A 41,535-nucleotide genomic window follows, 5' to 3' on the forward strand; every position below is an offset into this window, starting at 1 on the left:
TCATGTACTTATATTAACAATCAAAACTCAAGGAAAATAGTCCTTAGTTAAATCAAACGACACTTCATGTCGTGTCGCTTATATCTCTGACCTGAAGGACTGAGTTTTACGCTCCATTTGATAAAAATAATTCAGATCAGATCCGACTGTGTCCAGCACCTTGGCAACTTCAAGGTGAAGCCTATATTTTAAATTATTGGCTCAGCCCGCATTTTTTAAATCTGGCACAGCCTTTTGGCTTAGCACCTTCTTTTTTAGGGCGTCTTGTTCAAGTCATGTGGGTACGTTATAACGCTAGCCCCATTGGCGCTTATGATGAGCTGCTGATTTTAGATCATCCTCTATTTAGGCAGCGTCGTTTATCTACCATTCCTAAAATTTTTGTTTCAACTGAGTCTTCTGTGCAACACGGACAACAGCTTTGGGGTATTCCGAAAGAACTGGCAAGCTTTGATTGGGATATTCAAGATCGACAGATGAGTTGCAAAATACAACACGCAGATTTGCAATTCGCCATTCAACTTGAAAAATGCAATACGCAACGTAGCTTTATTGATAGTCATTACATCCCTGCTGCGCTTTTAAAAATTCAGCAAACATGGCAAGGGAAATCTTATCAATTTAATCCTTCTTTTCGCGGCAGATTAATCCCACTCAAACATGCGTCTTGGCAATCGAATCCAAGTTTGTTTCCTGATTTTAATCAGGCACGCTTCATCAATAGTTTTTACGTGCCTGAGTTAGAACTGACTTTTCCAGAAGCCGAAATCTCTACTCTGGTTTAACCGTTCCACGTGAAACAGATTAACAAAGACAACCCAAGGTTTAGCTACGTGGTCGATCCCAAAATTTTCTAAAGTTTTTACACATTTCAATGCTGATTTTTTTGGCGCGACGCGACACAAAGGTCATGCTAATAAAACCATGTGTTTGATCTAAATATTCTACATATTTTACCGTGACAGCATGTTGACGTAATTTATGTGCATAAATTTCAGCTTCATCATGCAAAACGTCATGCCCTGCTGTGACCACAAAGGCAGGCGCTAGTTTTTTCAATTTGCCAAAAGTTGGCGAAATGATTGGATCATCCAAAGCGACCTGATGCTGTGTGACATAGTGCTGTGTGACAAAATCAACATCTTGCCCCGTCAGCACCAAACCATCTTTATAAGCAAAGAATGAAGGATGGCGACTCTTAAAATCTAAGGCTGGATAAATTAAAAATTGTGCGTCAGGTGCATAGGCTGAATGAGCACTACGCTGTGCAACCACCGCTGCAATATTACCACCCGCACTATCGCCTGCCACCGCTATGCGATTTTTTAAAATTTTCATTTCTCGACGATGTTGATATGCCCATGCCAAAGCATCTTCACAGACTTGAATAATCTGCTGTGGACTAGCTTCAGGCGCGAGTGGATATTCCACACTCAACACTTGTGCATGGGCATGTACCGCCATTAAGCGGCAAAATTCGTCATGACTGTCTAAACCACCCACCACAAAACCACCACCATGATAAAACACGATTAAAGGCAATTTTTTATGTGGTGCAGGATGATAATAACGCGCTGCGATATTGCCACTGGCTAAGTTTAAACGGATTTCTTCAACTCGTTTGACCGCAGTTGGAGTGCTCAGAATAGATTGCATTTGTCGATCAAATGCCTGTCTAGACTGTACAGGGTCAGCACCAATAAAACCAATTTTCCCTTGTTTTAATTGTGCCGCCATCATGCATTTAATAAATGGATCAAGGTCTGGATAATGATACGGATAACCCAAAGCTTGAGCCAAAGTATGATGTACTCGACTTGGTAACTTATTTAATGCACGCGCAGCAGCACCTTGTCCTTTGTGCAATTTATTTTTGAGAGATGAATTCAAAATTTGCATGCCTGTTCCTTTTTATATGTCTGCATGATTTGCCTAAACGCTTCATAATTTCTTCATGATCAACAGCACAGTGACCATTTTGTTATACAAGTGCTTCAATCGTTATACACATTCAAATTACCTATACGCTACCCTGCTTTTATGACGCTGTCATTGACACTATTGCGGTCTATGATTGATGTTTCAGACAAATTTACCTCATCGGCTCAGGAGGCAGAGCATGACAAAAAAATTGATCTTACTTTCGTGCGCAACTGCCATTTTAGCCGTAGGTTGCGTGGTCGTGCCTGACGAAGGTTACTACGATGGACGATATGAGCCACGCTATGACCGTCGCTATGATGATGATCATCGACGGTATGACAATGATCGGCAGCGTTGGGAATATCAACAAGGTAAAAATCGGGTTGAGTTAGAGCGTCGTAAACGTGAACTAGAACGTCGTGAATGGGAACAAAAACGACAACAGCAATTACAGCAACAACGCTATGAACAAGAGCGACAACGCTTAGCAGAGCAACGCAAACGCTTATCGGAACAGCAGCGTAAACAGCTAGAGCAAAAGCGTAAGCAGCAAATTGAAGCTGAACAAAAAAAGCGTGAGGAAGCACGTAAACGCTGGCAACAACAACGTGATGCACAACAAAAGCGCTGGCAGGAAAACCGTAAAGACCGTGAACAACGACGTGATCGTGATTGAGTCTTGCAGCAAAGCAAAACAAATGAGGTAAAAAAAGGGCTTATTCAGAAGTTAGATAAGCCCCGAAAACACATTTAGCAATACACAAGAAACTACAGCGATATAGCATCTATGCGCAAAGAATAAGCAGTGTTAGGTTTTGTGTAAAATATATAATTACTCTCGATTAAGCTGTTTTAGCGATTAATCAACCAAAACTTAAAAACTCTAATCATACGCATGCACAATATAGTGAACAAACACCCAGTCGAATCCTGTTGATAAAACAGTGTTTTTAGCTATCTCCGTAATAAAAGCACTGGTTTAGCTGAATAATCAGCTCCCTATTACCATACTTTTTTAAACAAAAAAATATTATAAGTTTCAAAGTTTAATTTGCTTCATTCATCCGCCGACATCTTGATTCAAAATGTATTTTTTTGACCAAATTTCATGGCAATGAAAATTAATCTACTGGCACGCTTGAATTTTGCCTGCCCTGCCCCGATTTCTTAGCTAATTACGAACTTCTCTAACCATGGCAGTTCAGCAATAACGCAGTTAGCACTGACGCCAAAGGACTGTACATGTTTAAAAACCCATTTAAACGGAGTAAATCAATGGCAACTGAGCAGAACGAACAAACTCAAGACCTTGAGCTAGAGCAGACGGAACAACAAACAGCGCAAGATACTGAGCAAGCAGAAGTTTCCGTTGAGTCTTTACAAGAACAACTGAGCAAACTTGAAGAAAACCTAAAATTGGAAAAAGCACGTACTGCCAATGCAGTTTACGAAGCGGAAAAAACCAAAGAGCGTTTAGAACGTGAAGCAGATACAGCTAAAAAGTTTGCTTTAGAAAAGTTTGCTAAAGAATTATTGGATTCTGTAGACAACCTTGAGCGTGCTATTGCCGCCAATGGTGATGAAAAAACTGCCTTGTCTGAAGGTGTGGAACTGACCTTGAAATCATTACTGACCACTTTAGAAAAGTTTGGTGTGGTGGTGATTGATACAGCCAATGGTTTCAATGCAGACCTGCATCAAGCCGTAGGGATTGATCCAAATGCAAAAGCCAATGAAATTGGCAACGTATTACAAAAAGGCTACACCTTACATGGTCGCTTACTCCGCCCTGCAATGGTGATGGTTGGCGCTTAAGCCTTATAAAATCGAGAGTTGATAAAAAATTTTCATCTAAACAACTTGAAAAATTTTGATTGGCTCTCATATCGAATAACAAGTGAAAACATTGCAAAAGAATTTTTGAGGAAACATCCAAATGGCTAAAATCATTGGTATTGACTTAGGTACAACTAACTCATGTGTAGCGGTACTTGAAGGCGACAAAGTTAAAGTAATTGAAAACGCAGAAGGCGCACGTACAACTCCATCTATTATTGCTTATAAAGATGGCGAAATTCTTGTAGGTCAATCTGCAAAGCGTCAGGCTGTAACTAACCCGAAAAACACATTATTCGCAATTAAGCGTTTGATTGGTCGTCGTTATGAAGACCAAGCGGTACAAAAAGACATTGGTCTTGTGCCTTACAAAATCATCAAAGCAGACAATGGCGATGCTTGGGTTGAAGTGAATGACAAGAAACTTGCACCACAGCAAATTTCTGCAGAAACTTTGAAAAAGATGAAAAAGACTGCCGAAGATTATTTGGGCGAAACAGTTACTGAAGCCGTGATTACTGTACCTGCGTACTTTAACGATGCACAGCGCCAAGCAACCAAAGATGCGGGTAAAATTGCAGGCTTAGAAGTTAAACGTATCATCAACGAACCAACTGCTGCTGCGCTTGCATTTGGTATGGACAAGAAAGAAGGCGACCGTAAAGTTGCTGTATATGACTTGGGTGGTGGTACTTTTGACGTATCGATCATTGAAATTGCAGACCTTGATGGCGACCAACAAATTGAAGTGTTATCAACCAACGGTGATACCTTCCTTGGTGGTGAAGACTTTGACAATGCCTTGATCGAATACTTGGTTGAAGAGTTCAAAAAAGAGCAAAACTTCAACTTGAAACAAGATCCATTGGCATTACAACGTCTGAAAGAAGCGGCTGAGAAAGCAAAAATCGAGCTTTCATCTTCAAATGCGACTGAAATCAACTTGCCATATATCACTGCAGACGCAACAGGTCCGAAGCACTTGGTGATGAACGTGACTCGCGCCAAACTTGAAGGTTTGGTTGCTGATTTAGTCGCTCGTACCATTGAGCCATGTAAAGTTGCGCTACAAGATGCAGGACTTTCAACTTCTGACATCTCTGACGTGATTTTGGTGGGTGGTCAATCACGTATGCCACTTGTACAACAAAAAGTACAAGAATTCTTTGGCAAAGAGCCACGTAAAGACGTAAACCCAGACGAAGCTGTTGCAATTGGTGCAGCAATTCAGGGTGCCGTATTGTCTGGTGACAAAACTGACGTATTGCTTCTAGACGTAACTCCGTTAACGCTTGGTATTGAAACTATGGGTGGCGTGTTGACGCCAATCATTGAGAAAAACACCACGATTCCTGCGAAGAAATCTCAAGTGTTCTCAACAGCGGCAGACAACCAGCCTGCAGTAGACATTTCAGTTTACCAAGGTGAGCGTAAAATGGCTCAACAAAACAAATTGTTGGGTAACTTCCAATTAGGTGACATTCCACCAGCGCCACGCGGTGTGCCACAAATTGAAGTTTCGTTCGACATTAACGCTGACGGTATCTTGAAAGTGTCTGCAAAAGACAAGAGCACAGGCAAAGAACAATCGATTCAAATTAAAGCAAACTCTGGTTTGAGCGATGCTGAAATTGAAGCGATGATTAAAGATGCTGAAGCAAATGCTGAAGAAGACCGTAAGTTTGAAGAACTTGCAAAAGCACGTAACGAAGCGGATGCTTTAGTTTCTTCTGCTCAAAAAGCAGTAAAAGACCTTGGTGAACAAGTGACTGCCGATGAAAAAACTGCGATTGAAACAGCAGTGACTGAGCTTGAAGCCAGCACTAAAGAAAATGATGTAGATGCGATCAAAGCGAAAACTGAAGCGCTTCAAAACATCATCATGCCAATTACGCAACGTGCGTATGAAGCTGCACAAGGTCAAGGCGGTGCACAAGGTTTTGACCCGAATGCATTCCAAGGCGATGCAGGTCAAAAAGCCGATGATGGCGTAGTCGATGCTGAATTCACTGAAGTCAAAGATGATAAAAAATAATTTGTCGCTTTAACGCACATCAAAAACCGCGCTGCAAGCAATTGCAGCGCGGTTTTTCTTTTCGATATCCATACACTGACTTCAAGATTTAAATGAAAGAGCACAGACAATTGGATGCTCAACCGAGTACAATAGATAAAATGATGCTCTAACTGCAAATAGATTGAGTTTCTGCCCTACTTTCGGCTACAGTAAACCCAAAAAAGGATGCCGCTAGCAATGCGTTTGTTTCTATTGGGTGCAATCATACTGTTTTCTATCTTGCTGATTTATCAAAATATTCAACATCCTCATACACGACACAATACTGCACTAGATCATTTAAAACATCCTTTAGATACTCGCTTACGTTATCGTATTGCTGAAGTCGATCCGCGTTTTGGCTTAAGCCATGCCGATTTACTACAACTGAGTCAGGAAGCCACCCATATTTGGAAACAAGGGACGGGACAAGATTATTTTGTATATGACCCGAACGCCAAGCTCGCCATTCACTTGATTTATGATCAACGTCAAGATGAATCAAACCAACGCCAACAACAACTTACAGCCATTGAACAACGCCAACAACACTGGAACAATCAAAACCAAAATATTCAAGCACTAAAACAAGAAATTGCAGATAAAAATCAACAACTTGATGCAAAAAAAATGCTATTTGAACAACAACTTGAACAATACAATCGTCAAGTACAGCAAATTAACCAAAGTGGTGGGCTACATCCTTCGCAACAGGAAATTTTTGCAGCCAAAAAACAAGAAATCCAGCAACACATGTGGAGTTTAGAACACGAAATAGCGCAATTTAATCAGCAAATTAACCAGCTCAATCAACAAGTCGATGCCCTCAATCAACTTAATCAAGACATTGATGTATCCATCCAGCAATTTAATGCACGTTTTCAACCACGTTTATTTGATAAAGGCAGCTTTGATGGTCAGGCCATTCGGATTTATGAGTTTCAATCTAAAGATGATTTACGTCTAACTTTGGCGCATGAATTTGGTCATGCTTTGGGTTTAGCACACCATAACGACCCTTATGCCTTAATGTATCCAATGCTAAAAGATCAGCAGTTGCAGAATTTCCAACTGCGCCCTGCCGATCTCGATTTACTCCATGCACGGCATTGAGCAATCTGGCAAACTGAAGTGACTAAAACACAAAACTCCCCTCACCCTGTACGATAGTTGCATATCCATTACACGTGCAAAGGCAGCAAATTTACTCATTTCATGTTATTGTGAAGGCTCTGTATAACCCTGAACGATCTGTGGAGATTCATGTGAGTTACTACCATATCCTGATTGAAGTAAATGACCACATCAGCACGATTGAACAAAGCCGTGATATCGAAATTTTTGATATTGTTGAGCTTCAACCTTGTCTCCACTCGATTTTATTGCCGTATTTTAATGAGCAAGTGATTGAACTTGAAGATGAAAATATTGAATACAAAGATATTTTGCATCTTGAGGTTAGACAGACCTTATTACCAATTGAACACCTGATTGAAGAAGAACAGCGTTTGCTGCCAAGTGATACCGACATCACCATTTCAGCTTATGAAATTTTTAATAACAAAGAATTAAGCCAAGATGTCACGACTGTGATTTTTGATTTGCTTGAAGCAGTGAAAATTGAACCTTAATCCCCTGTTTTAAGACAAAAATTAAAAAGGTCTGCACATTTGCAGACCTTTTTAATGCAATCACAACAACTTATTGCATCATTTGTTTGGCCGCTTCATTACGAAACGCTCTTAAAATTTGCTGCCCTGCCCGACCTGTTGCAGCCAAGCCGAGTCGAGTCTGTTCCTGACGAATCGCTTGACGGGTTTTGTCGCCAATTAAACCATCCACTTCACCAATGTCATAACCACGGCTTAACAAAAAGCGTTGAATTTCACGGCGTTCTGCGCGGGATGTACCTGCATCATCGGTTGGCCAAGCGGTGCGGAATGCAGACTGCCCCATTAAACGATCTGATAAATGCGCAATCGCTAAGGCATAACTTTCTGCTGCGTTATAGCTATAAATGGCATCGAAGTTTCTAAACACTAAGAATACAGGGCCATTCGCACCTGCAGGTGCCATCAAGCCTGCCTGACTACTGCCCGATAAATTGCCCTGAATTAATGCCGAACCATCTGCACGAGTCAACCCACGATTAACCCAACTGCTGAGGGATTTTTTATTGCGTCGCCCTTCACCACTCAAAGACATGCCTGCAGGCACTTTGACTTCAAAGCCCCACGGCTGCCCTGTTTGCCAGCCGCGACGTTTTAAAAAGTTAGCGGTGGAAGCCAAAGCATCTGGAATACTAGATACTAAGTCACGGCGACCATCACCATCAAAATCGACCGCCAACTCATCATAGGTCGATGGCATAAACTGAGTATGCCCAAACGCCCCTGCCCATGAGCCTTTTAATTGTGATTCAGTGACATCACCACGTTGCAATAAACGCATGGTGGTAAAAAACTCACCTCGGAAATAGCTTTGACGGCGTCCTTCACAGCTCAAGGTACCTAGCGCTTGCAATAATGGATAGGATCCTGAAATCGCACCAAAGTTACTTTCTACACCCCAAACCGCCACTACGGTTTCTGCAGGTACGCCATAGGCTGCTGCAACACGATTGAGCACATCACGGTGCTGTGCCAATTTCTGCTGTCCTGCCTGCACGCGCTCATCATCGACCAAGCCTGAGAGATAATCCCAGATTGGCGTAGAAAATTCAGGTTGGTAATTTAAACGCTCAATGACGGAATAATCTGGGCTGAGATTTTGAGTATAGCGATCATAACTGCTGCCACTCACCCCTTTGGCAATGGCTTGGCTGCGTAAGTTGGCCAAACAACTTTGAAAATGGTTTTGTGGTTGAAAATTTGCAGATGTACTGACCGTTGGTGTTACGGTGACAGATTTTCCATTGATAATCAGTTCTGCCTGAACCTGAGTAGCTGCCATTGCAGCTGTCGCAAAAATCACAGCGAAACGATGCATAATACCCTTTGATGTGTTTTGAATTTAAATCTTGGCTTTACCATAACACCTTCAGCCACAGAGATCAGATGAAAATCTGTAACTTTAAATTCATTTACACAGTTTTAAATTCATTTTCTCGTTTTAAATTTAAAACACTTATCCACAAGTACGGCATCTCACATTTTTAAATTCAAAATCACAACACATGATAAGACTTTTAAATTTAAAAGTTTAAATTCAAATTAAACCAACCCAAGTTATCCACAAAACACGACATTCACTGCATATTTACGATGTATTACTTTGAATTTAAAAGTAGCTTTTTAAATTTAAAGATCAAAAGAGCCGCTACTTTATTTAAATTCAAAACTGCAGATCTATCTTTAAATTCATTTCTGATATTTAAATTCAAAGTTGAAGCATCGCTTTAAATTTAAAACGCGCTATTTGAATTTAAAGTTTTGAATTCATAATTATCATCTGTTTCCCATCAGACTTGTGCGCATTTTTATTTTAAGTATTGCTTTGCTACGGTGATGGTTGCTTATTCAGCCTGATCTATCTTAATCAACCTAAAATTACAGCGTCAATCCTAGACAGATTAACGGTAGAACACCTTAAAAATAGGCAGAATAAAAACGTGAAAGTATAAAAAAGCGCTCATCGTGATGAGCGCTTTGGTGTCATTTTTAAATTTACAAGCTCATATCAGCACTGAGCGCCAATGGATTTGGTAAAATTTTTGCCAATTGGCGGCATAAATCTGTCAATTCAGCGGCATCATTCGGCATTAAAGTAATATGCCCAATTTTACGGCCTTCACGCTCAGTTTTATTGTACAAATGCAAATGTGCGCCATTCAATGCCAACACATCTTCAGTTTTGGGATGCTGACCAATAATATTGACCATCACCGTTGGACGTACCACTTCAGTTGAGCCTAACGGTAAACCTGCTACAGCACGAATATGGTTCTCAAACTGCGAACACACCGCGCCTTCAATTGACCAGTGACCTGAGTTATGCACACGAGGTGCCATCTCGTTGGCATACAAGCCCTTGTCAGTGACAAATAGCTCTAGCGTTAATACACCAACATAATTTAAGTGATTGAGCAGGCGAGTGATGTAGTCTTGCGCCACAGGCTGTAAGTCTGCGCTGTTTGGTGCTGGTACAATCGAATGCGATAAAATACCGTTGTGATGATGGTTTTCTGCCAATGGCCAAGTTTTTACTTCACCATTTTGACCACGCACCGCAATAATAGATACTTCACGTGAAAAAGTAACAAAACTTTCTGCAATCAAGCTGCCTGCAGGGCCAAGTTCTGCCCATGCTTGTTCAATCTGATCTGCACTGCGCAGTACAAACTGACCTTTGCCATCATAGCCGCCTGTTGCGGTTTTTAGCACAATTGGCAGACCGAGTTCAGCTACAGCAGCCTGTAAACTTTCCAGCGAGTTGACGGCTTGGTACGGCGCAACAGGAATCGCCAATTCATCAAATAAGCCTTTTTCCAGCAAGCGGTTTTGGGCAATTGCCAAAGCCTGACGTGGTGGATGCAAGTCTTTGTGCTTAATCAATACATCAACATCAGCCAACGGAGTATTTTCAAACTCAAGGCTGAATACATCGGCACTGTGTATAAAATCTTGTAGGCTATTTTCGCTTTTGCTGGCAAAAACCTGACCCAAGGTTGCCGCTGGGCAATCTGGACTGGCTTCAAAAAAGGTACATTGAATATTTAAGGGTAAAGCCGCTTGTGCCATCATGCGACCCAATTGACCGCCACCAAAAATACCGATGGTCTTATCCATAGTAATTGTCCCGCTTAAGCCTGACCTGGAATATTGTTGCTTGAAACTTTCTCAGTTTGCGCGGCACGGAAATTGACAACATTTTGTGCAATCTCTGGACGGGTTAAACCTAAAATTTGGGCTGCCATAATTGCCGCATTGGTTGCTCCCGCAGGACCAATAGCCAATGTACCTACGGCAATACCCGCAGGCATTTGCACAATTGAAAGTAATGAATCGACACCATTTAAAATTGAAGATTTCACTGGCACACCTAAAACAGGTAAATCAGTTTTAGCTGCACACATACCTGGTAAGTGTGCGGCACCACCAGCGCCTGCAATAATCACCTGAATGCCACGATCACGCGCTTGTTCAGCATATTCAAATAAGCGATCTGGGGTACGGTGTGCAGAAACGACTTCCGCTTCAAATGGGACACCAAGCTGCTTCAGCATATTGGCAGTGTGTTCGAGAGTTGCCCAATCCGATTGAGAACCCATGATAATTCCAACGAGAGGAGCGTCTTGTGCAGCGGCCGCGTTCATTACAAATATTCCAGAAACGAAACTAAGGAAAGAGAAATTCAGGCGAGAAAGCCAAGCTTGAATAAGAACTCCACATTATAGACTGATTTTTCGACTTGTTAAAATTGAACACGGCGACTCAACCGACTTTTTTGATTATTTTTATCGGGTTATTTTAAAGAATTGAAAACAGTTAAACAAAATAGGTGAACCTAAAGCTATTCAAGCGAGCTAAAACTCGTCTTTAAGGCGCACGAAATACAAAATACACGCAACCACATAAACATAAGGCTGCCCATAAATAATCCAGTTTAAAAGGTTGCTTAAACAGAAAAATCATAAACGGTACAAACACCAATAAAGTCACAACTTCTTGGGTAATTTTCATTTGACCTACCGCCCAGCCATGCTGCGCCAGCAAACGGGTAGCAGGAATCATCAAACTGTATTCAAATAGGGCGATCACCCAACTGAATAAAATTGCCTGCCACAGCGGCGCATCATGTGGTAAAAACTTGAGATGACCATACCACGCCAAGGTCATAAAACAGTTTGCAACCACCAAAAGTAAAAATGCTGAAGACATTGTGTCGTACTATCTTAAAAATTCAGTTTTATTTTACGAGCTATTTGCCATGAAAAATGCAAGAGCAGCAATTTTTTACATCGTTTGGCGCAGATTCAGCGCTGAAAAATCCCTGAAATGAGATACAAGAATCACTATCTTTTCGCCAAAACCCTTGCTATCGTTGCTTCAAATCAAGTTAATCACGACAACAGCACAAAAATACGTGATGTGTCTATAAAAGCAGTGGAGTAAGGCGGAATGCATCTGCATATTTTGGGTATTTGTGGCACATTTATGGGCTCATTGGCACTTTTGGCCCGCGATTTAGGACATACCGTCACAGGTTCAGACCAAAACGTCTATCCACCGATGTCGACTCAACTGGAAAATGCAGGCATTACCTTAATGCAAGGTTATGACCGCAGCCATTTACAACCGCATCCAGATTTAGTGATTGTGGGCAATGCCATGAAACGTGGGATTGATGCGGTTGAATACATGCTGAATGCAGGTTTACCGTATATTTCTGGCCCGCAATTTTTGGCCGATCATGTCTTGCAAGGCAAACACGTACTGGGCGTTGCAGGCACGCACGGCAAAACCACCACCACCACCATGTTGGCGTGGGTATTGGATCAGGCAGGCTTAGAACCGGGCTTTTTAATTGGCGGCGTTCCTTTAGGCTTTAGTGAAAGTGCACGTTTGGGTGCAGGCAAGTATTTCTGTGTCGAAGCCGATGAATACGACTCTGCGTTTTTTGATAAACGCTCCAAGTTCGTACATTACCATCCTAAAACCGCCATTTTAAATAACCTTGAATTTGACCATGCCGATATTTTTGATGATTTGGCCGCAATTCAAAAACAATTCCATCATTTGGTGCGTACCATCCCAAGTGAAGGGCGCATTATTGCCCCAATTACAGAAACCCATATTGATGAAGTGTTAGAAATGGGTTGCTGGACACCTGTGCTACGTACTTCGCTCAATGCAGATCCACAAGCGGAACTGTATGCAGAACAACTTGCAGCAGATGGTTCACATTTTAAAGTTCTGAAAAATGGTGTGCTACAAGGTGAAGTGCGCTGGAATATGACAGGGCAACACAGTGTCGCCAATGCCTTGGCAACCATCGCCGCAGCAGAGCATGTTGGGGTTGCAATTGAAACCGCATGTGCAGCGCTGTCCAATTTTGGTGGGGTGAAACGCCGTATGGAGTTATTAGGCACCATACGCGGCATTGAAGTCTATGATGACTTTGCCCACCATCCAACCGCAATTGAAACCACACTGGACGGCGCACGTAAGCGTTTGGGTGAGCGTAAGCTTTGGGCGATTATTGAACCACGTTCCAACACCATGCGCATGGGCAGTCATAAAGAGGGCTTGGCAGATTCAGCACGTTTGGCGGATGCTGTGATTTGGTATCAACCTGAAGGTTTAGACTGGGATTTACAGCCTGTGGTTGCGGCTGCTCGCAATCATGCGGTGGTGGCCAATACTTTGGATGAAATTATTCAAAAAATCGTGAGCCAAGCAGGTGAGGGCGATGCAGTGGTGATTATGTCAAATGGTGGATTTGGTGGTTTACATCAAAAACTCATTCAAGCGTTGCAACACACGGCTTAAAATCGCTTAAACTGATTTAAAACTCTTTCAAAAAAAATCCCCTGTTTTTGGCAAAAAATAGGGGGTTTTTATATTAATTATAAATTTATATATTATAATTATTAAAAGCAACAATACTGCTCATGAACTTGTCATCTTGACCTGTTACTTTAAAAAGATTACATCCTGCGAGCATGACGGTTGCTACAGGTTGGCTGCTGGATGTCTTTCATCATTATTACTAAGAAGGATGGTCACAATGTCAAAAACAATGAAAGCCATGGTCTACCACGGCGCCAATGATATTCGTTTTGAAGAACGCCCACGTCCAGAAATTTTACAACCAACAGATGCCGTGATTCGTCTCACCAAAACTACAATTTGCGGTACTGACTTAGGTATTTGGAAAGGTAAAAACCCAGAAATTCAAGACACTGCAGTTGCCAAGACAGGGCTATTTGATGGCCGTATTTTAGGTCACGAAGGTATCGGGATTGTTGAAGAAGTCGGTTCGGCAGTCAAAAATTTCAAAAAAGGCGACAAGGTCATTATTTCTTGTGTCAGCCGTTGTGGTACTTGTGAAAACTGTCAAAAACAACTCTATGCACACTGCCAAAACGAAGGTGGCTGGATCATGGGATATATGATTGATGGTACTCATGCAGAATATGTCCGTACTCCATTTGCAGATACTTCTTTATATTTGCTACCTGAAGGTTTAAATGAAGAAGTCGCGGTTTTCTTGTCTGATGTATTGCCAACTTCACATGAAATTGGCGTGCAATACGGCAATGTTAAACCTGGTGATACCATTGCAATTGTCGGTACAGGTCCAATTGGCATGGGTTGTCTGCTTACCGCACAGTTCTATTCTCCTGCACAAATTATCGCAGTCGATATGGACGATAACCGCTTGGCGATGGCAAAAGAGTTGGGTGCAACCCATACCATTAACTCTGCCAAAGAAGATGCAGTACAACGTATTTTAGAGATTACAGGTGGTCGCGGGGTAGACTGTGCCATGGAAGCTGTAGGTGTCGAAGCCACTTGGGATATTTGCCAAAATGTCGTGAAAGAGGGCGGACATATTGCCAATGTGGGCGTACATGGTAAGTCGGTAAATTTTGAGTTAAACAAACTCTGGATTAAAAACCTGACCATCACTACGGGTTTGGTGAATACCAATACGACAGGTATGCTGTTAAAAACCTGCTGTTCAGGCAAATTACCTTTAGAAAAACTGGCAACGCACCATTTTAAATTCTCTGAATTTGAAAAAGCCTATGATGTGTTTAAACATGCTTCAGATGAAAATGCCATGAAAGTGATGATTAATTACGAATAATCTTGGCTTAACTATGTTACAAAAAAGCCAATCTACGCGCTGTGGATTGGCTTTTTTGGGCTTTTATAATATTTTCAAGAAAATTTTAGACTGCACGACAGACGAAGTCTGCATGCTGTTTTAATACCAACACATTAGATTATTTCAACGTAGAAAGACTTTTAAGCCACGACATCAGCATATTGTGTATCTGTTTCAAAAGCCGTCTCAATATAAGAGCACACGGGTACAATTTTTAGCTGCTTTTCACGTGCAAAGGCGACCAAAATATCTAATAGCTGACGGGCAACCCCTTGACCTCGTAATGTCAGATCGACCCAAGTGTGATCTGCTAAAATAGTGTGATCATCTTGATATTGATAAGTAATTTCAGCGATATGCCGACCATCTCGTTCAATAAAAAACTCGCCACCGCGTTGGGTTTCTTGATGTTGAATTTGCATCACTCATTTCTCCCTCAAGACCAGAGCATAAGAAAATACTAATCAAATTTGAACATAGATATAAGGGTAAATCACAGCATTCTTGTATCAGCATGATTAATGTTAAATTTGACTAAACAATTTATCTAAAAAATTTTATTAAAAAACAATTTTTAGTTGAATTTTCATCCAAATAAAAATATGGATGTCTAGTATTTCAAGATGCAGTTCATCCAATTAAAATGCAAAATATTTCACACTAGACCTCTTGCGAAAGTCGTTACTGCAAGTTAATTCGGTTTACCAGTGCAGCGATTAAGTTAATGCGTAAACCGAATCTTTTCCGTCTATTTCGATAGCGTTCACTTAATATTCTAAATGTTTTCAATTGACTATTGATGTGTTCGATCACAACTCGTATTTTTACAAGCATTTTATTGTACTTTTTCTCAGCATCAAATAAAGGTAAATTCTTCTTTTTCTTGATTGGCATCAATAACTTAAACCCCTCTTGTTCTAATCCATAGTACCCTAAATCCGTCAGAACATATTTACAATGTTTAAACTTCTTAACCGTTTTTCTTGCCAGTTTAATATCATGCTGACTGCCATTTGATACATCGATCCCTATGATTTGTTTGCTCTGCGGATGATAGATCACTTGGGTTTTTAGTGTATGTTTCTTCTTTTTACCACTGTAGAACTTACTCTGGTTTTTTTTTTCGGGCGTTCTATTGAACATTCTGTCGCATCAATAATGACCCAGTTAAAGTGTTCGTCTGCTGTGGTAATACTTCGTTTTGGCAGAGTATAACATCTCGATTTCATCAAAGCATCTTCAACCTTTTTAATGGTTCGATTCACATTACTTTCAGCGATATGGTAGTATGCTGCCAATTCTAGTTGAGTGCTGTAGTTGCGTAAGTAATTGAGCGTTAATAACAATTGATCCTCTATAGCTAAAGTATGAGGACGACCTGATTTCTTTTTAAGTGATTCTGCTTTTTCTAAAACATCGACCATTTCAGTAAAAACTGGTCGATGTACACCAACCAAGCGCTTAAATTCAGAATCTGAAAAACGGTTTAATTTCTCATATCTCATGAAATCTATATTGAGGCATTTTTTACTTTCGCAAGAGGTCTACTATTTAATAAAAATGATATTCAAAACATAATACACATCACATAAGTTTATCTTTAATTGATATAACCATATATTTTTTTAATAGTTGAGAGAAAATTAACTATTCTTTATAAAAAGAAAAATATACAATTTTTCAACATTTTTAATACATTTATTTAAGGTGTCATCATGGATTTATATCTTATAGGTATCATTTTATTATTAATTTTAGCAATCATCATTGTGATCTCAATGATCAAAGAAAAAAGAAACGATCCTTTTCGATAAGTTTTAGAAATTAATTACGCTGTATACAAAGACTTACTATTAGGGTCTGTTGACATTTGCTGTATAAAAAATAGCGAGATAGTAAAATTCAATCGCCAAACCAAATTCACTACTCGCTATGCCTCGTACAATGTTGAATGATCAACACTGGTCTAAGTTAAAAGCTATTCTCCGCAATTTTAATATTTATCTCAAATCAAATTTGAGAAATTTTTTTGAGGCAATCCTATATCGTATTAGAACAGGATGCCCTTGGAGAGATTTACCCGAGGTTTTTGGTAATCCAAACTCAATTTTTAAAAAGTACAATCGTTGGTCTAATAAAGATAAGCCAATGAAAATATTTAAAATATTCTCAGATAACGCTGATCATGAGTGGATATTTATTGATGCTACTCATGTTAGAGCACACCAACATTCAGCAGGAATCCTTGATCAAGATATTTCAAAAAGTGTTGGGGGTAATAGTTCTAAAATTCACTTAGCTGTTGACTCTCACGGTAACCCGATCGAATTTATTATTTCAGATGGAACCACCCATGATGTCAAAGTTGCCCCTATTTTAGTCGAACAATTAGATTTAACTGACACTGAAATAGTCTGTATGGATAAAGGCTATGATTCTGAAATATTAAGAGAGCAGATTAAAAATAGAAGTGCTAAAGCGAATATACCGAAGAAATCAAACACAAGATCAAGTAATGATCATATGGACTGGTATTTATATAAAATCAGACACTTAGTTGAGAATACATTTTGCCGTTTGAAGCAATTCCGAGGAATTGCTACACGGTTTGATAAACTAAAGCGAAACTTTCAAAGCGCAGTTGCCTTAGCTTGTATTTATCTGTGGCTGCCTTTATGAAATGTCAACAGACCCTAATAAATTACACAGAATAAATTGCACAACACTTAAAATTATGTAATTCTTTACGCAGATTTAGGCAGCGTCCTAATCCCAAATTATGTTGAACAAGGGGAGTAGCCTCCTCCAAGCGTTAAAATATAACTTTAACGTGTCAGCGTTTCGTCATTACACTTTGCAAAAAGTCGGACGCTGAGCATAGTGCACATACTTGTTGATACAAGTCCGCTCTATGTAGGCAAGACCTTGATCATGTTGTTACAGATGTTTGAAATCATCTGACAACAGGTCAAGGTTTTTTTGTGGCCAGTTGTTGGATGTGGAGATTGTATGGAATCCATCGGCAATTTATGGCTATATCTGGTCTTTTTTGCAATTGTTGCAGTCATGCTCGCCATTGACTTCTTAGGCTTTAAACAAAAAGCAGGCGAATCGGTCAAAGTCAAAACCGCTGCGTATTGGAGTATCGCCTGGGTCAGTGTGGCAGCTTTATTTGGTGGCGGTTTATGGCTGTATCTTAAACACAGCGTTGGGCTAGAAGTCGCCAACACCAAAGTCATGGAATACTTTGCGGGTTATTTGCTGGAAAAATCACTGGCGATTGATAATGTATTCGTTTGGTTGATGATCTTCGCCGCATTCGCCATCCCACCGGGCTTACAGCGTAAAATTTTACTCTACGGCGTACTGGGCGCAATTATTCTCAGAACCATTTTTATTTTTATTGGAGCTTGGTTTGTACAAGAATTCTCCTGGATTTTGTATATTTTTGGCGCATTTTTGGTCTACACAGGCTTTAAATTCTTAAAAGGTCCAGAGCAAGAAGCCAGCAATATTGAAGATATGGCGTTGTTGAAATGGCTACGCAAACACATGCGTATTACCCCAACACTGGAAAAAGATCAGTTTTTTGTGCGCCAAAATGGTGTACTTTGGGCAACGCCATTATTTTTAGTTTTAATTTTGGTCGAAGCATCTGACGTTATTTTTGCCGTGGATTCTATCCCTGCAATTTTTGCCGTGACTACCGATCCGTTTATTGTACTCACTGCAAATCTTATGGCTATTTTGGGCTTACGTGCCATGTTTTTCTTGCTCTCAGGCGCAGCCACTAAAATGCATTATTTACCGTATGGACTGGGTTTAATTTTACTATTTATTGGCTTTAAAATGCTGATGTTAGATGTATTCCACATGCCTATCTGGATTTCACTCGGCTTTATTGTACTTGTGCTGACAATCACTGCGTGGTTATCAATTCGACATAGTCGAAAACACCATGAAACCACATTATAAAATTTAATAATCCCCACCATCGTTGCAAGCCTTCTTTCGAGAAGGCTTTTTGTATTCATTTCACCAAGTTTTAATTTACCGTACGATAAATTTTATCATACTGCTACAAGCCACATTTAAGGTACAATCTCTTGAAAAAATGAAAAATGTAGGTTGTTTTATGCCATCTCCTGTACAACGCACCGCAATTCGTGGTCGCTTTCTTGATTTCAAAAACTGTACCAGCCAAGCCGATCAAATTTCAGAACAAGTCCGTTATGTAGACGATGGCTTGTTAATTTGCGAACAAGGCAAAATTCAGTGGTTTGGTTCATGGCAAGAAGGGCAGGCACAGCTAAACGCCAACACTGAGTTCCATCATTATCCTGACCATCTCATTGTGCCTGGCTTCATCGACACCCATATTCATTTTCCACAGACTGAAATGATTGGCGCGTATGGTGAACAATTACTGGAATGGCTGAATACTTATACTTTTCCGACTGAACTGCAATTTGCAGATAAAGCCTATGCAGATCAGATTGCACAATTTTTTGTGCAGGAATTACTGAAAAATGGCACCACCACAGCTTTGGTGTTTTGTACGGTACATCCTGAATCGGTAGATGCGTTGTTTGAAGCGGCAGCACAACATCAAATGCGTTTAATTGCAGGTAAAGTGCTGATGGATCGGCATGCACCTGAAGCATTGTGTGACAGTGCAGACTCAGGCTATACAGACTCTAAAGCGTTGATTGAAAAATGGCATGGAAAAGGACGTAATCTCTACGCGATTACGCCACGTTTTGCACCGACTTCTAGCCCTGAGCAACTAGCGCGGGCAGGGCAACTCAAAGCCGAATATCCCGATGTTTATGTACATACCCATTTAAGTGAAAATCACAATGAAATTGCGTGGGTGAAACAATTATTTCCAGAGCAAAATGGATATTTAGATGTTTATCATCACTATGGTTTAACAGGTTCACGTTCGGTTTTTGCGCATTGCGTGCATTTAGAAGAACATGAATGGCAATGTCTGCATCATACCGATTCTGCAATTGCCTTTTGTCCAAGCTCCAATTTATTTTTGGGCAGCGGTTTATTTCCGCTGCATAAAACTTGGGAGCGACAGGTGAAGGTCGGTTTAGGTACAGATATTGGCGCAGGCACCACGTTTAATGTACTGCATATCCTCAATGAAACCTATAAAGTACAACAACTGCAAGGGGCAAAACTCTCTGCTTTTGAAGCGTTGTATCACGCCACATTAGGTGCTGCCAAAGCTTTGGACTTAGACGATAAGCTGGGGAATTTTAAGGTAGGCAAAGAAGCCGATTTTGTGGTGCTGGATTTAAATGCCACCGCTTTACAACGCTTACGACAACAACGTTCCAAACATCTTGAAGATGCATTATTTGCCCTCATTACTTTAGCAGATGACCGTAATATTCATGCGACCTATATTTATGGACAACGTGCCTACTACCAACCCGATCAAAACTCAGCAGCAGGTGGCTAAACCTACGCAACCCTCGTATATAAAACCCATCGGATGGGCAATGCTGATACTCGGTTGTGCCTTGTTGTTACGCACAGATTCTCACCCAGCACAAAAATGATGCTATTTTAACCATGCAAGCACGTGCAACATCGCGCAAGATATATTAAAATTAGGGCATATTTTGGGGTGTTGCAGGTCAACACCTTTTTTATTTTTGCTTTTTAGGTATCTACCCATGACAGTTGAAATGCAGGTTTTGATTTCTGCAGAAGAAATCCAAACAAAAGTTCAGGAACTTGGTCAAAAAATTAATGCTCACTATGCCAATAGCGACAAAGAGTTGGTTTTAATTGGCTTATTACGTGGTTCTGTATTGTTCATGGCAGATTTATGCCGCACCATTCAAAAGCCGCATGAACTGGATTTTATGACTGTATCCAGCTACGGCGGAGGTACTGTGTCATCGCGTGATGTGAAAATTTTAAAAGATTTGGATGGTGAAATTCGCGGTAAAGATGTCTTGGTGGTTGAAGATATTATCGACTCGGGCAACACCCTAAATAAAGTGATGGAAATTTTGCAAACCCGTGAGCCAAATTCAATTGAGCTATGTACCTTAATTAGCAAGCCATCACGCCGTGAAATTGAACTTGAAGTTAAATTCATGGGCTTTGAAATTGAAGATAAGTTTATTGTCGGTTATGGCTTAGATTACGACCAGAAATATCGTCATATTCCGTTTATTGGCGAAATTGGCTTATAAAACAAACACGCCTCGCTTAAAAAAAGTGATCGTTTCAGATTACTTTTTTTTATGGCTGAAATTTGCATTTCATCTATCTAACAGGACAAAAACACTACATGCTGTAGCATTATTCGACTATTTTCCTTGGGATTTTTCGGCAAAGATAAGTCTGAAACATGATGTAAAACATAAACAAAGATAACAAGGAGCTGCTCATGTGGTCATTAATTGTCGCAATTGTGGTGGGTTTTATTGCAGGTCTAATCGCCCGCGCGATTCATCCTGGAGATGATAAAGCAGGGTTTATTGTCACCACCTTACTTGGGATTGCAGGGTCTTTATTGGCAACCTATGCAGGGCGTATGATGGGATTGTACGGTGATGGTTCTGCCGCAGGCTTTATTGCCTCCATCATTGGTGCGCTGATTATTCTATTTATTTATAATACGTTCATGAAAAAATCACGTGCTTAAATCCTGTATTAACGACTGTAAATTTTCAGTCAAACATCTTCTCTCTCAATAAAAAAACCGCCTAAAAATTGAGGCGGTTTTTTTATATCTACTTCGCAATCACAAATTTCAGGTTTGCTCTGATACACACTTCACAATTGTAGTTGCTAATATCAGATAAAAAATAGCTAGTCTTAAAGACCGAATTCTTTAAAGATCTGTTCAATTTGTGCCGCAGGATATGCTCCCATAACTTTAAAGCCATTCGAGAAAATAATTGCTGGCGTACCATTTATACCTAAACGATGCGCTAAAGCCATGTTGCGTTCCACAGGGTTAGCACCACTGCTTTGACTTGTAGGCAATTGTGCTTTTGTGATCAGGTTTTCCCAAGCAAGAGCAGGGTTTTTCTCACAATACACCTGTTTAGATGGCGCAACAGATTGCGCTTTTAACGGCAAAATAAAGGTATAGATTGTAATGTTGTCCAGCTTTTTCAGTTCAGCCTCAAGCTGTTTACAATATGGGCAATTTGGGTCAGAAAAGATCGCAATCTGACGTTTTCCCGTACCTCGCACACTTTTGATTGCATCTTGTAACGGTAACTTTTTCCAATCGACACTGTTTTGTTGGATCAATAAATCTTTGGTTAAGTTATGCTGATCCTTTAAACGAATCATTGAACCCGCCAAAATATGTTGAGCATCTTCATTCAAATACACCACTTGACCATCCATAGAGGCACTGTAAATACCTTTCATTTCTGTGGCTTGAATATTGTCTAATTTCAGTTGCGGATGCTGTTGTTTGACATTTTTGCTAACCGTTGCAACATCTGCCATGCTCACGGCGCTGCATAATCCCATTAAGGCAGCTAAACTCAATTGTTTAATCATGTGTTTCATCTAAATAAATTAAATTTAGCCTGATTCTAAGCTGAAAGCTGCACAGAATTCAGTATTTTTAAGCCAGAATTACGCAATTGCTACAACTCGTTTTTGCTATGCAACGCTTTAGGTTTCACGTGGAACGTTCAAACCCGATGGCGGATTAATTTCTACTGAAATATGCACAATTTCTTCATGAATGGCGAGGGCGGTGCGGACTTGATCTGCGTCTAAATCGTGTGCGGTTTCCAATGCCAAAATACAGGAAAATTTACCCTGTCCGACTTTCCAAACATGCAAGTCTGTAATCATCACACTGACTGGTAACTCTGCAATCACTTCACGAATTTCATCCACCACAGGATGATCCATTTCTGCATCCAGCAATGTTTTCCCTGTTTCCTGCATCAAACCTATCGCCCAACGCGCCACTAAAATTGAACCAACAATACCTAACAGTGCATCTAGAAAATCCCAGCCCCAATATTTACCCGCAATTAAAGCAATAATCGCAAAAATTGAAGTCACCGCATCTGCCACCACATGCATAAAGGCGGCTTTTTGATTCAGGTCATGGCTGTCATGCGTATGCTCATGATGGTGATGGTGATCATCTTCATGTAATAACCATGCACAAATCAAATTGATCAATAACCCTAAAATTGCAATTGGAATAGCTTGGTTATACTGAATATCGACAGGAAAAAATAAACGCTCGATAGAGTGAATTGCCATAAATGCAGCCACCACCAACAATAAAATGGCACTGCTATAGCCAGCTAAAATTTCAATTTTCCATGTACCAAAACTAAACCGCGTATCGGCTGCATAATGACGTGCTGCCCGATAGGCAAAATAAGCCAAGCCTAACGCTAGCATGTGTGAACTCATGTGCCAGCCATCCGCCAGCAAAGCCATGGAGTGAAAAATCCAACCACCCAAGATTTCCAAGAACATCATGACAGCCGTCAGCAAAGCCGCATATAATATTTTTTTCTGCGCCAGCGGATTGCCTTGATCGAATTGATGTGGATGGATACGATGAGAGTGTTGCTGACGCATAATGGGAAATCATTGTTAAATATACTCCCATAGAGTATATAAAATTGAGGTGATGTGTTGGGTCATTTACATACAGATAAGAAAATTTTAAATCGCGTCAAACGCCTACAAGGACAAATTGGGGCAGTAGAACAAGCACTTCACAATCCTGATCATGGCTGTATTGAAGTTTTACAACAAGTCGCAGCCATTAAAGGTGCGGTCAATGGTTTGATGAATGAGTTAATCGAATCGCATTTACGCCATCATGTGATTGGTGATCAATGCGCGATTGATGAACATGAACTGGAAGAGTTTATGAAATTGCTGAAACGCTATGCTTAAACACAAATAGGCTTGACCAGATTCAAGGCTTGTCTTTACACTGAGTGATATTTCTCACTATATGAGACTAAACTCAAGAGTTTAGCCATCAATCGAGTTTTTTATGACTCAATCTCAATCTTGGCATCCTTTCGTGATGATCAGCCTCGCCCTGATTATTGGCACCATGGGCACGGCACTTGCAAGCCCGCTGTATCCAATTTATCAGGAATTGTGGCAGCTTTTACCCAGCCATATCACCTTTATTTTTGTGGCGTATATGCTCGGTTGTTTGGCTACCTTGCTCTTTTTAGGACGTACCAGCAACAGTATCGGCTTCTTAAAAACCTTAGAATTGGGTTTAGTGATCATCACCCTCGGACTGATTCTGTCGATGTTTGCCACCAATGCACTTTGGCTTGCTTTGGGGCGTTTTGTGATTGGGATTGCTTCAGGTCTTATGACTACATCGGCGTTAATTGGCTTAATGTGGAGTATCCCCGAATCACATAAAGCACATGCGCCACAGCTCAGTTCAGTCATTACCGCAGTCGGGTTTGGCTTAGGTCCTTTGCTCGGTGGTGGTGTGGCACAATTTTCAGCAGCGCCTTTGTTTAGTCCATATATTCCTGTCATTTTGGGTGCAGTACTGTGTTTTATTGGATTGTTACGTTTAGCACCGCCTGAATTTACGCCACAAGCCTTCTCGATTGCCCCAAAATTAGAACGCCCAGAACCACGCTTTCATGCAGAATTTTATATTACAGGTTTAACCGCATTCTGTGCCTTTGCTGCCTTTAGTTTATTTGCTTCGCTCTCTCCCTCTTTTGTGCAAGTGATTATTCCGTGGCACGGGCCTTTGGTCAGTGGTTTGGCCATCACCTGTATTTTGCTGATTTCAGCGCTGGTGCAGTATTTTTCTAAAGCCATTCCTGCACAAAAATGCCTAAATTATGGGCTGTATTTGCTGTTATTGAGTTTATTGGTACTCGGTTTATGCATGTATTTACATTGGAGTTTTCTATTTTTTGTGAGTGATGTGCTGCTAGGCATAGGACACGGGTTGGCATTGATTGGTGCTTTTGGCTTAATTCATGCCATGACCAATCTACAGAATCGCGCTGCAGTGATGTCGACCTATTTATTTGTGGGCTATTTAGGCACAATTCTGCCAATTATTGCAGTCGGTTATCTGGCCGATCATTTTGGTTTAACCACCGCCGTACTTAGCTTTTGTGCAGCCATCTGCTTACTGTGTGGCTACATCATTATTTGGTATCGCCAATTGCAGAACAAACCTGTTTTAGGATGAAGTTTCATCTAAACGACAAACTAAAATCAGGACAAGGTTTGGATCAGCTGAGTTTATTCAAATATTCAAACTTTGTAGATGACTAGGACTATGTCTTCTGTTTGATCTCAAACTCAGCAGCCATTATTTTTCATTGATGGTTTGATGCTCTAATTCTTTAGTTAGGAAGTAATTTAAAAAGGTTCGAATCACTGCAATGATCGCCAGTTTAATTAGGCTATCTAAATCTGGATCTACTGTGGTGGCTAAAATATCTGCAGCCAACTGAAATTCAAGTGCCGTCGCGAGCCAATCCCCAAAACAATAACGTGCAGTACGCCCCGATTTTAACTGAACCAGCACCAATAAAGTTTTAACCAGACCAATCACCACGCAAATCACAGAAATGGCTTCGAGTGACAATTGCAAAAAATGAACCGAAGAAATGAGTATTTCACGTAAAAAAGCCAGTTCAAACATCCAAATACCTCCATCAGAGATTTCATCTCGTGCATTTAGGATTGAATTGAGCGCCAATTTTTGATTATTTTCTCATCATAGCTTTAAATGCTGCGGTTTAAAAAGACTTACGTGATTATTGATGGGTTTTCATAAAGATAAATTGAAACGTTTAAATATGACATAAGTTAGATCGGGCTTGTGCCGAATGAGAAACTAAACATTAACGAATAGGCTGATTTTTAGTAGCAGATCACCCCAAATAGGATAATAAAAAAGCACTAAGCCACTCAAACTTAATGCTATTTTTGTATCAAATCAGGAAGTAATCGCTAAAAATCATTTCCCAATACAAAACGATCCAAAAATCTTGCCCAACAAATCATCTGCAGAAAAATCACCAGTGATCTCACCCAAAGCATTCTGTGCAAGACGTAACGACTCGGCTACTAATTCCCCCGCATGATAGACCACCAACTGCTCACGTGCTTCAGCCAAATACTGCTGCGTGCGCTTCATTGCGTCTAAATGACGGGTACGTGCAATAAAGGTATCTTCTTCAGGCTGAAAGCCTGCATGCGCTGTAATCGCCTCTATGAGCGATTGAACACCTGTTTCTTGTTTGGCCGACACAGTAATATGTCTAAAACCATTAAAATCTGAAATTGTAGCTTGTACACCAGTTAAATCGCATTTATTGCCAATCAACATCAAACGCTTCGGTTCAATATGTTCAGCAAAATAATGCTGTGCCAATTGCAACGGATCTTCGTTTTGGCTCAAGTCATAGACCAATAACAATAAATCCGCCTGTTCAATTTCTTTAATTGCACGGCGAATCCCTTCCTGCTCCACAATATCCCCTGTTTCACGTAAACCTGCGGTATCGGTCAGGGTAATTGGTAAGCCATTTAGGGTAATTTTTTCATGCAATACGTCACGAGTAGTTCCCGCAATATCAGTCACAATTGCACGTTCAATACCCGCCAAGGCATTGAGTAGAGAAGATTTACCTGCATTAGGTTTGCCCGCAATCACTACCTGCAGACCTTCACGCAACAATTGTCCCTGACGCGCAGATTGTTGCACAGCAGTCACCGAAGTAGCCACTTCATCTAGCAAATTGAGGATTTTCCCATCAGCCAAAAAGTCAATTTCTTCTTCAGGAAAATCAATAGCAGCTTCAACATGCAAACGTAAATGAATTAACTGTTCTAGCACAGTATTCACTTTGGTGGAAAAAGCCCCTTGAAGGGAACGCACTGCAGAACGCGCAGCGGCTTGTGAAGTGGCATCAATTAAATCGGCAATGGCTTCGGCCTGTACCAAATCCAGCTTGCCATTTTCAAAGGCGCGCATCGAAAATTCACCCGCTTTGGCAGCCGTTGCACCGAGTTCCAGTAAACGTGCCAATAAAGCATTTTGAATCACTGGGCCACCATGCCCTTGTAGTTCCACCACATCTTCGCCAGTAAATGAATGAGGATTGGGGAAACAAATCACCAAACCTTCATCCATGACTTCATTGGCTGCATCGTAAAACTGGCGAAAACCTGCATAACGTGCTTTGGGTAAGTCTTTTTGGGTCAAGGCTGCGGCAATCGCATAGGCTTTTGGTCCCGACAGGCGAATCACCCCCACACCACCACGGCCAGGTGGAGTCGCGATTGCGGCAATGGTGCTGCGGTTATACATAAAATTCACCTAAAACTTTCAAAATATATGCAAAGAAAAATCCGCCTAAGATTACCATCTTAAGCGGATTTATTCAGCAGCTCAGCCATACTTAATTGACTGGAGTTGCCTCTTCTCGTTTAGCGCGGTCTTTTTCAACACTTTTGTTGATCAAGCTTTGCTGCAAAATCGTAATCAAGTTGTTGACAATCCAGTACAGAACTAGACCTGCAGGGAAGAACAATAAGAATACGGTAAATACCACAGGCATAATGCGGAAGATTTTTGCCTGCATTGGATCTGTTGGCTGTGGGTTCAACATTTGTTGAACATACATGGTCACACCCATCAACAATGGCAAGATAAACCAAGGGTCCATTGCCGATAAGTCTTGAATCCAACCTAACCACGGTGCATGGCGTAACTCTACCGATTCCATCAATACCCAGTACAAGGCAAGGAAAATTGGCATTTGTAGTAACAATGGCAAACAACCTGACAGTGGATTCACTTGTTCACGTTTATAAAGTGCCATCATTTCTTGCGAGAAACGCATACGGTCTTCGCCAAATTCTTCTTTCATGCGCTGCATTTCTGGTGCAATCACACGCATTTTCGCCATAGAACGATAGCTCTTAGACGATAACGGCCAAAGAATCAGTTTGACAAGAACGGTTAATAAGATGATTGACCAACCCCAGTTGCCCACTAAACCATGGAAGAATTGCAAACCAATAAACAATAATTTTGCAATTGGCCATAACCAGCCATAATCCACAGTTTGGTTCAAACCTGTCGCCAAATCTTTCAATTCAGACTGAATTTTTGGACCAGAGTAGAAGGTCGCATCAACTTCTGCCACCGTACCTGCAGGGACATTAATGGTTGGCGAGGTAAAACCAATGATGTTCATTTCATCGCTAGATTTACGTGATTCCAACTTCGCTGCATACGGTTGACCATCGGCCTGCGTCAATTTTAACTGCCCCGGAACCCATGCACTCACGAAATAGTGCTGAACCACGGCCACCCAACCACCTGTTGCATCGACATTCAATTTTTCGTCATTAAAATTGTCAAATTTCAACTTGTTGTAGTGTTCTTCAGGTGTTCCCCATGCGCCGCCAAGGAAAGTACCCAAGGTAAAAATACCTTGATCTGACTTGCCTGGATCATCTGAATTATCACGTTTCAACTGACCAAACATCTGACCTTGCCAGTTTTGGCTGCTGCGGTTAATCACTTTGTGATTCACCAGCACAGGATATTCACCTTCAGTAAAACTAAAGGTTTTAATGATTTCTACACCATCGGCAGTTTTATATACCATTGGGACAGTTAAAGTTTTAACTGTTTCACCCGCTTTATTTTTGCTTTCTTTGGCATCGGCTAAGCTATAAGTCGATTTTTCAATTTCATAGCTTGGGCGGCCATTACGGCTACTGTCTGGACCATTCAGCCCGATTAACCCAGATTGCGCGACATAGGTGCGCTTAGCATCGCTTTCCAGCATGACGAAAGGATCGTCACTGTCTTTATTTTTGTCATGATTGAGTAATTCAACACGAACAATATCACCACCTTTCGGATTGATCCAAAGATGATAAAGGTCAGTTTGTACTGAAATAAGCTGCTGACTTACAGGTGCTGTGGCATCGGTTGTTTGCTGTGCAGGAATATTTGCTTGCGGTACATCAGAAGCTGCTGTAGCCGTTTGGGCATTCGGCAAATCTGCAGACACTTCATGTGAAACAACGGCAGTTTTTTGCTGCGGTGCTGTTTCAGCATTTCCATAATCTTTTTGCCACGCCAAAATGAGCAAATATGCGACGACAAACATGGCCCCGAGAATTGCAAACCTGGCCCATTGTTGCATATCTATTACCCCAAGTGGTTAGAGTGATTTTGGTTCAATAAACGATCACGAAAGGGTACAGTAATGTGATGCGTTTGAGAATCTATTTGCTGAAATGAAATAAAACGAATGACTTTTGGCGGCACCGGATCATAGCCCGAACCACCCCACGGATGACAACGACAAATACGTTTTGTAGCCAGCCACACACCACGTACAGCACCATGCGTATGGACTGCTTCCAAAGAATATTGAGAACATGTTGGAATATAGCGACAGCGTGGTCCCAATAAAGGACTAATCGCGATCTGATAGAAACGTATCAACCAATGCAGTAAAAGTACCATTGGCCATCTCTACTTTTGTGGGGAGGGAGCTATTTTTGAATGCTTTTTGGCGAGACGTTGTAACTTCTGCCAAGCAAATTGTAATTGCTGATGCAATTCCGCATTAGATACCGTATCTACCCCAACTTTGGGCATTACCACAATATCTAAGTCATTTAATTGCTGTTGGTGTAAGCGAAAACTTTCGCGAGCAAGTCGTTTTACTCGATTTCGTTCGTGTGCACGACGCACTTTCTTTTTTGCAACGACAAGACCCAAACGGCTATTCGGCAGTTCGGAATGTTTTGCAAGAAATAAGAAATGGGGTTGATGCACTTTAAAAAGCGCACCATCAAACACACCTTTATAATCGGCAGCACAGCGTAATCTCAACTCTGTGCTGAAGCCATAAAGTGTTGTCATAACACCCAAGAGTCGGTTCAGCGTGACTGTATTAAACAGTTAAGCTGTGACGACCTTTTGCACGACGGCGAGCCAATACTTGACGACCAGCTTTAGTAGCCATACGAGCACGGAAACCATGAACGCGCTTACGCTTTAATTCAGATGGTTGAAATGTACGTTTCATATCGAAACTCCAAAAATGATCTTTCTATAAAGGTCCGCGATTTTAGTGCTCATTGCTTGAGCTGTCAATGAAAAACACGGTTTCTTGCAAAATAAGCCTAAATTTTTCTTTTTAACAAGTTTTCGCTCAATTGACTGGTTGATCATACAAATTAAAGTATACACAAGATAAGCAATTGTTTATGCTTGACTAATAAGTTATTAACAGTATTATTCACATAATTATCCACAAGCTTATTCTGTTTAATTTTAAAATTTTCGGTTTTGAATTTAAATTTAAACTCAGATTGAATTATCCACAGTTGCAACGTTTCTTATAAATAAATTCAAATTTATAAATTTAAATTTATTACTATTAGGGACGCATTTTTCTGTTGAAAACCCACTTTTTCTTTTATAAAACAAAATTTTGAATTGTGAATATCTGTGTTTCTATAATTTTAATACTATGTGGATAACTTTGTGCTATATTTTATCCACACCTTGCGGATAAACTTATCCACACCACGTTTCAAATTTAAATTCAGGTTTAGTGATTCCTTTTTTGAGCAATTTTGCTGATTTTGTCATGACAGATGTGGATAACTTGGTTAGAATGGCGACCCGCTCAGGCGGTCGAGAGAAGTTTTAAATTTAAAAATGGATTAGATAGGGGTTTCACATGCTTTGGACGGACTGCTTAAATCGCTTGCGACAAGAGCTCTCTGGAAATGTCTTTACAATGTGGATTCGCCCATTGGTGGCAGAAGAAGTTGAAGATACATTAAAACTTTATGCGCCTAATCCTTATTGGACGCGTTACATTCAAGAACATCATCTGGAATTGATTACTATTTTGGCAGAGCAGTTGTCTGAGGGACGCGTGCGTAAGGTCGAAATTTTAGTCGATTCGCGTCCAGGTGCAATTTTATCGGCCAGTGAACAACCTGCTACCACTACTGCTGCGCTGGAATCTAGCCCTGCGCCTGTGGCCAAGCCTAAACGTGAAAAAGAAGAAAGTTCTGCAAAAAGCCGTAAACGCCAACTCAATCCGTTATTTACCTTTTCCTTATTTGTGGAAGGTCGTTCTAACCAAATGGCTGCGGAAACCTGTCGCAAGGTATTGACCCAATTGGGGGCTTCACAGCACAACCCATTATTTTTGTATGGCCCAACAGGTTTGGGTAAAACTCACTTGATGCAAGCGGTGGGCAATGCTTTGTTGCAAGCCAAACCGAATGCACGGGTGATGTACATGACTGCAGAAAGTTTTGTGCAGGATTTTGTCAGCTCTTTGCAGCAGGGCAAGGTTGAAGAATTTAAGAAAAACTGCCGCTCTTTAGATTTGTTATTGGTGGATGACATTCACTTATTGGCAGGTAAAGAAGCCAGTTTGGTCGAGTTTTTCTATACCTTTAACGCTTTATTGGATGAATCTAAACAGATTATTTTGACTTCAGACCGTTATCCAAAAGAATTAACCGAATTGGATGCACGTTTGGTGTCACGTTTTTCTTGGGGCTTATCAGTCGGGGTAGAACCGCCAGATATTGAAACCCGAATTGAAATTTTATTAAAGAAAGCTGAAAGCAGCGCCGTAGATTTACCACGTAACTGTGCTTTATTTATTGCCCAGCAAGTGGTGGCTAATGTGCGTGAACTTGAAGGTGCACTCAATAAAGTGGTGGCAATTTCCCGTTTTAAAGGCACCCCAATCGATCTAGATGTGGTACGTGAATCTTTAAAAGATGTCTTGGCAATTCGCGCACGTACCATCAGTACCGAAAATATTCAGCGAGTCGTGAGTGAATATTTCCGTATTCCGCTCAAAGAATTGGTGGGGCCAAAACGTACCCGTATTTATGCGCGTCCACGTCAGTTGGCAATGGGCTTGGCACGTGAGCTGACAGGCGACAGTTTCCCTGAAATTGGTATGGCATTTGGTGGCCGTGATCACAGTACCGTGATGCATGCCTGCGAAAAAGTACAAAGCCTGCGCGAAGAAGATCCGATCTTTAACGAAGACTATAAAAACCTGCAACGATTGTTGCAAAGTTGACCGAATTTGCTCAAATTCTGTTCTTGCCATGCGGCAGCTTTTGCCGCATAGTACACTGCTAAAAAACCTATTTTATACTCCAATCTTCAGTTGTTAGAGGAATGTACCGTGCGTTTAAAAATCGCGAAAGAAAGCTTACTGAATGTTCTGTCACATGTCGTAGGAGCGGTTGAACGTCGCCATACCTTAAATATTTTATCCAATGTCAAAGTTCAGGTGACTGAGCAAGCCTTAACCATTACTGGTTCGGACTTGGAAGTGGAATTGGTTGCCAGTACGAATCTGACTGAAGGGGCATGTTTACAGGCAGGGGAAACTACAGTGCCTGCACGTAAACTGATGGATATTTGTAAATCTTTACCAAGCGCAGCTTTGATTGATTTGCAAATCACTGAAGATCAGCGCTGTATTTTAAAATCGGGCAATAGCCGCTTTGTATTAGGTACTTTGCCTGCGGAAGATTATCCATTATTGGCTACAGAAAATGCTCAAGGTACGCAAGTGACGGTTACTGAGCGTGAGCTGAAGCGTTTGTTTGAAAAAACTGCGTTTGCGATGGCAGTGCAGGATGTACGCTTTTATTTAACGGGTACTTTGTTAGAAATTGATGAAAACCAATTACGTGCTGTGACCACAGATGGTCACCGTTTGGCCTTGTGTGAAACAGCGGCATCTTCGACAGCTACTCAATTAATTCAAGCCATTGTGCCGCGTAAAGCTGTGGCTGAATTGCAGCGTTTGCTGAGCATTGAAGATGAACAACTGGCACTTTTAATTGGGCGTGAATTGCTGAATGTGACCATTCGCACCCCAAGCCGTGACAAAGAACAAGCAGAAATTACCGTGCGTTTTACCACTAAATTAATTGATGGTAAGTTCCCAGATTATCGCCGTGTGATTCCACGTGGTGGTGATAAAAACGTGCTGATCGCGCATGATGTATTTAAACAATCTTTACAGCGTGTGGCGATTTTAAGTAATGAAAAATTGCGTGGCGTATTCCTGAATTTTAGTGCGGACACCTTGCAATTACGTGCCAATAACCCAGAACAAGATGAAGCAATTGAAGATTTAGCGATTCAATATGCCGATTCGCCGTTAGAAATGTCATTTAACGCACAGTATTTATTGGACGTATTAGGGGCATTGGATGGCGATGATGTATCGATGACCATGACCGAAGCCAATCAATCGGTATTGGTACAAGATCCAGCACATCAAGATCAAACCTATGTTGTGATGCCAATGCGTGTTTAAGTGAGCGGTTTATTTCAAGATTAAATCTAGCTGAATCATGCATATTACGCGTTTACATATCGAGCGTGTTCGGAACTTAAAAGCGGTTGCACTTCATGAGTTGCAGCCGTTTAACGTCTTTTATGGGCAAAATGGTTCGGGTAAAACCTCGATTTTAGAAGCGATTCATTTATTGGCGACAGGGCGTTCTTTTCGCACCCATATTCCTAAAAATTACATTCAGAACAGTAGCCAAGATGCGATTGTATTTGCTCAGTCATTGACTGAAAAAATTGGCATGCAAAAAATGGCATCGGGTGAGCAGTTGATTAAGGTCAATGGCGACCCTGTTGCGACCCAAGGGCAATTGGCTAAAATTCTGCCTTTACAACATATTGATCCACTCAGTACCGATATTATTGACCATGGTGCAAAACCACGACGGCAACTGTTGGACTGGTTGATGTTCCACGTGGAACCAGAGTTTTATCACGCTTGGCAATATTATTCACGTGCCTTAAAACAACGTAATAGTTTGCTTAAATCACAGCGACATTTAAGTCTGTCGGACTTGGAACCGTGGAACAAAATGCTCAGTGATTATGGTGAGATTTTGCATCAGCAGCGTTTGGGAACGGTGGAACAATGGCAGCAATTTTTTGCACAAGATTTACAGTATTTATTGCCTGATTTACACATTAGTCTGGAATACAGCGCAGGCTTTCATACCGAAACAGGCTTGTTGAATGATCTGTGCAATTATCATCAAAAAGATGTGGAACGTCGCTATACCGAATATGGGCCACACCGCGCCGATTTACGCTTAAAAACCCCAATGGGTGATGCCGATGTGGTGCTGTCACGTGGGCAGAAAAAGCTATTGATTATGGCATTAAAACTCTCACAGATTGCAATGCTGCATGCGTCTAATAAGGAAACTGTGGTATTATTAGATGATCTGACAGCAGAATTAGATTTAAGCGCACAACAACGTTTAATTGAACGATTAAGCCAATTGGGTAGTCAAGTTTTTATTACCACTTTAGATCATCAATCCGTGCAACAACACTTACAAGCGTTGTCGATTCCTTATCGCTTATTTCAGGTCGATCACGGAACGGTGCAGGCTGTTGAGCAATAATTTTTTTATCTTTGGATAGACCTATTTTTCACTAGGGAGAAACCATGAGTTCAGAAGATCAATCTGTCTCTACTACAGAACAAACCAATGAAAAGGCTTATGATTCCTCTAGTATCAAAGTATTGCGTGGCCTAGATGCTGTTCGTAAACGCCCAGGCATGTATATCGGTGATACAGATGATGGTACAGGTTTGCATCACATGGTGTTCGAGGTAGTCGATAACGCTATTGATGAAGCTTTGGCGGGTCATTGTGATGAAATTTTGGTGACTATCCATGAAGATGAATCTGTCAGCGTATCTGACAATGGTCGTGGTATCCCAACCGATATTCACCCTGAAGAAGGTGTCTCTGCAGCAGAGGTCATTCTGACCATTCTGCACGCAGGTGGTAAGTTTGATGACAACAGTTATAAAGTGTCGGGCGGTTTGCACGGCGTTGGTGTGTCGGTGGTCAATGCTTTATCGAGTAAACTTGAATTAACGATTAAACGCGCGGGTCAAATTCACCAACAGGAATACCGCCATGGTGATCCACAATATCCTTTAAAAGTAGTGGGCGACACTGAGCAATCAGGTACGACTGTGCGTTTTTGGCCAAGTGCTGAAACCTTTAGCCAAACCATTTTTAATGTGGATATTTTGGCACGCCGATTGCGTGAATTGTCTTTCTTAAACGCGGGCGTGCGTATTGTATTGCGTGATGAACGTGTCAATTTAGAACATATTTTTGACTATGAAGGTGGTTTGTCTGAATTTGTGAAATATATTAATGCAGGCAAAACCCATCTGAATGAAATTTTCCATTTCACGACACAGGCTGAAAACGGAATTACCGTAGAAGTTGCTTTGCAGTGGAATGATTCCTATCAGGAAAACGTACGTTGCTTTACCAATAACATTCCACAAAAAGACGGTGGAACGCACTTGGCAGGCTTCCGTGCTGCGCTAACCCGTGGGTTAAACAACTACATGGAAAGCGAAAATATCCTGAAAAAAGAAAAAGTCGTGGTGTCGGGTGATGATGCACGTGAAGGTTTAACCGCGATTGTGTCGGTCAAAGTGCCAGATCCAAAATTCTCATCACAGACCAAAGAAAAATTGGTATCGAGTGAAGTGAAACCTGCTGTTGAGCAGGCCATGAATAAATCTTTCTCTGAATATTTATTGGAAAATCCACAAGCGGCAAAATCCATTGCGGGTAAAATTATTGATGCAGCGCGTGCCCGTGATGCGGCGCGTAAAGCCCGTGAAATGACGCGCCGCAAGAGTGCTTTGGATATTGCAGGTTTGCCTGGTAAATTGGCTGACTGTCAGGAAAAAGACCCTGCATTATCTGAATTATATCTAGTCGAGGGTGACTCTGCAGGTGGTTCGGCTAAACAAGGTCGTAACCGTAAAATGCAGGCAATTTTGCCACTGAAAGGTAAAATCCTGAACGTGGAACGTGCCCGTTTTGACAAGATGATTTCATCGGCAGAAGTAGGTACTTTAATTACCGCTTTGGGCTGTGGTATTGGTCGTGAAGAATATAACCCAGACAAACTGCGTTATCACAAAATCATCATCATGACCGATGCCGACGTAGATGGTTCACACATTCGTACCTTGCTATTGACCTTCTTCTTCCGTCAAATGCCAGAATTGGTTGAGCGTGGTCATATTTATATCGCACAGCCACCATTGTATAAGCTGAAAAAAGGCAAGCAGGAACAATACATCAAAGATAACGATGCTTTAGAAACCTATTTAATTTCTAATGCGATTGATGAATTGGAGCTGCATGTGAGTGCTGATGCACCTGCAATTCGTGGTGAGGCTTTAGCCAAAGTCATTGCGGATTATCAAACTTCACAAAAGAGTTTGAGCCGTTTAACGCTGCGTTATCCTGCAAGTCTGTTGGATGGTTTATTAGAATTAGATGCCTTTAAAATTGATCAAGCAGCAGATCAGGCGTATGTACAACAATGGGGCGAGCAATTACGTCAAAGCATTGAACGATTACAGCCAGGTTTGCGTCCTGAATTAAGCATCGAACAGTTTGAAAAAGAAGATGCGGATGGTCAAAAATCTGCAACGTATTGGCCACGAATCACGGTATATGTGCACAACTTGCCCCATACTTATTTACTAGATACAGGTTTGCTGGGTTCAGCTGAATATGCACGTTTGCTGAAAAATTCAAAAAGCTGGTTTACGCTGCTTGAAGAAGGTGCGTATTTGGAAAAAGGCGAACGTAAAATTACGGTCAACAATTTCCATCAAGTGTGGCAACACATTTTGCAGGACTCGCGTCGCGGCATGATGATTCAGCGCTATAAAGGTTTGGGTGAGATGAATGCGGAACAACTTTGGGAAACCACGATGGACCCAGAAAACCGCAATATGTTGCAAGTCACCATTGATGATGCCATTGAAGCAGACCGCATGTTCTCTTGCTTAATGGGCGATGATGTAGAACCACGTCGTGCCTTTATTGAAGAAAATGCCTTAAATGCAGATATTGACGCTTAATTCGTCCAAATCATCCGCATAACCATAAGCACTCTACGGAGTGCTTTTTTATGTTTGGCTTTTGTTGTTGTCGTGATTCATCCAAATAACTTTTATAAAACTGACTTATTGTTCTGTCATGCTGAGCTACATTAAGCCAAAAATATAGGAGAATCATTAAGATGGATAATCAATTAGAACAAGCACGTGATGCATGGGTGAATGCTTTTTTTACTGGCAATGTGGAGCTGTTAGCACACTATGAAGATGAAGATTTTAAAGTCGTTTATACGGCAGAATCACGTGTGGAAAATCGTGAAACACGTTATGCCAACATTCAGCATGCAGTGAATAATGGTGTCTGGAAACCGATCAAACCGAATGTTGAATTAGAAGAATATGAGTTTGATCGTGAGCAGGTTAACTGTCGGATTCAAATTGGTTTGGCGGATGATCAAGGGTATATTCAAGAAATCTGGCGCTATATTCAGGGCTGGAAAATACAAGAATTATGTATTAGCAAAGCAAAAATTACTGCCGAGTAGCAGCGATTTTCTGTGAATCACTGAGATTCAATGACTCAAAATAACCATGAAAGAATGGATTGATTTGGCTTTAATTAGAGTTTTGAATTTAAAATAACAGTTAGTTTGAGTTGTGGATAACTAAGTTTTTGCTTTTAAATTTAAATTGTAGATTTTGAATTTAAAAATCACACTGAGTTTTAAATTCAAAACTTCTTGCTTGGTAGCTATCGTTGTCTTACTTTTATTCAGGGTGGGGGGTGTCATACAACTATGCTGTGGTGCAAGATTGATAAGTAAAAATAAACAAACGCAGAGAGTGACTTAAATTTCTTTGCGTGGTTATTGTGAAGATAAACTAAAGATTAAAACTATTACGAATGTGTCTTATAAGTATGGAACATACACAATGCATATTCTACGAAATATGATGAGATTTAACCCTATTTAGCATAGCGTTAAAATCTCATCGGTATGGCTATTCAAAGCTACTTTCGAGTTCTTCCAATTCCATCATCAATTCAAGCATTTGTTCTTCTGCCTGTGCCAATTTTGTTTTCAGATCATTTTGCTCATTCATGAGTTTGAGCAAATCATCTTTACGGTTGGCATCGTAAAGGGCAGGATCTGCCAGTTCGGTTTCAATTTCAGTCAGACGCGGTTGAATTTTTTCAATTTGCGCTTCGTATTTTTCAATATTTTTACGAATAGGGCGAGTTTGTTCACGGCGTTGTGCTGCCAGTTTGCGTTGAGCTTCTTTATCTACTTTGACTAGGTTAGTCTTGTTCTCAACCACTGGACTTGGATTGGATGGAGCTGTGTTGGATGTACCTTGCTTAAGCATGTCTGCACGAGCTTGGCGTAACCATTGGGCATAATCTTGTAAATCGCCTTCAAATTCTGTGCATTGTCCTGCATGAACCAAGAGTAAGTCATCGCAGACACTGGCAATTAATTGACGTTCGTGTGACACCAATACCACTGCACCTTCATAATCCTGTAATGCCATGGTTAAGGCATGTCGCATATCTAAGTCTAAATGGTTGGTCGGTTCGTCCAGAATCAGTACGTTAGGACGTTGCCAGACAATTAAAGCCAAAGCCAAACGTGCACGTTCACCTCCTGAAAAACTTTCACAAGGCGTGTCCATACGTTCGCCACTAAAACCAAAACTGCCTAAAAAGGCGCGTAAAGTGGCTTCGCTGATTTTTTTATCGGCAATGCGTGCCAGTTGTAGCATCGGGCTGGCGCTATCATCCAAAGCATCCATTTGATGCTGTGCAAAATAGCCAATATTGAGTAATTCTGAGGCTTTGCGAGTACCTGCTAATAACGCCAATTCACCCACTAAGGATTTAATTAAGGTCGATTTACCTGCGCCGTTCATCCCCAATAAACCAATACGACTGGTCGGGGTAATTTGTAGGTTAATTTTGCTGGCAATCACTTTGTCTGCATAACCAATGCTGACTTGTTCCAAGGTCAGTAAGGGTGAGCTCATTTTGGTCGGTTCACGGAAACTAAAGGTAAATGGTGTATCTACATGCGCAGGGGCAAGCAATTGCATGCGTTCCAATTGCTTGATACGACTTTGTGCCTGCCGTGCTTTGGTGGCTTTGGCTTTAAAACGATCAATATATTTTTGTAAATGTGCACGGGTTTCTAATTGTTTTTCATACGCTTGTTGATATTGTGCCAAGCGTTCACTGCGTGTGGTTTCAAAGGTTGAATAATTGCCTGTATATAAAGTCAGTTCACTATTTTCAATATGTAAAATATGATCGGTAATGGCATCTAAAAAATCACGGTCATGGGAAATCAGCACCAAAGTTCCCGCATAGGCTTTAAGCCAGTCTTCTAACCATAAAATTGCATCTAAGTCTAAGTGGTTGGTTGGTTCGTCCAGTAATAATAATTCGGAGCGACTCATTAAGGTACGCGCCAAATTTAAACGCATGCGCCATCCACCAGAAAAACTACTGACCGCCAAGCTGTTTTGATGTTCCATAAAACCTAAACCTGCTATCAGTTGTGCGGCTTTGGCGGGTGCGGTATAGCCATGAATTTCATCAAAACGACCATGCAAATGTGCAAGTTGGTCATTATTTAATTGTTCAGGATGTTGCAGTTGTTGTTGAATGTTCCAGTATTCTTCATCACCCGACAGCACAAAATCAATCGCAGGCAAATCCAATGCTTTAACTTCCTGTGCCATGTGCGCCACAGTCCAGCCTTGCGGACGGCTCAACGTACCTTCGTCTGGGGTTAAACTACCTAAAAGCGCAGCAAATAAACTGGATTTTCCTGCACCATTGACACCTGTAAGACCGACTTTCCAGCCTGGATGGATTTGCATAGACGCTTTTTGAAATAAAACACGTCCACCGCGGCGTAAAGAAACTTGGTCAAGTTGAATCATGGTGTTTACTGGTCACAACAAAAGTTGGGCATATTCTAATGGAAGCCCACCAGAAAACAAAAATAAGCCCAGTTTTATTTGTGATTTGCGAAAAATCTCTCTTGTGATGTTTAAAAATTATGATCTAACAACAGGCTTTTTTTATGACTTTGTAAACAAGCACAAAATACGTGCATGTTGGAAATGATCTTTATTTTGATCTAAATCTATAAAATATAAGTGAATTATGAAATAAAAATGATCGCTTAAATAAGGCAGTATAAGGTTTTGGCAGAATTGACAGATGAAATTCGAGTAAATGCTCTATTTTTTTAATTTGAACTTGCTTAATATTTGTTTCGTGTACGGACACTCAAAAATAAAAAAATCTGTAGAAGGATCGAAACAATGAAAAAAATATGGGTCAGCGCAACATTGACAGCATTCGCAGCGATCGGTTTCAGTGCTCAGGCGCAAGCAGCAAAAGTAGATGTATGTGTCTTTGACTTACTGGGTAAGTCAGGTGAATCTTTTCAGATGGCACAAGAGTGGGCGCTAGCAGCAAAAGGCTGGGGTGCAGAAGTCAATTTAATTCCACGTCAGGATGAAGCTGTCGCAGACAATGATTTTAAAGCAGGCAAATGTGATGGGGTATTTATGACCGCCATGCGTGCTCGCCAATACAATAAATTTGCAGGCTCGATTGATGCTTTAGGTGGTGCGCCAAGTAATGCGATTGCACAACGTGCCATCAGCTTTGCTTTAGATCAACGTAATGCAGCGAAAATGGTTACCAATTTAGGTGGCAAGAAATATGAAGTTGCGGGTATTTCACCTTTAGGTTCGGCCTTTATTTTTGTGCGCGACAAGAACATCAGCTCGATTGAAAAAGCAGCAGGGAAAAAGTTTGCGGTATTGGGCTATGACGATGCACAAAAAATTATGGTGCAGCGTGTAGGTGCGCAAGCTGTCATTTCTGATGTATCTAACTTTGTGGCGAAATTTAACAATGGTCAGGTCGATATGGTCGGTGCGCCTGCCTATGCGTACAAACCTTTAGAAATCTACAAGGGTTTAGGTAATCACGGGGCGATGTTTAACTTCCCTGTATTACAAGTGACCGCAGACTTTGTGATTCGCCCTGAACAATTCCCTGCGGGCTTTGGGCAAAAATCACGAGATTGGTTTGTAAAAAATCTGCCTAAAGCGATGAGTATGATTAATCGTTTAGAAGGTGAAATTCCAGCCAAATATAAAATGAACTTGAGCGCAGAAGATAAAACTAAATATCAAAAAATGCTACGTGATGGACGTATGGATATGACCAAACGCGGTATTTATGACCCTGCCATGATGAGTGTGTTAAAACGCGCTCGTTGTTCTGTCGAAAAAACCAATTTTGAATGTTCACTTGGTGGTGAATAGATTGATTTTTAATAAAAAGCCGAGGGTCTGTTGATATTTCATAAATGGCTTGCGCTGTAGGCTAAAACTGAGCAGATCAGGCATGAAACGTAGGGAATAGTGGGTCTATTGCCAAGTTTCATAACGCAATCTGAGAAAGTTTTAGCCACAGTCCTTCGGAACGAGCATATTTTTTGCTGCTATTGCGTTATGAGTCAGTCATTTAGAATGACTAAATTTCCTGCCTCATGCCTTATATCAGCTAAAAAACCTTGCGAGATATATCTCTCACGTCGCAAACATAGACGAAGTATCAACAGACCCTAGATTTCTAGGTTTTTTTATCCACTGGAGCGAAAAACCTCGTGGTTCAGCACGAGGATATAAGCGACTGGAGTAAACCATATGAACGACACGAAATGTCGTTTTAAATACTTGTACTATAGTCACTATTAAGAAAAATACTGTTAAAATAATTGGATGAAGACACTCAAATTACGCATAAAAGACAAACATTGCAAGGTGCTAAATCAGTTAGCATCCGAAGTAAAT

General features: G+C 41.0%; 38 protein-coding genes. 22 read left to right on the plus strand and 16 right to left on the minus strand.

The window, feature by feature from the left end; genetic code table 11:
* Nucleotides 1-140 precede the first annotated feature (140 nt).
* Nucleotides 141-785: an acetoacetate decarboxylase family protein gene (locus FTU71_RS11730; RefSeq protein WP_180112029.1), complete on the plus strand. Its 645-nt coding sequence runs from the start codon at nt 141-143 to the stop codon at nt 783-785.
* A 40-nt stretch (nt 786-825) separates the two neighbouring features.
* Here FTU71_RS11730 and FTU71_RS11735 read toward each other — a convergent pair whose 3' ends face one another.
* The gene (locus FTU71_RS11735) at nt 826-1,899 is read right to left on the minus strand and encodes an alpha/beta hydrolase (RefSeq protein ID WP_004969816.1); all 1,074 of its coding nucleotides are present in this window, start codon (nt 1,897-1,899) and stop codon (nt 826-828) included.
* Between the two features lie 220 nt (nt 1,900-2,119).
* Here FTU71_RS11735 and FTU71_RS11740 point away from each other — a divergent pair, with 220 nt between their 5' ends.
* The 5 genes from FTU71_RS11740 (at nt 2,120) to FTU71_RS11760 (ending at nt 7,446) form a co-directional block, all read left to right on the plus strand.
* Nucleotides 2,120-2,599 (plus strand): hypothetical protein, encoded by a 480-nt coding sequence (locus FTU71_RS11740; protein ID WP_178867890.1) that lies wholly within the window; start codon nt 2,120-2,122, stop codon nt 2,597-2,599.
* A gap of 566 nt (nt 2,600-3,165) precedes the next feature.
* Nucleotides 3,166-3,738, plus strand: coding sequence for a nucleotide exchange factor GrpE (gene grpE, locus FTU71_RS11745; RefSeq protein WP_257220042.1), 573 nt, complete (start codon nt 3,166-3,168; stop codon nt 3,736-3,738).
* 121 nt (nt 3,739-3,859) lie between these two features.
* Complete coding sequence (gene dnaK, locus FTU71_RS11750; RefSeq protein ID WP_104852793.1) at nt 3,860-5,794, plus strand: molecular chaperone DnaK; 1,935 nt, start codon at nt 3,860-3,862, stop codon at nt 5,792-5,794.
* 219 nt (nt 5,795-6,013) lie between these two features.
* Nucleotides 6,014-6,928 carry a matrixin family metalloprotease gene (locus FTU71_RS11755; RefSeq protein WP_004969807.1) on the plus strand — a complete coding sequence of 305 codons (915 nt, stop codon included), beginning with the start codon at nt 6,014-6,016 and terminating at the stop codon, nt 6,926-6,928.
* 140 nt (nt 6,929-7,068) lie between these two features.
* A complete protein-coding gene (locus FTU71_RS11760; RefSeq protein WP_162164695.1) occupies nt 7,069-7,446 on the plus strand; it encodes a hypothetical protein in 378 nt (125 codons plus the stop codon).
* A 70-nt stretch (nt 7,447-7,516) separates the two neighbouring features.
* Here FTU71_RS11760 and FTU71_RS11765 read toward each other — a convergent pair whose 3' ends face one another.
* The 4 genes from FTU71_RS11765 to FTU71_RS11780 all read right to left on the minus strand — a co-directional run bounded on the left by FTU71_RS11765 (nt 7,517) and on the right by FTU71_RS11780 (nt 11,694).
* Nucleotides 7,517-8,803 (minus strand): lytic murein transglycosylase, encoded by a 1,287-nt coding sequence (locus FTU71_RS11765; protein ID WP_004969803.1) that lies wholly within the window; start codon nt 8,801-8,803, stop codon nt 7,517-7,519.
* 677 nt (nt 8,804-9,480) lie between these two features.
* Nucleotides 9,481-10,602, minus strand: coding sequence for a 5-(carboxyamino)imidazole ribonucleotide synthase (locus tag FTU71_RS11770; protein WP_104852791.1), 1,122 nt, complete (start codon nt 10,600-10,602; stop codon nt 9,481-9,483).
* Between the two features lie 14 nt (nt 10,603-10,616).
* Nucleotides 10,617-11,129: a 5-(carboxyamino)imidazole ribonucleotide mutase gene (purE, locus tag FTU71_RS11775; protein WP_004969800.1), complete on the minus strand. Its 513-nt coding sequence runs from the start codon at nt 11,127-11,129 to the stop codon at nt 10,617-10,619.
* 223 nt (nt 11,130-11,352) lie between these two features.
* Nucleotides 11,353-11,694, minus strand: coding sequence for a DMT family protein (locus tag FTU71_RS11780; RefSeq protein WP_154321229.1), 342 nt, complete (start codon nt 11,692-11,694; stop codon nt 11,353-11,355).
* Nucleotides 11,695-11,934: 240 nt separating this feature from the next.
* Between FTU71_RS11780 and mpl the strand changes: the two genes are divergently transcribed.
* Together mpl and FTU71_RS11790 are read left to right on the plus strand one after the other, a co-directional pair.
* The gene (mpl, locus tag FTU71_RS11785; RefSeq protein ID WP_004969796.1) at nt 11,935-13,305 is read left to right on the plus strand and encodes a UDP-N-acetylmuramate:L-alanyl-gamma-D-glutamyl-meso-diaminopimelate ligase; all 1,371 of its coding nucleotides are present in this window, start codon (nt 11,935-11,937) and stop codon (nt 13,303-13,305) included.
* A 238-nt stretch (nt 13,306-13,543) separates the two neighbouring features.
* A complete protein-coding gene (locus FTU71_RS11790) occupies nt 13,544-14,629 on the plus strand; it encodes a zinc-dependent alcohol dehydrogenase family protein (protein WP_096902007.1) in 1,086 nt (361 codons plus the stop codon).
* A gap of 161 nt (nt 14,630-14,790) precedes the next feature.
* Here FTU71_RS11790 and FTU71_RS11795 read toward each other — a convergent pair whose 3' ends face one another.
* Both FTU71_RS11795 and FTU71_RS11800 read right to left on the minus strand, forming a co-directional pair.
* Nucleotides 14,791-15,072 carry a GNAT family N-acetyltransferase gene (locus FTU71_RS11795; RefSeq protein ID WP_004969793.1) on the minus strand — a complete coding sequence of 94 codons (282 nt, stop codon included), beginning with the start codon at nt 15,070-15,072 and terminating at the stop codon, nt 14,791-14,793.
* A gap of 259 nt (nt 15,073-15,331) precedes the next feature.
* A protein-coding gene (locus FTU71_RS11800) for an IS5 family transposase (protein WP_180112024.1) occupies nt 15,332-16,155 on the minus strand; the annotation gives its coding sequence in 2 pieces (ribosomal slippage) (nt 15,332-15,772 and nt 15,775-16,155; 822 coding nt in all).
* 210 nt (nt 16,156-16,365) lie between these two features.
* Between FTU71_RS11800 and FTU71_RS14705 the strand changes: the two genes are divergently transcribed.
* From FTU71_RS14705 to FTU71_RS11825, 6 genes are all read left to right on the plus strand, one after another.
* Nucleotides 16,366-16,464, plus strand: coding sequence for a GGIII-like transmembrane region-containing protein (locus FTU71_RS14705; RefSeq protein ID WP_354267285.1), 99 nt, complete (start codon nt 16,366-16,368; stop codon nt 16,462-16,464).
* Between the two features lie 118 nt (nt 16,465-16,582).
* Nucleotides 16,583-17,329, plus strand: a complete 747-nt coding sequence (locus tag FTU71_RS11805) for an IS5 family transposase (RefSeq protein ID WP_179994395.1) — start codon at nt 16,583-16,585, stop codon at nt 17,327-17,329.
* Nucleotides 17,330-17,659: 330 nt separating this feature from the next.
* Entirely contained in the window at nt 17,660-18,625 is a 966-nt protein-coding gene (locus tag FTU71_RS11810; RefSeq protein ID WP_104852786.1) for a TerC family protein, read from the plus strand.
* A gap of 160 nt (nt 18,626-18,785) precedes the next feature.
* A complete protein-coding gene (gene guaD / locus FTU71_RS11815; RefSeq protein ID WP_180112025.1) occupies nt 18,786-20,126 on the plus strand; it encodes a guanine deaminase in 1,341 nt (446 codons plus the stop codon).
* Between the two features lie 217 nt (nt 20,127-20,343).
* Entirely contained in the window at nt 20,344-20,871 is a 528-nt protein-coding gene (hpt, locus tag FTU71_RS11820) for a hypoxanthine phosphoribosyltransferase (RefSeq protein WP_004969787.1), read from the plus strand.
* A gap of 197 nt (nt 20,872-21,068) precedes the next feature.
* The gene (locus tag FTU71_RS11825; protein ID WP_004969785.1) at nt 21,069-21,326 is read left to right on the plus strand and encodes a GlsB/YeaQ/YmgE family stress response membrane protein; all 258 of its coding nucleotides are present in this window, start codon (nt 21,069-21,071) and stop codon (nt 21,324-21,326) included.
* A gap of 173 nt (nt 21,327-21,499) precedes the next feature.
* Here FTU71_RS11825 and FTU71_RS11830 read toward each other — a convergent pair whose 3' ends face one another.
* Together FTU71_RS11830 and dmeF are read right to left on the minus strand one after the other, a co-directional pair.
* The gene (locus tag FTU71_RS11830; RefSeq protein WP_373684970.1) at nt 21,500-22,147 is read right to left on the minus strand and encodes a DsbC family protein; all 648 of its coding nucleotides are present in this window, start codon (nt 22,145-22,147) and stop codon (nt 21,500-21,502) included.
* A gap of 171 nt (nt 22,148-22,318) precedes the next feature.
* Nucleotides 22,319-23,254: a CDF family Co(II)/Ni(II) efflux transporter DmeF gene (gene dmeF / locus FTU71_RS11835; RefSeq protein ID WP_180112027.1), complete on the minus strand. Its 936-nt coding sequence runs from the start codon at nt 23,252-23,254 to the stop codon at nt 22,319-22,321.
* Between the two features lie 57 nt (nt 23,255-23,311).
* Between dmeF and FTU71_RS11840 the strand changes: the two genes are divergently transcribed.
* Both FTU71_RS11840 and FTU71_RS11845 read left to right on the plus strand, forming a co-directional pair.
* The gene (locus FTU71_RS11840) at nt 23,312-23,578 is read left to right on the plus strand and encodes a metal/formaldehyde-sensitive transcriptional repressor (RefSeq protein WP_004969779.1); all 267 of its coding nucleotides are present in this window, start codon (nt 23,312-23,314) and stop codon (nt 23,576-23,578) included.
* Nucleotides 23,579-23,681: 103 nt separating this feature from the next.
* A complete protein-coding gene (locus tag FTU71_RS11845; RefSeq protein ID WP_171287397.1) occupies nt 23,682-24,869 on the plus strand; it encodes an MFS transporter in 1,188 nt (395 codons plus the stop codon).
* 123 nt (nt 24,870-24,992) lie between these two features.
* On the opposite strand, the gene FTU71_RS11850 is transcribed toward FTU71_RS11845, so the two are convergent.
* From FTU71_RS11850 to rpmH, 6 genes are all read right to left on the minus strand, one after another.
* Nucleotides 24,993-25,328, minus strand: a complete 336-nt coding sequence (locus FTU71_RS11850; protein ID WP_154321234.1) for a DUF1622 domain-containing protein — start codon at nt 25,326-25,328, stop codon at nt 24,993-24,995.
* A 318-nt stretch (nt 25,329-25,646) separates the two neighbouring features.
* The gene (gene mnmE, locus FTU71_RS11855; RefSeq protein ID WP_180062443.1) at nt 25,647-27,002 is read right to left on the minus strand and encodes a tRNA uridine-5-carboxymethylaminomethyl(34) synthesis GTPase MnmE; all 1,356 of its coding nucleotides are present in this window, start codon (nt 27,000-27,002) and stop codon (nt 25,647-25,649) included.
* A 91-nt stretch (nt 27,003-27,093) separates the two neighbouring features.
* Entirely contained in the window at nt 27,094-28,857 is a 1,764-nt protein-coding gene (yidC, locus tag FTU71_RS11860) for a membrane protein insertase YidC (RefSeq protein ID WP_004969769.1), read from the minus strand.
* Nucleotides 28,858-28,862: 5 nt separating this feature from the next.
* Nucleotides 28,863-29,183: a membrane protein insertion efficiency factor YidD gene (gene yidD, locus FTU71_RS11865; RefSeq protein ID WP_004969767.1), complete on the minus strand. Its 321-nt coding sequence runs from the start codon at nt 29,181-29,183 to the stop codon at nt 28,863-28,865.
* 9 nt (nt 29,184-29,192) lie between these two features.
* Nucleotides 29,193-29,585, minus strand: coding sequence for a ribonuclease P protein component (rnpA, locus tag FTU71_RS11870; protein ID WP_004969764.1), 393 nt, complete (start codon nt 29,583-29,585; stop codon nt 29,193-29,195).
* A 31-nt stretch (nt 29,586-29,616) separates the two neighbouring features.
* On the minus strand, nt 29,617-29,751 hold the full coding sequence (gene rpmH / locus FTU71_RS11875) for a 50S ribosomal protein L34 (RefSeq protein WP_000831329.1): 135 nt from the start codon (nt 29,749-29,751) through the stop codon (nt 29,617-29,619).
* Between the two features lie 660 nt (nt 29,752-30,411).
* Here rpmH and dnaA point away from each other — a divergent pair.
* The 5 genes from dnaA (at nt 30,412) to FTU71_RS11900 (ending at nt 37,202) form a co-directional block, all read left to right on the plus strand.
* Nucleotides 30,412-31,788, plus strand: coding sequence for a chromosomal replication initiator protein DnaA (gene dnaA / locus FTU71_RS11880; RefSeq protein ID WP_004969761.1), 1,377 nt, complete (start codon nt 30,412-30,414; stop codon nt 31,786-31,788).
* Nucleotides 31,789-31,896: 108 nt separating this feature from the next.
* Nucleotides 31,897-33,045 (plus strand): DNA polymerase III subunit beta, encoded by a 1,149-nt coding sequence (dnaN, locus tag FTU71_RS11885; protein ID WP_004969759.1) that lies wholly within the window; start codon nt 31,897-31,899, stop codon nt 33,043-33,045.
* Nucleotides 33,046-33,082: 37 nt separating this feature from the next.
* Nucleotides 33,083-34,165, plus strand: a complete 1,083-nt coding sequence (recF, locus tag FTU71_RS11890; protein WP_154320150.1) for a DNA replication/repair protein RecF — start codon at nt 33,083-33,085, stop codon at nt 34,163-34,165.
* 44 nt (nt 34,166-34,209) lie between these two features.
* Nucleotides 34,210-36,678, plus strand: a complete 2,469-nt coding sequence (gyrB, locus tag FTU71_RS11895; protein ID WP_154320151.1) for a DNA topoisomerase (ATP-hydrolyzing) subunit B — start codon at nt 34,210-34,212, stop codon at nt 36,676-36,678.
* Between the two features lie 161 nt (nt 36,679-36,839).
* Complete coding sequence (locus FTU71_RS11900; protein WP_004969754.1) at nt 36,840-37,202, plus strand: hypothetical protein; 363 nt, start codon at nt 36,840-36,842, stop codon at nt 37,200-37,202.
* Nucleotides 37,203-37,659: 457 nt separating this feature from the next.
* Here the strand turns inward: FTU71_RS11900 and FTU71_RS11905 are convergent, their stop codons facing one another.
* The gene (locus FTU71_RS11905) at nt 37,660-39,600 is read right to left on the minus strand and encodes an ATP-binding cassette domain-containing protein (RefSeq protein ID WP_180112028.1); all 1,941 of its coding nucleotides are present in this window, start codon (nt 39,598-39,600) and stop codon (nt 37,660-37,662) included.
* 387 nt (nt 39,601-39,987) lie between these two features.
* Here FTU71_RS11905 and FTU71_RS11910 point away from each other — a divergent pair, with 387 nt between their 5' ends.
* Nucleotides 39,988-41,004, plus strand: a complete 1,017-nt coding sequence (locus tag FTU71_RS11910; protein ID WP_180051377.1) for a putative solute-binding protein — start codon at nt 39,988-39,990, stop codon at nt 41,002-41,004.
* The last annotated feature ends 531 nt before the right edge of the window (nt 41,005-41,535 follow it).

Source organism: Acinetobacter sp. YH12136 (genome assembly GCF_013418545.1).
GTDB classification, from domain to species: Bacteria; Pseudomonadota; Gammaproteobacteria; order Pseudomonadales; family Moraxellaceae; genus Acinetobacter; species Acinetobacter towneri.

Bases quoted from the DNA above. Each gene is read 5' to 3' on its own strand.
- FTU71_RS11780 (WP_154321229.1), bottom strand. From the start codon at position 11,694: ATGTCTTCAGCATTTTTACTTTTGGTGGTTGCAAACTGTTTTATGACC.
- FTU71_RS11755 (WP_004969807.1), top strand. From the start codon at position 6,014: ATGCGTTTGTTTCTATTGGGTGCAATCATACTGTTTTCTATCTTGCTG.
- FTU71_RS11770 (WP_104852791.1), bottom strand. From the start codon at position 10,602: ATGGATAAGACCATCGGTATTTTTGGTGGCGGTCAATTGGGTCGCATG.
- recF (WP_154320150.1), top strand. From the start codon at position 33,083: ATGCATATTACGCGTTTACATATCGAGCGTGTTCGGAACTTAAAAGCG.
- FTU71_RS11810 (WP_104852786.1), top strand. From the start codon at position 17,660: ATGGAATCCATCGGCAATTTATGGCTATATCTGGTCTTTTTTGCAATT.
- yidC (WP_004969769.1), bottom strand. From the start codon at position 28,857: ATGCAACAATGGGCCAGGTTTGCAATTCTCGGGGCCATGTTTGTCGTC.
- guaD (WP_180112025.1), top strand. From the start codon at position 18,786: ATGCCATCTCCTGTACAACGCACCGCAATTCGTGGTCGCTTTCTTGAT.
- FTU71_RS11765 (WP_004969803.1), bottom strand. From the start codon at position 8,803: ATGCATCGTTTCGCTGTGATTTTTGCGACAGCTGCAATGGCAGCTACT.
- FTU71_RS11790 (WP_096902007.1), top strand. From the start codon at position 13,544: ATGTCAAAAACAATGAAAGCCATGGTCTACCACGGCGCCAATGATATT.
- yidD (WP_004969767.1), bottom strand. From the start codon at position 29,183: ATGGTACTTTTACTGCATTGGTTGATACGTTTCTATCAGATCGCGATT.
- FTU71_RS11740 (WP_178867890.1), top strand. From the start codon at position 2,120: ATGACAAAAAAATTGATCTTACTTTCGTGCGCAACTGCCATTTTAGCC.
- FTU71_RS11830 (WP_373684970.1), bottom strand. From the start codon at position 22,147: ATGGCAGATGTTGCAACGGTTAGCAAAAATGTCAAACAACAGCATCCG.
- FTU71_RS11850 (WP_154321234.1), bottom strand. From the start codon at position 25,328: ATGTTTGAACTGGCTTTTTTACGTGAAATACTCATTTCTTCGGTTCAT.
- dmeF (WP_180112027.1), bottom strand. From the start codon at position 23,254: ATGCGTCAGCAACACTCTCATCGTATCCATCCACATCAATTCGATCAA.
- dnaA (WP_004969761.1), top strand. From the start codon at position 30,412: ATGCTTTGGACGGACTGCTTAAATCGCTTGCGACAAGAGCTCTCTGGA.
- FTU71_RS11905 (WP_180112028.1), bottom strand. From the start codon at position 39,600: ATGATTCAACTTGACCAAGTTTCTTTACGCCGCGGTGGACGTGTTTTA.
- dnaK (WP_104852793.1), top strand. From the start codon at position 3,860: ATGGCTAAAATCATTGGTATTGACTTAGGTACAACTAACTCATGTGTA.
- FTU71_RS11825 (WP_004969785.1), top strand. From the start codon at position 21,069: ATGTGGTCATTAATTGTCGCAATTGTGGTGGGTTTTATTGCAGGTCTA.
- hpt (WP_004969787.1), top strand. From the start codon at position 20,344: ATGACAGTTGAAATGCAGGTTTTGATTTCTGCAGAAGAAATCCAAACA.
- purE (WP_004969800.1), bottom strand. From the start codon at position 11,129: ATGAACGCGGCCGCTGCACAAGACGCTCCTCTCGTTGGAATTATCATG.
- mnmE (WP_180062443.1), bottom strand. From the start codon at position 27,002: ATGTATAACCGCAGCACCATTGCCGCAATCGCGACTCCACCTGGCCGT.
- FTU71_RS11795 (WP_004969793.1), bottom strand. From the start codon at position 15,072: ATGCAAATTCAACATCAAGAAACCCAACGCGGTGGCGAGTTTTTTATT.
- rnpA (WP_004969764.1), bottom strand. From the start codon at position 29,585: ATGACAACACTTTATGGCTTCAGCACAGAGTTGAGATTACGCTGTGCT.
- FTU71_RS11910 (WP_180051377.1), top strand. From the start codon at position 39,988: ATGAAAAAAATATGGGTCAGCGCAACATTGACAGCATTCGCAGCGATC.
- FTU71_RS14705 (WP_354267285.1), top strand. From the start codon at position 16,366: ATGGATTTATATCTTATAGGTATCATTTTATTATTAATTTTAGCAATC.
- gyrB (WP_154320151.1), top strand. From the start codon at position 34,210: ATGAGTTCAGAAGATCAATCTGTCTCTACTACAGAACAAACCAATGAA.
- FTU71_RS11845 (WP_171287397.1), top strand. From the start codon at position 23,682: ATGACTCAATCTCAATCTTGGCATCCTTTCGTGATGATCAGCCTCGCC.
- FTU71_RS11735 (WP_004969816.1), bottom strand. From the start codon at position 1,899: ATGCAAATTTTGAATTCATCTCTCAAAAATAAATTGCACAAAGGACAA.
- mpl (WP_004969796.1), top strand. From the start codon at position 11,935: ATGCATCTGCATATTTTGGGTATTTGTGGCACATTTATGGGCTCATTG.
- rpmH (WP_000831329.1), bottom strand. From the start codon at position 29,751: ATGAAACGTACATTTCAACCATCTGAATTAAAGCGTAAGCGCGTTCAT.
- grpE (WP_257220042.1), top strand. From the start codon at position 3,166: ATGTTTAAAAACCCATTTAAACGGAGTAAATCAATGGCAACTGAGCAG.
- FTU71_RS11900 (WP_004969754.1), top strand. From the start codon at position 36,840: ATGGATAATCAATTAGAACAAGCACGTGATGCATGGGTGAATGCTTTT.
- FTU71_RS11805 (WP_179994395.1), top strand. From the start codon at position 16,583: ATGCCTCGTACAATGTTGAATGATCAACACTGGTCTAAGTTAAAAGCT.